Origin of the sequence: Gryllotalpicola ginsengisoli DSM 22003 (genome assembly GCF_000419445.1) — a bacterium.
GTDB lineage: Bacteria > Actinomycetota > Actinomycetes > Actinomycetales > Microbacteriaceae > Gryllotalpicola > Gryllotalpicola ginsengisoli.
Map to the genome: position 1 here is coordinate 110,179 of NZ_AULK01000005.1, position 57,194 is coordinate 167,372.

Below are 57,194 nucleotides of genomic sequence, written 5' to 3' on the forward strand. Positions count from 1 at the left end.
GCGGCACATCGTGACCGAGGATCAGCGGGTGCTGGACACCGTCGAGACGCTGCGCACCGACGGGCCCACGGCGATCGGCGACCTGATGTTCGCCTCGCACCGCTCGATGCGCGACGACTTCGAGATCTCCACGCCCGAGCTGGATCTCGCGGTCGAGATCGCCCTGAACTACGGGGCGCTCGGCGCGCGGATGACCGGCGGCGGCTTCGGCGGGTCGGCGATCGCGCTGACCCCCGTGTCCATGCTCACGCAGGTGCAGGTCGCGGTCGACAGCGCGTTCAGCGAGCACGGCTACACCATGCCCGAGATGTTCGTGGTGCGGCCGTCGCAGGGGGCCCGGCGCGACAAGTAGCCTCGAGAGCATGACGACGAAGCTGTCCCTGCCGATCGGAACACCGGATGAGACGGCCGCCGCCTATGTGGCGCCCGGGGTCGCGCTGATCGGCGCCGTGCGGCTCGGCGCCGGCTCGAGCGTGTGGTTCAACGCGGTGCTGCGCGCCGACAACGAGCCGATCACACTCGGGCCGGGCTCGAACCTGCAGGACCTCGTGGCGTGCCACGTCGACGCGGGCTTCCCGCTGACCATCGGCGCCGGGGTCTCGGTCGGGCACAGCGCCGTGCTGCACGGCTGCACGATCGAGGACGACGTGCTGGTCGGCATGCACGCGACGATCATGAACGGCGCCGTCATCGGCACCGGGTCGCTCGTCGCCGCCGGCGCGCTGGTGACCGAGGGCACCGTGGTGCCGCCGCGCTCGCTCGTCGCCGGCGTGCCCGGCAAGGTGCGCCGCGAGTTGACGGATGCCGAGGTCGAGGGCATCCGCGAGAACGCGCGGCACTATGCGCAGCGGGCGGAGCTCTACGCCTCGCTCTGAGGCGGCGCAACCTCGACCTCGGTGCCGTCGGTGATGCGCAGCAGCTCGGCGTAGCTCAGAGGGAAGACGGTGTGGGCGTGGCCCGCCGCCCCCCAGATGCGCGGGTAGGCCGACAGGGCGACGTCGACGAAGGTGGGGACGGGTGACGGATGCCCGACCGGCGCCACCCCGCCGATGGTCTGGCCCGTGGCATCCTTCACCTGGTCCTTGCTCGCTCGGGTGAGCCGGCCGCCGAGGCGTGCCCCGAGGAACTCGGTGTCGACGCGGTGCGCGCCGCTCGTCATGACCAGCACGGGCTCGCCGTCGAGGGCGAACACCAGCGAGTTGGCGATGGCGCCGACGTCGCATCCGATCGCCTCGGCCGCCGCCTGCGCGGTGGGCGTGGCGGTCTCGAACCAGGTGATCTCGGGCTCGAGGCCGTGCTCGGCGAGCGCGGCTCGCACCCGGTCGACGGCGGGATGCTCGGTGTTGACCATGACGCCACGCTAGCGGGTGCGAGCGGTGCGGATTCACCCTTCAACGGCGGTGCGAAGGGTGATTCTCGACCTCTCGACGGCGCCTGGGCGAGCCGCGCTACTCGGCCGTGGCGAGGTAGACGACGGCGTGCTCGGGAGGCAGGATCGGCGCCTGCAGCCCCGCGAGCCCGAGCAGCGCACCCGTCATCACCACACCGTCGCCGTCGTTCCACCACTCCGGCGGCCGCACGAGCGAGGACAGATCGGCCGGGAAGACCGGTCGGACGCGGTAGCGGCGCTGCGGGTGGAGGCCCGGCACGCGCACGCGGCCGGGGCTCACCACCGTGCTCATCGCGAGCGAGGCCAGCGAATAGATCCCGGCCGAGCCGTCGAGGGCCACCACGCCGTGGGCGGACAGCGTCGGATCCGGGACGTCGAGCCGGACCAGGTCGCCGCCGTGCAGCAGGTGCCGCCACTCTTTGTAGAACCCGATCCAGTCGCGCAGCTGCCGGCGCTCCTCCGGGGTCGCCTGCCGGAGGTCCCATTCGATGCCGAGGTGGCCGAACAGCGCCGTCGCGGCCCGGAACGAGAGCGCATGCCGGCGGCCGGTGGTGTGCGAGACGCCGGAGGCGATGTGCGACCCGAGCAGCTCGGGCGGCACCAGCTGGGCGGTCCAGGGCAGCAGCTGCTGTCGGTCGAGGGGGTCGATGTTGTCGGAGACCCAGATCCGATCGGTGCGCTGCAGCACCTCGAGATCCACCCGGGAGCCGCCCGAGGAGCAGGACTCGATCTCGAGACCGGGATAGCGCGCCTTGAGCTCGTCGACGAGCCGATAGAACGCGAGCGTCTGCTCGTGCACGCCGGGCCGCCCCTCCGGCTGGGTGCCCGCGTCGACGAGGTCGCGATTGTGGTCCCACTTCAGGTAGGCGATGTCGTACTCGTCGAGCAGGGCGACCAGGGCGTCGCGGATGTGCGCGTAGCACTCGGGGATCCCGAGGTTGAGCACCTGCTGGTGCCGGGATTCCACCGGCCGGCGGCCGCCGGTCGCCATGATCCACTCGGGGTGGGCGCGGGCGAGGTCGGAGTCGGGGTTGACCATCTCGGGCTCGACCCAGAGGCCGAACTGCATGCCGAGTTCGGTCACGCGTCGCACGAGCGGGTGCAGGCCGTCGGGCCACACCTCGGGCGACACGGTCCAGTCGCCGAGACCGGCACGGTCGTCGCGCCGCGCGCCGAACCATCCGTCGTCGAGCACGTAGCGCTCGACGCCCAGCTCCGCCGCGAGCTCGGCGAGTTCGAGCAGCGTGGGCAGGTCGTGGTCGAAGTACACCGCCTCCCACACGTTGAGCGTGACCGGGCGCGGCGAGACCGGATGCTGCGGCCGGGCGCGCAGCATCCGGTGGAAGCGGCGCGCGACGTCGTCGAGCCCGTGGCCGTGCACGCCGTACACCCACGGCGAGCGGTAGCTCTGCCCCGAGGTGAGGCGCACCTCGCCGGGCAGCAGCAGCTCGCCGCCGCCGAGCACCTGCGTGCCGTCCGGCACCCGCTCGAGATAGTGCAGGTGGTTACCCGACCAGGCGGTGTGCACGCCCCACACCTCGCCCTCGGCGAAGCCGAAGCCGGGCGTGCCGGCGTGCAGCACCGTGGCGGCGTCGGCGCCGGTGCGGCCGCGGCGGCCCTCCCGCCGGTGGGCGCCGACGGTGATGGGCCGGCGCTGCGGCACCCGCTCCTTGCCCCACCTGCCGGCGAAGTCGAGTAGCTCGGAGGCCAGCTGCGGAACGGGGAACGCGAGGACGAGGCCGTCGAGCTGGTAGACGCCGTCGCCGGTGTTGGTCAGCTGCGCGCGGGCACGGAACACGCCGCTGTCGTCGAGCACCACGGTGAGCTCGAGGGTCAGCGCGGCCGTGGCATCCGTCGCCTCGACGACGAGCTCGCGCGCCGTGACCGTCGCGACCCCGTCACCCGGCTCGCGCGCCCCGACCGCCCGGCCGTCGACGACGATGCGGGTGGTGCGGAAGCGCGGCGACCAGGCGGTGCCCGCCCGGGAGCCGGTCACGCCGGGGGTGCCGAGCCAGCCGGTCCATGCCTCGGGGAGAATCGAGAGGGAGGGGGCGACGTCGACCGCGTTGGGGGCGATCGGCGCGGTGCCCGAGCGGGCGAGGGCGTCGAGGTCGGCGCCGGTCGCGGAGCCCGGGTCGGCGCCCCAGTGCAGCACCGACGGCAACCGGCCGTACGTGACGTCGAGGATGAGGGCCGTGCCGGCCGCACGCATCACCACGCGGGCACCGGGCTGCGCCATGGGTCTCCTTCGACGAAAAGTGCTGTCACCTCCATTCAACCGGCCCGAAGCGGCGCAGCGGGCGGATCGGCCGGCGAAAGGTGCGAAATCACCCTCCAGCGCGAGCTTGAAGGGTGATTTCCGACCGATCGGCGGCGGGACGGGCGGCGGAAGCGGGCGGCTCAGTACTCCAGGCCGGGGTAGAGCGGGAAGGCCTCGGCGAGGGCGCGGACGCGCTCGCGCAGGGCCGCCGCGTCGTAGTCGGGGCGCAGGGCGGAGGCGATGATGTCGGCGACCTCGGCGAACTCGGCGTCGCCGAAGCCGCGGGTCGCGAGCGCCGGCGTGCCGATGCGGATGCCGGAGGTGACCATCGGCGGGCGGGGGTCGAACGGCACCGAATTCTTGTTGACCGTGATGCCGACCTCGTGCAGGCGGTCCTCGGCCTGCTGGCCCGACAGCTCGCTCTCGCGCAGATCTGCCAGCACGAGGTGCACGTCGGTGCCGCCGGTCAGCACGTTCACGCCGGCCGCGCGCGAGGCATCCGAGGTCAGGGCGGCGGCGAGTGCCTGCGCGCCGCGCACCGTGCGCTGCTGCCGCTCGGCGAACTCGGGCGTGGCGGCGAGCTTGAACGCGGTCGCCTTCGCCGCGATGACGTGCATCAGCGGCCCGCCCTGCTGGCCGGGGAACACGTTAGAGTTCAGCGCCTTCGCGAGCGCGGTGTCGCGGGAGACGATGAAGCCCGAGCGCGGGCCGCCGATCGTCTTGTGCACGGTGGAGGAGACGACGTCGGCGTGGGGCACGGGCGAGGGGTGCAGGCCGGCGGCGACGAGTCCGGCGAAATGGGCCATGTCGACCCACAGCTTCGCGCCGACCTCGTCGGCGATCTCGCGGAACGCGGCGAAGTCGAGCTGGCGCGGGTACGCCGACCAGCCGGCGATGATGACCTGCGGTTTGTGCTCGAGCGCCTTGTCGCGCACCACGTCCATGTCGACGAGGAAGGTCTCGGGGTCGACGCCGTAGCTGACGGCGTTGTAGAGCTTGCCCGAGAAGTTGAGCTTCATGCCGTGGGTGAGGTGGCCGCCGTGGGCGAGCTCGAGGCCGAGGATGGTGTCGCCCGGCTTGGCGATCGCCGCCAGCACGGCCGCGTTGGCGGTGGCGCCCGAGTGTGGCTGCACGTTGGCGTACTCGGCGCCGAACAGGCTCTTGGCGCGCTCGATGGCGAGCGACTCGGCGACGTCGACGAATTCGCAGCCGCCGTAGTAGCGCCGGCCCGGGTAGCCTTCCGCGTACTTGTTGGTGAGCACCGAGCCCTGCGACTCGAGCACGGAGCGCGGCACGAAGTTCTCGCTCGCGATCATCTCGAGGTAGTCGCGCTGACGGCCGAGCTCGAGGCGCAGCACCTCGGCGATCTCGGGGTCGACCTCGGCAAGCGGCGCGTTGAACACGTCGGTGGCGGTGGCGGTGGGCGTGTTGTCGGCCATGGCTGGCTCCTTTGCTGACACGTCGGATGAATCGGGGGAATCCGTATCGGCCCAGGCGTGCGGCCGAATCCCTGAGATCACCAGTCGCTCCCCGGTGGTGACCCACCCGAACGCCAGTCGCGACAGCGGCAGTCTACAAGACGGCCGCGCCCCGTCCGGGCTCGACGCGGAGCACGTGGACCTCAGCCCTCCTCGTGGGCCGCGGAGTCGTGGAGCACCCCGAGCGGCTCCGTCCAGTGCTCTCCCGAGCGAAGCACGTCCAGCACGAGACGCTGCAGCGAGGAAGCGGGCTCGGAGTGCGAGCCGAGCACCGCCTCGAGCGGACGGCGGAAGACGAACTTCGCGACCGATCGGTCTCCCTCGCCGGGCTCATGGGATTCGCCGGGAGGCGTGACGATGCGGAATCGGCGCTGGAAACGCACGATGTTGCTGCCGTCGCCGAGTCGGAGGAGCCGCGGATCGAGCATCCACGACGCACAGCAGAACCCGGCGCCGTCGGCGAAGAAGCGCCGCGCCCGGTCCAGCGCCGCGTCGACCGATCCGGGGTCGAGCGGGCCGAGCTCAGGGATGTGGATGTGGCGCCCGAATCGCGTCGTTCGACGCTCGAACTGCAGCCGACCCAGGGCGATCACCTCGCCGCGCAGGATGTCGATCAGCCAGCCGCGAATGCCGTCGTCGCCGTACAAGCGCACCTTGCGGCCCACGTCGGCCAGGCTGTCCTCCAGTACTCCCTCAGGCAGCTCCGAACGGCGCAACCGCCGAACCGCGTCCGCCGCGGCCGCCGCGACGGCGGCCAGGAAGTCGGGGAAGGCCAGGCCGTCAAGGTCGCCGCTCTCCTGCGGTTCGCCGTCGAGCGCGGCGCGCACGACGGCCACGGCGTCGGGCCGGGGCACGGAGCGCGGAGGGTCGAGCCCGAGCAATCGGGCCGCGTCGTCGTGAGTCATGGACACCAGCATCCGCCTTTCATCGTGGGCGCCCCGCAGGCCCGCGTGCCTCGTGTTTCGACCTCGTAAACCTTGGGGCCACCCTCTTGCAGCGCCATGCGAGCCGAGCATAGTTGGACGTGAGCGTTTTTCGCTCGAAACGATCAGAAACACTCACGCTGAGCGTTCTCCGGAAGGAATCGTGACCATGAAGCTCTTCGCCACCGCGGCCCGTCGGCGCAGGGGCGTGCTCGCCCTCGGACTGGCTGCCGGCCTCGTCGCCGTCGCCTCCGGCTGCTCGAACTCCGCCGCCGTTTCCGACAAGACGTCCGGGGTCACGATCAACGTCGTCGAGAGCGCCGAGGCGCCGCCGAAGGCCATGCTCGACCAGTTCACCAAGCAGACCGGCATCACAGTCAAGTGGACCAACGTCGACTGGGACAGCCTGCAGACCAAGATCACCGCTGCGGCCACCGCGAAGACGTACTTCGCCGACGTGACCGACGTGGACTGGTCGCGCGTCGGCCAGTTCGCGAAACTCGGCTGGTTCTATGACATGAGCGACTATGTCGACGTCGACAAGCTCAAGGCCGACCTGCCGCAGCTCAACTCCTTCACCGCCGACGGCAAGGTGGTCGGGCTGCCCGGCGACGCCATGTTCATGGTCACCACGGTCAACACCAAGATGTTCGCCGAAGCCGGCATCACGAAGATGCCGACGACGATCGACGAGTACACCCAGGACCTCAAGACGGTGAAGGCCAAGGGCGTCGTGCAGTACCCGCTGAACATCCCGTTCGCCGCGGCGGAGGGACTGTCGACGTACTGGTACGAGACGACGGGCGCGTTCGGCGGCAGTGTGCTCACCGACAAGGACGAACCCGCGTTCACCTCGCCCGACTCGGCCGGCTACAAGGCGGCGGAATGGATGATCCAAGCCGTCAAGGACGGCCTCGTCTCGCCCGGCGAGATCAACACCACAGACAGCCAGGGCCAGCAGAACCTGATGGCCACGGGCAAGGTCGCCAGCACGTTCTCGGACTACGCCGGGAACGTCGGCACCCTCTACAACGTCAAGGACACCTCCACGGTGACGGGGCAGGTGAAGTACATTCCGACCCCGACTTCGGGCGGCGAGCCGAAGAACCTCGACAACCCCGACGGCATGGGCATTCCGGTCACGGCGAAATACCCCAAGGCCGCGGCGAAGTTCATCGAGTGGTACACGTCCGCGGCGGTGCAGGAGAAGTTCGCGGGTCTCGGCTCCGCCGACCAGCTCTATTCCACCTTCTCCCTGCCCGCCCACCTGACCGCGGTCGAGGCGCTGGCCAACGGCGACAAGCTCGACCAGGGCGCGACGCTGAAGCAGATGTTCCAGAACAGCACCGCACCGATCTTCCCGGGTGGCGCGCCGACGTGGTATTCGTCGCTGTCGAAGGCGGTGTACACGAACCTGCACGCCGCGGCCGCCGGCAGCGAGACGGCGGATCAGGCGATCAAGAAGATCGCCAGCACGGCCAAGCAGCTCGCGAGCGGCTCGTGACCCGGGCCCTCGCCGAAGCCCACAGCGAGCGGGCCGGCGCGCCGCACGCCGCCGGCGCCCCGCTCGCGCGGCGCCGGCGCCGCATCGACCTGCTGCCGTACGCGCTCGTCGCGCCGTTCGCGCTCTTCGTCGTGCTGCTCGCGATCGTGCCGGCGGCGTGGACCATCGGGCTGTCGTTCTTCCACGACGCCGCGCTCGACCCGCCCGTGCGCTTCGCGGGGTTCCAGAACTTCATCACGGCGTTCTCGTCCTCGAGCATCCTGCAGTCCAGCGGGAACACCGTGGTGTACATGGTGGTCGGGGTCGTGCTCTCCACGATCATCGGCACGGCCGCGGCGCTGCTGCTGCAGACCTCGTTCCGGGGCCGCTCGGTCGTGATCGCGGTGCTGATCCTGCCCTGGGCGCTGCCCGGGATCGTCGCGGGCCTGATCTGGGTGAACGTCTTCGACGCAAACACCGGCCTGCTGAACAGCGTGCTGACCTCGCTGCACGTGATCACGGACTACCGGGTGTGGGTGGGTGACAACCGGCTCCTGACGGTCTTCCTCATCGAGCTCGTGCAGGTGTGGCAGATGGTGCCGCTGTCGGCGCTGCTGATCCTCGCCGCGCTGCAGAACGTGCCCGACGAGCTGTACGAGGCGGCGCGCCTCGACGGATGCTCGGGCTGGGCGCTCATCCGCCGCATCAGCGTCCCCCTCGCCCGCCCGGGCATCGCCATCGCGGCGGTGCAGTCGGTGGTCGCGACGCTGAACATCTTCGATCAGCCCTACGCGCTGAACGGCCAAGCCGACGCGGGTGCGTCCCTCACGATGCAGACCTACTTCGTCAGTTTCCAGAACCTCGATTTCGGGCAGGGCTACGCGCTCGCGCTCGTGATCGCCGTGGCGACCGTCATCGTGTCGTTCGGTGTGCTCAAGCTCGTGTATCGGCAGGTGGAGTACTGATGGCCCTCTCGATCCCCCCTACCCCACTGCGCGGGCGCCGCGCACGGCCCGGCGTCGTACGCTCGGTCGGCGTCGTGCTGCTGCTCGTCTGGACCCTGCTGCCGGTGCTGTGGGCGCTCGATCTCAGCCTTCAGACGGGTGCCCAAGCGGCGTCGAAGCCGGCGCACTACCTGCCCCCGACCCCTCAGCTCGCGAACTACGCACGGCTGCTGTTCGGCGACGGCGACATCGCCGAGTCCGTGCGGCAGTCGAGCGTCAACATCGTGATCGAATGCGTGGCGGCGACGGTCGTGACGGTCGTGCTCGCCACGCTCGCCGCGTACGCGTTCGCGCGGATGACCTTCCGCGGCAGGAATGCGCTGTTCTACCTCGCGCTCGCGACGATGGCGTTCCCCGCCTACACCACGCTGATCCCGCTCTACCGGATCATGACGGGCCTGGGCCTCGTCAACACCTACACGGGAATCGTGCTGGTGTACGTGTCCGGCTTCCTTCCGCTGGCGACCTGGATCCTGCACAGCTACCTCTCGAGCCTGCCGATCTCGCTCGAAGAGGCCGGCACGATGGACGGCGCGAACCGCATGCAGGTGCTCTGGCACGTGGTCCTGCCGCTGGCGCTGCCGGGGGTCGTCTCGACGGCGCTGATCACCTTCCTGTCGGCGTGGGGGCAGTTCCTCTTCCCGCTCGTACTCTCGACCGATATGTCCACTGAGCCCCTCACCGTGATGATCTCGTCGCTGCTGGGGAGGCATACCGTGCCCGTGAACCTGCTCAGCGCCGCGGGCATGCTCGCCATAGCGGTTCCGGCCGTACTTGCGCTGTTCCTCAACCGGTACATCGTCAACGGGCTGCTCGCCGGAAGCGTGAAGTGACGAATCGGGGAACGGCTGGGGCAGGCCCATGGCGCAGAACAAGGACGTGAAATGATCGAACAAGCACCAAACGATCAAAATCGAGCAGGACAGGACCGCGTATGACGATCTCCCACCCCACCCTCGGCGCCCGCATGGCCGCCGAGCTCGCCTCGCAGCCGGACTGCTGGGAGCAGGCCGCGGAGCTCACCGCGGAGCGCGCGCTGCTGCCCGCGACCGGCAGCAGGATCGCGGTGGTCGGCTGCGGCACCTCCTGGTTCATGGCGCAGGCGTACGCCGCGGCGCGCGAGGCCCGCGGCCAGGGTCAGAGCGACGCGTTCGCAGCCTCAGAGGCGTTCGTCGACCGCGGCTATGACGCGATCGTCGCGATCACCCGGTCGGGAACCACGACGGAGGTGCTCGAGCTCGTCGCATCCGTCAAGGGTTCGACGCCGGTGATCGGGCTCGTCGGCGACACCGAGACCCCGTTCGTCGACCTGGTCGACGAGCTGATCGCCCTGCCGTTCGCCGACGAGACGTCGGTGGTGCAGACCCGGTTCGCCACCACCGCGCTCGCGTTCCTGCGCTCCTCGCTCGGCGAGGACCTCTCCCCCGTGATCGCCCAGGGTCGGGCCGCGCTCGAGGCCGAGCTGCCGGAGGAGCTGGTCACCGCCGAGCAGTACACCTTCATCGGCACCGGCGCCGACGTCGGGATCGCGCACGAGGCCGCGCTCAAGATGCGCGAGGCGAGCCAGTCGTGGACCGAGTCGTACCCGGCCAAGGAGTACCGGCACGGGCCGATCGCGATCTCCGCACCCGGGCGTGTGACGTGGCTGTTCGGCCCGGCGCCCGAGGGCATCGGGGCCGACACCCGGGCGACGGGGGCGCGCTTCGAGCACGCCGACGGCGTCGACGGGATGGCAGACCTGATCCGCGCGCAGCGGGTCGCCCTGGAGCGGGCCCGGCGGGCCGGGCTCGATCCCGACCAGCCGCGCAACCTCACCCGGTCGGTCATCCTCGACGGGCCGCGGTGACCGTGCCCTCGCTGGGCGCGGGGGCGCCCGTGCTGGCCTTCGACGTCGGGGGAACCGACCTCAAGGCCGCGCTCGTCGGCGCCGACGGCGCGCTGCTCGAGCGGGTCGTGACACCCACGCCGCCGTTCGGACCGGACAGCGGCGCGCAGGTCGTGGAGGCGGCCGCCCAGCTCGCCGACCGGTTCGCGGCGGCGCACCCCGGCGTGGCTCCGCAGGCCGCGGCGCTGGTCGTGCCCGGCGTCGTCGACGATGCAGCAGGCGTCGGCGTGTACAGCGAGAACCTCGGCTGGCGGGACGTGCCTTTCCGCGCCCTCGCCGAGCAGCGACTCGGCCTGCCGGTCGGGTTCGGACACGACGTGCGCGCGGCCGGGCTCGCGGAGCAGCGGCTCGGGGCGGCGGCGGGCTTCCGCGACGTCGTCGTGCTCACCATCGGCACCGGCATCGCCGGCGCCGTGTTCGTCGACGGCCGCCTGCACGCGGGGCGCGGCTACGCTGGCGAGATCGGGCACGCGCCCGTGGCCGACGGCCCCGAGTGCGCCTGCGGGGGCCGCGGCCACCTCGAGGCGGTGTCGTCGGCCGCCGCGATCGCGCGCCGGTACAACGCGCGCACCGGTGCGGGGCTGCCGGGCGCCCGCGAGGTGCTGGAGCGGATGCGGGCGGGCGACGAGATCGCCCGCGAGGTGTGGGACTCGGCCCTGGACGGCCTGGCCTTCGGGCTGGCGCACGTCGTCGCCGTGCTGGCGCCCGAAGCGATCGTGATCGGCGGCGGCCTGGTCGGGGCAGGCCCGGCGCTGTTCGAGCCCGTCGCGCAGCGGCTCGACGCGCTGCTCAGCTTCAACCTGCGGCCGCTGCTGCTGCCGGCCTCCATCGGCCCCGACGCCGGCGTCGTCGGCGCCGCCCTGCTCGCACGAGACCGGCTGGGGCATCCGTGATCCTCACCGTCACGCCCAACCCGGCGCTCGACCAGACCTACACGCTCGACGCGCTCCGGGTCGGCGAGGTGATGCGCGTGGATGCACCCGCCGTGCGCGCCGGCGGCAAGGGCGTGAACGTCGCCCGCGTGCTCGCCGAGCAGGGCGAGCACGTGCGCGCAGTGGTGCCGCTCGGGGGCGCGACCGGGGAGCGCTTCGCCGCCGAGCTGACCGGGGCGGGCGTGCCGTTCCTGCCGGTTCCCGTCGCCGCGGCTACTAGGGGCAGCGTCGCCATCGTCGACACCGGCGCGGACCGCACGACCGTCATGAACGAGAAGGGCGCCGCGCTCACGGCCGCCGAGGCCGACGCGGTCGTCCACGCCGCGCGCGGCGCGCTGACCGGCACCTCGGTGCTGGTCGTCTCCGGCAGCCTGCCGCCGGGGTTCCCGCCGGAGCACGTCGCGGCGCTGGTGCGGCTCGCCCACGAGGCCGGCGCCCTCGCGGTCGCCGACGTGGTGGGAGAGGCGCTGCTGGCCGCGTGCGCCGCGGGCGCGGATGCGGTGAAGCCGAACCACCACGAGCTGCTCGCCACCACCGGGCACGACGATCCGGCAGCCGGGGCGCGGGCGCTGCTCGACGCGGGCGCCCGGCTGGTCGTGGTCACGCTCGGCGAGCGCGGCATGCTCGCGGTCGGCGCCGACGACCCGGCGCGGGTCGTGAGGGCGAGGCTCGCCGAGCCGCTGCGCGGCAACCCGACCGGGGCCGGCGACGCCGCCGTCGCGGCCCTGGCCCTGGGGCTCGCCCGCGACGAGCGCGAGCTGCCTGCCCTGCTGCGCCGCGCGGTCGCGTGGTCGGCCGCCGCGGTCGCGCATCCGCTGGCCGGCTCGCTCGCGGCCGGGGTGCCGGCCCGCGAGACACGGGTCGAGCTGGAGGAGGAGAGATGGCGCTGACCGCCACCGCCGAATTATTGACGGATGCCTCGCGGCGGGGCGCCGGCCTCGCGGCGTTCAACGTGCTGCACCTGGAGACCGCCGAGGGCATCGTCGCCGCCGCCGAGGCGGGCGGCTTCCCCGTCGTGCTGCAGCTGTCGGAGAACGCCGTGAAGTACCACGGGGCACTGGAGCCGATCGCTCTCGCCTGCATCGACATCGCGCACGCGGCGGCGGCGCCCGTGGCCGTGCACCTCGACCACGCCGAGAGCGAGGAGCTCGCCCTCCGGGCCGTCGAGCTGGGTTTCGGTTCGGTCATGTTCGACGGCGCCGCGCTCGACTACCGCGACAATGTGGCCGCGACGGCCCGGGTGATGCGGCGGGCCCATGCGGCGGGCGTCGCCGTGGAGGCCGAGCTCGGCCGCATCGGGGGCAAGGACGGCGCGCACGCGCCGGGCGTGCGCACCGATCCCGGGGAGGCCGCGCGCTTCGCCGCCGAGACGGGCATCGACGCGCTGGCGGTCGCCGTGGGCTCCTCGCACCAGATGGCCGAGCGCACCGCTGCGCTCGACCTCGACCTGATCGCCCGCCTGCACGCCGCGGTGCCCGTGCCACTCGTACTGCACGGCTCGTCAGGGGTGCCCGACGACCTCATCGCCGCGGCGATCCGGGCGGGGATGACGAAGATCAACGTGTCGACGCAGCTCAATCGACACTTCACGGCGGCGGTACGCGAGTACCTGCGGGCGCACCCCGACACGGTCGACTCGCGCCGGTACCTGGCCGCCGGACGCGACGCGCTGCGCGCCGAAGCGCAGCGACTCGGCGGGCTGATCGCGGGGGTCTGAGCCGGCCTACTCGAAGCCGGCGACCTCGTGCGGCCGGTACGGCTCCTCCAGGTACGCGGCCTGCTCGTCGGTGAGCGTCACCTCGAGCGACGCGATCGCGTCGGTGAGGTGCTGCGGCTTGGTGACGCCGACGATGGGCGAGGTGACCGCCGGGTTGCGGTGCAGCCAGGCCAGGGCGACCTGGGCGCGCGGCACGCCGAGCTGCTGCGCGACCTCGGCGACGCGCTCGACGACCACCCGGTCGTCGGGCTGGTACAGCGTCTTGCCGAACTCGTCGGTCTCGGTGCGGGCCGTCTTCTCGTCCCAGTCGCGGGTCAGCCGGCCGCGCGCGAGCGGCGACCAGGGGATCACGCCGATGCCCTCCTCGAGGCACAGCGGCAGCATCTCCCGCTCCTCTTCCCGGTAGATCAGGTTGTAGTGGTTCTGCATGGACACGAAGCGGGTCCAGCCGTTCAGGTCGGCCACCGCCTGGGCCTTCATGAACTGCCAGGCATACATCGACGAGGCGCCGATGTAGCGCGCCTTGCCGGCCTTCACGACGTCGTGGAGCGCCTCCATGGTCTCCTCGATCGGCGTCGAGTAGTCGAAGCGGTGGATCTGGTACAGGTCGACGTAGTCGGTGCCGAGGCGGCGCAGCGAGTTGTCGATCTCCATCATGATCGCGGCCCGCGAGAGCCCCGCGCCGTTCGGGCCGGGGCGCATGCGGTTGAACACCTTGGTGGCGAGCACGACCTGGTCGCGGGTCGTGAACTCGCGGATGGCGCGGCCCACGATCTCCTCGCTGGTGCCCGCCGAGTACACGTTCGCCGTGTCGAGGAAGTTGATGCCCGCCTCGAGCGCCTGCCTGATGAGCGGTCGGGAGGCCTCCTCGCCGAGCGCCCACTGGTGGCCGCCGGCGGAGGGCTCCCCGAAGCTCATGCAGCCCAGGGTGATCGCGCTGACCTCGAGTCCGGTGGTTCCGAGCTTCACATACTCCACGTGGTCCACACTATGCGCGTTTCGCGGTGCCCGGCCCGGGCATCCGCCGTCACGGCGCCTGGCGGGTCAGGACCGGCTGAAGTGGCGCACGACGGCGTCGGAGGGAGGCGGAACGTCGATCGGAACCGAGCCGTCGCGCAGCGACCGGGTGGCGAGGGCGCCGGTGGCGACGGCCTCTCGCGCGGCGATCGGCGACAACTCGGTCGGAGCGCCGGTGGCCAGGTGGGCCAGGAACTCGGTCATGGTAAGCAGGTCGGCGTCGGCGTGGCCGTCCTCGACGCCGCTGATCGGATACTCGCGGTCGCCCGCGAGATCCCAGCCGCGGCGGTGGGTCCAGACCTTGACCACGCCGCCGCCGGTGTCGCCGAAGTTCTCGAGCCGGCCCTCCGTTCCGATGACGGTGTAGTTGCGCCAGTAGTCGGGGGTGTAGTGGCACTGTTCGTAGCTGGCCTGCACGCCGTTGTCGAGCGTCATCATCACCATGGAGAGGTCTTCGACGTCGACCACCGGGTTGAGGCCGCTCTGGCTGAGCGGGGGCCAGTTGTCGTAGCTGAACCAGTCCTCCATCAGCTCGCCGCTGCGGTCGCGGCGGTCGGCGATGTCGCCGTACAGGGTGAGCCCTCCCATGCCGACGACCCGGCGGGTGTACCCCCCGGCGAGCATGTGGATGATGTCGAGGTCGTGGCTGGCCTTCTGCAGCAGCAGCGAGTTCACCCTGCTGCGGTCGGCGTGCCAGTCCTTGAAGTAGTAGTCGCCGCCGTTTCCGACGAAGTGCCGGCACCACACCGCCTTCACCTCGCCGATCTCGCCGCGCTCGACGACCGCGCGCATCGCGCGGGCGACGCCCGAGTGCCGGAAGTTGTGGCCGACGTAGAGCGCCGTGCCCGTCTGCGCGGCGGCCTCGAGCACGGCATCCGCGTCTTCGAGGGTGATGGCGAGCGGCTTCTCCAGGTAGACGGCGATGCCCGCCCGCAGCAGGTCGACCGCGATCTGCGCATGAGTCCAGTCGGGGCTCGTCACGATCGCCGCGTCGATGGCGCCGCTCTCGATGAGCTGCGTGTGCGTCTGCGCGACGCGGATGTCGTCGCCGAACACCGCGCGGGCTCGCTCCCGGCCTCGCTCGGTGGGGTCGGCGGCGGCCACGAGCCGCGCCGGCTGCCCCGACTCGGCGATGTGCCGCGCGATGACGGCACGCTGGCCGACTCCGACCACCCCGACGCGGATGCTGCGCGCTTCTGATCCATCAGTCGCAAAATCGCTCACGACTGAACAATAGGCACCTTGCGAGCGGCACCGCCACGACGCATCCCAGGATTAACGCGATCGAAATGGCGCCGCGGTCAGCCGGCGACGACGAGTTCGACCTTGGCCGACCTGAGTTCGGCCGCGAACGCCCGGGGCACGGCCTTGTCCGTCACGAGGACGTCCACCCGGTCGAGCGGGCAGATGCGGGCGAAGGTCGAGCGCATGATCTTCGTCGAGTCGGCGACCACGATGACGCGCCGGCCCACCTCGGCGAACCACCGGCTCACATCGGCCTCGCCCTCGTGCATCGTGGTCAGCCCGAACTGGCCGCCGATGCCGTCGACCCCGAGCACGACCACGTCGAGCGCGAACTCGGCGAGCGCCTGTTGCACGAGCGCGCCCACGAGCTCGTACGACTGACGGCGGGCGACACCGCCGGTCACGACGATCTTCACGTTGGAGCGCACCGAGAGCTCGTAGCCGATGTTCAGCGCGTTGGTCACGATGGTGATGCCGTAGTCGCCCTCTGCGCCGAGGAAGCGCTCGCTGCGCCCCAGCTCGCGCGCCACCTCCGTGGTCGTCGTGCCGCCGTTGAGGCCGACCGTCTCGCCGGGCGTGATGAGCTCCACGGCCGCGCGCGCGATCGCGAGCTTGGCCTCCGCCTGGCGCGCGATCTTGTACTGCAGCGGCAGTTCGTACCCGGTGCCGAGCGCGGCGGCCCCGCCGTGCGTGCGGGTGATCAGCCGCTGCTGCGCGAGCGTCGTCAGGTCGCGCCGCGCGGTCGCGAGCGAGACGCCGAGCTCTTCGCTGATCTCGGCGATGCTCACGTTGCCGCGTGAACTCACGAGCTCGAGCAGCGCGTTGAGTCGCTGCTGAGGGGTCATCCGCCGCTCCCCTTCCTGCGCGCGTGAAGCCTGTGAGCGACATCCTAGGGCGCGTGCCGCGGCGGCCCGCGCGCACCGATAATCTGAGCGGATGACCCGGCCCGAGGCATCCGATCGCAATCACTGGGTGCTCACCTTCGTCTGCCCCGACCGCCCCGGCATCGTGCACGCGGTGAGCGGCGCGATCGTCGAAGCGCGCGGCAACATCACCGAGAGCCAGCAGTTCGCCTCCGCCGACACCGACCGGTTCTTCATGCGCCTGCAGGTCGAGTCGGATGCGACCCGCGAGGAGTTCGAGGCCGCGCTCGCGCCCGTCGCCCGCCGCTTCGACCTCGAGGCCCGCGTCGACGTCGTCGGCCGGCCGATGAAGACGCTCGTGCTCGCCTCGAAGGCGCCGCACTGCGTGAACGACCTGCTGTTCCGGCAGCGGTCGGGGCAGCTGGCGATCGAGGTGCCGCTGATCCTCGCGAACCACCCCGAGCTGGGCGAGCTCGCCGGCTTCTACGGCGTGCCCTTCGAGCACCGCGCGGTGACGGATGCGGCGAGCAAGGCCGCCTTCGAAGAACACGTGCTCGACGTGGTGCGGTCGGAGGGCATCGAGCTCGTGGTGCTCGCCCGGTACATGCAGATCCTCTCCCCCCGGCTGTGCGAGGCGCTCGCCGGCCGCGCCATCAACATCCACCACTCCTTCCTGCCCGGCTTCAAGGGCGCGAATCCGTACCGTCAGGCGCACGCGCGCGGCGTGAAGCTCATCGGCGCCACCGCGCACTTCGTCACGAGCGAGCTCGACGAGGGCCCGATCATCGAGCAGAACGTGGTGCGCGTCGACCACACCCGCACCCCGGCGCAGCTGATGGCGATCGGCCAGGACGAGGAGTCGCGCACCCTGCGCCAGGCCGTGCAGTGGTTCAGCGAGCACCGCGTGCTGCTCGACGGCGCCCGGACCATCATCTTCAGGTGACGCCCGTAGGATCGACCCACGTGACCGACGTGCAGCAGACGAGCCCAGACACCCCGCGCATCGGCGTCGTCGACGTCGTCCGCTTCCTGTGCGAGGTGTTCGCGATCGTGTCGCTCGGCATCTGGGGCTTCGTGCAGTTCCCCTTCGGCTGGAACATCGCCGTCGGCCTCGGCGCCCCCGTCGTCGCCATCCTGCTCTGGGCGCTGTTCCGCGCCCCCAAGGCCGTGCTCGCCGTCGACCCGTTCGTGAAAGCGATCGTCGAGATCGTCGTGATGGGCTCGGCCGCCTTCGCCTGGGCGGACATGGGGCAGTGGATCGTCGCGGCGGTCTTCGCCGCCGTCGCCCTCGTCACGGGCGTCATCGCCGGACGCAAGGAGTTCTGATGCCCGCCGACGTCGTCGTGCACTCCGCCCGCAAGGTCGACGCGGCCGGCGAGGCCGACGACTTCTGGGTCGCCTTCGAGGGCGCGCGCATCGTGACGACCGGCACGGGTGGCGGATGGCGCGCGCAGGCCGCGTCCGCGGCATCCGTCGTCGACGCGCACGGCGCCCGCCTCACCCCCGGCTTCATCGACCTGCACGGTCACGGCGCGGGCGGCTTCGCCTTCGACGACGGCGCGTACGCGATCTCGAAGGCGCTCGAGGTGCACCGCGCGCACGGCACCACCCGCTCGGTGATCAGCCTCGTCGCGAACCCGGTCGAGGAGCTGTGCCGCTCGCTCGATGCGATCGCCGACCTCGCCGTCGAGGACCCGCTGGTGCTCGGCGCGCACCTGGAGGGGCCGTTCCTCGCCGTGGAGCGCAAGGGGGCGCACAACCCCGACTTCCTGATCGACCCGTCGCCGGCGGTCGTCGAGCAGCTCATCGCCGCCTCCCGCGGCGCGCTGCGACAGATCACGCTCGCGGTCGAGCGGCCGAACGCGCTCGAGGCGGTCGACGTGCTCGTCGAAGCGGGTGTGCACGTCGCCGTCGGGCACACGGAGGCCGACCAGGCGCAGGCGCAGGCCGCCTTCGACCGGGGAGCCCGGCTGCTGACCCACGTGTTCAACGCGATGCCCGGCATCGGGCACCGGGAGCCGGGCCCCGTGGTCGCCGCGCTCGAGGACGAGCGGGTGACGCTCGAGCTGATCCTCGACGGGGTGCACGTGCACCCGGACGTCGCGAAGATCGTCTTCGGCCAGGCCCCGGGGCGCGTCGCGCTGATCACCGACGCGATGGCGGCGACCGGCGCGGCCGACGGCGACTACAAGCTCGGATCGCTCGACGTGGTGGTCGCGGACGGCGTGGCGCGCGTGCGCGCCACGGACGGCTCGCCCGGGTCGATCGCCGGATCGACGCTCACCCTCGACACGGCGTTGAAGAACGCCGTCGAACTGGTCGGCCTGCCGCCGGCGGCGGCCGTCGCGGCGCTCACCGCCGTGCCCGCGCGCGTCCTCGGGCGCCAGCACGAACTCGGGATGCTGGCACCCGGGTACGCCGCCGACGCGGTGCTGCTCGACGAGCGCTGGGCCGTGCGCGCCGTCTGGGGCGCCGGCGAGCGGCTCGGCTGAGGCCGGCGTGACAATGAGCCCCGCGACCGACCCGCCGACCGTCGGGCTGGTGGGCGCGGGCACCATGGCGCGCGAGCATCTGCCTCACCTCCGCGCGCTCGGCGCGCCGGTGCTCGCCTGGAGCCGCAGCGGCGTCGCGGGCCTCGGCGACGTCGAGGCGGCGGGAAGCTTCGACGAGCTGCTCGCGCGCTGCCAGGTGATCGACGTGACGACGCCGACGCCGACGCACCTCGACCTCGGCCTGGCCGCGCTGGCCTCAGGCCGCCACGTGATCTGCGAGAAGCCGCTGGCGCGCACGGATGCCGACGCGGCGGCCCTCGTCGCGGCCGCCGAGGCGGCCGGGCGGATGCTCCTTCCCGCCCACGTGGTGCGGTACTTCCCCGCCTACGCCCGGGCGAAGGCTGCGGTGGACTCCGGGGCCCTGGGCCGCCTGCGGCGGCTGCGCTTCCTGCGTTCGGGCGCCCACCCGGTCCAGCCCTGGTTCGCCGACGAGGCGCAGTCGGGCGGGGTGATCTTCGACCTGATGATCCACGACCTCGATCAGGCCAGATGGCTCGCCGGGGAGGTGGTGCGGGTCGAGGCCGTGGCCCGGCACGGTGCCGCGGGCGGGCGGCCGACGCAGGCGGCATCCGTCACCCTGACGCACGCGAACGGGGCCGTCACTCACGCGGAGGGGGTCTGGGGCGAGCAGGGCGTGCCGTTCACGACGGGATTCGAGCTGGAGGGCGAGCGCGGCGCACTCGCGCATTCCTCGGCCGACGACCCACCGCCGGAGACCCCGCCTGCGAAAAATGCGTATTTTGCGCAACTGCGCGACTTCGTCTCGGCGATCACGGATGCGACGACGCCGCGCGTCACGGCCCGGGATGGGCTCGCGGCCGTGCGCCTCGCGAGTGCCGCGCTCGAGGCGGCGCGCACCGGCCGGCCGGTCGAGCTCGAGTGAGTCGGCGAGGCGACCCGCGATGGGGGTCTCCGCGATCAGAACCCCGCTTCGAGTCGTCTCGGCGGGCGCGGTCCCCATTCGGCCGCCGCACGGGCGAGTGGACCGGCGGAGGCGCCGCCCGCTAGTACCGCTGCCAGTCGGGCTTGTTGGCGTAGGTGTACTTGTAGTAGTCCCGGTTGCGCAGGCGCGAGGCGGCGGCCTCGTCGACGACGATCGTGGCGTGCTCGTGGTGCTGCAGGATCGACGCCGGGCACGACGCCGACACCGGCCCCTCGACCGCGGCGGCGACCGCCTCGGCCTTGCCCTCCCCCTGCGCGACGAGCACGATGCGCCGCGCGCACATGATCGTGCCGAGCCCCTGCGTGAGGCAGTGCGTCGGCACCTGCTCGGGCGAGGCGAAGAAGCGGGCGTTGTCGGCGCGGGTCTTGGGGGTGAGCGTCTTGATGCGGGTGCGCGAGGCGAAGGACGAGGTCGGCTCGTTGAACCCGATGTGCCCGTTGGCGCCGATGCCGAGGATCTGCACGTCGATGCCGCCCGCGTCCACGATCGCCTGCTCGTAGGCCTCGCACGCGGCCGCGATGTCCGACGCCATGCCGTCGGGCACGTGCACCAGCCGCGGGTCGAAGCCGAGCGGGCGCGTCACGGTGCGGTCGATGACGGCGTGGTAGCTCTCGGGGTGCTCGAAGGGCAGACCGACGTACTCGTCGAGCGCGAAGCCGCGCATCCGGGAGAAATCGAGCGCGCCCGCCGCGACCCGCGCGGCGAGCTCGCTGTAGATCTTCAGCGGCGACGAGCCGGTGGCGAGCCCCAGGGCGCCGTCGGGCTTGCGGGCGACGACGTCGGCGATGACGGATGCCGCGACGCGGCCCACCTCGTCGGCGTCGGCCTGGATCACGATCTCCATGCGTCCGATCCTTCCAGGCCTCAGGCGGGCTCGGCGAGGGCCGCGCCGATGGCCGCGACGGGCCTCTCCTGCGGGGCGAGCCGCACCCGCGCCGGCAGCTCGAGCGAGGCGAGGAAGCCGGAGACCGCGGCCTGCTCGGCGAGCGCCGCGGCGACGAGGCGCAGCAGCCGGTCGCCGAGGCTGCTCACGCCGCCGCCGATCACGACGGTCTCGACGTCGGCGGTGAGTACGAGGATGCGCACCGCGGCCGCCGCCCCGGCGGCGAGCCGGTCCCGCACGGCGAGCGCCGCCGGGTCGCCGGCGTCGGCGCGGTCGAAGACGTCGAGCACCGGGAACGGGGCATCCGTCGCCCACTGCCTGGCCACGCCGCCGCCCGAGGCGACGGTCTCGACGCAGCCGCGCTGGCCGCAGTTGCACCGGGCTCCGTCGGGGTCGATCGGGATGTGCCCGATCTCGCCGGCGGTGCCGCGGGCGCCGCGCCAGAGCCGGCCTCCCGAGACGAAGCCTGCGGCCACGCCGGTGCCGAGGTTGAGGAACGCCATCGGCCCGTCGAGGCCGAGCAGGTGGTAGGCGCCGAGCGAGGCGGCGTTCACGTCGTTCTCAACGCGCACGGGCACGCCGAGGCGTTCGGCGAGCAGCGCGCCGAGCCCGAGGTCGACGACGCCGAGGTTGACGGCGTGCCGCACCCTGCCGGTCGCGGGGTCGACGACGCCGGGGATGCCCGCGCCGAGCGAGGTCGGCACGCCGCCCGCGAGCTCGGCGGCCTGCCTGGCCGCGGCGACCGCGGCCGCCACCACCGCGTCGGGGCCGTGGCCGGTCGGCACGCGCACCAGGCCCGCGACGTCGCCGTCGTCGGAGAGCGCGACGGCGTCGATCTTCGTGCCGCCGATGTCGAGCCCGAGCCTCACCGTGCCCCGCCCAGCAGCTCGAGCAGGGCGCGGCCGACGAGCCGGGAGGCGCCGAAGGTGGCGATGTCGGCGAAGCGCCGGTCGTCGGAGGGCCAGCCCATGTCGACGACGAGCACGGATGCGCCGCCCCGCCGCCGCGCCGCCGCGATGAAGTCGCGCGCGTGCCCGTGCCGGTGCAGGTCCCGGCCGACGACGACGAGCCGCCCCTCCCCGGGGTCGACGAGTGCCGAGCCGGGCGTCACCAGCAGCTCCTCCCGCGCCCCGGCGGCGAATGGACCCCACGGGGCGATGCCGACGGCGAGGTTGCTCTCGCTCTCGACGCGGGCGAGCCGGTACGGCCCGCCGACGGAGAGCCACGCCCGGGCGGCATCGGAGACGTCGAAGCCGCCGGCGAGCTGCGCCAAGTCGTAGACCGGCTCGTGCGAGCCCGCGGCGGGAAGCGGCGTCGTCTCGCGGGCCGTGGCGAGCTCGACGGCGAGGCGGGAGACGCGGGCCGAGGCATCCGTCAGCCGCCCGGCGTCGAGCTCGCCCGATGCGACGGCCGCTTCCACCGCGGCCACGATCTGCTCCAGCTGCTCGGCCGCGTTGTCGGTGCCGACGCAGAGCAGGTCGACGCCCGCCGCGAGCGCCCGCACCGCCGCGGCGGGGATGCCGAGCTCGGCGGAGGCGCCCGCCATGTCGAGCGCGTCGCTGACGACGACGCCGTGGAAGCCGAGCTCGCCGCGCAACAGGCCCTCGAGCACCGGCTCGCTCATGGTGGCCGGGCTCTCGGCGTCGAGCTGCGGCAGCAGGAGGTGCGAGGTCATCACGAGCTTCGCGCCGGCCTCGATCGCGGCGCGGAACGGCACCAGCTCGCGCGCGGAGAGCTCGGCGGCCGAACGGTCTACGACGGGCAGGGCGAGGTGCGAGTCCTGCGCGGTGTCGCCGTGGCCGGGGAAGTGCTTGGCCGTGGCCGCGACGCCGGCCGCCTGCAGCCCGCTCACCCACGCGGCGACATGGTCGGCGACGGGGCCGGGGTCGGCGCCGAAGGAGCGCACCCCGATCACCGGGTTGTCGGGGTTCGAGTTCACATCGGCGTCGGGGGCGAAGTCGACGTTCACGCCCGCCTCGCGCAGCTGCCAGCCGACGGCGCGGGCGGTGCGCTCGGTGAGGGCGAGGTCGCCGAGGCGGCCGAGCAGGGCGTTGCCGGGGTAGGGCGCGCCGGTGCGGTAGCTGAGACGCGTGACGTCGCCGCCCTCCTCGTCGACGGCGATGAGCGCGTGCGGGTTCGCCGCAAGGATCTCGGCGGTGAGCCGCCGGGTCTGCTCGGGGCTCTCGAGGTTCGGCCCGAACAGGCACACCCCGCCGAGCCCGTCGTCGAGCAGCTCCCCCAGCCAGTCGGGCAGGCTCGCGCCGGCGAAACCGGGCAGCAGGGTGCGCAGGGCGGCGTGCCGCACGGTCTGGCTCATGGCTGCAAGTAAACCGCACGGATGCGCCGCCCCGCCGCGCCTACCCGCGCCCTACCCCGACGGCCGATGCGGGGTGGGCCGGGTGCCGGGCCCCGGCGTGCTGCTGCCCGGCCCCGAGTCGATCGTCACGACGGTCTGCTGCCCGTGGCTGCCGTACTGCACGAGCCCGAGGTAGGAGGTGTTCGGGGCGAGGCCGCTCCACCTGAGCTCGAGGGTGTCTGCGGCGCCGGCCTGCTTCGGGCCGCGCAGGGCGGCCGTGAACGCGCCCTTCCCGCCCGAGGGCGAGAGCACGGTGGAGTACAGGTCGAAGTCGCCGGAGCCGCTCGCGGCCCACACCACGACGTCGTACCAGCCGGCCTGCGGGTCGGTGAGGTCGATCTCCTCGTCCGCCCCCGGCGACCACGAGTCCCACTCCTCGGTCGCGTTCACGTCGGCGAGCGAGGTGGGCGTGGTGACCCCGGGCAGCAGGTCGACCTTGAACACGATCAGGTCGAAGTCGACGCCCGAGGTCGGCACGGCGTGCTCCTCGAACTTCGCGAGCGCCGCCGCGTCCGGCACCTCGACGAAGTGGTCCTGCCAGTACCGGTCGAAGTCCCCGGCGTCGAGGCCGCCGGAGTGGGCCGGGTCGGCGGCCGAGCCGTTGTCGGGCAGCAGCGTGTGCGCCGCGAGCCCCAGCGTCGTCACCGCCGGCGCGCCGCCCGCCCCATTGACGACCGCCACGTCGAGGCCGCTCTTCGGGCTCGACGTCCCGGTCGCCGACACGGTGGCCGGCGCGATCACGTCGACGGGGCGCACGGCGATCGGGCTGTGCACGCGGATGCCCGCCGCCCGCCCCGACCCGACCAGGTCGAGCGCTCCGGTCGTCCACGAGGAGATCGCGGCGGTGGTGCGGGCGATGCGCACCGACATCGTGGCTCTCTGCCCCGCCTTCGTGAAGGTGATGCGGCCCTGCTTCGCGCTCACCCCCTTCGAGACGTGCCCGAACGACACCGTCACCGCGAAGCCGGGCAGGCTGACGCGGGGCGTGTACGTGCCGGCCTGGGTGGAGCGCACCGTGCGGGTCACGGTCTGGGTCGAGGTGAACTGCCCGATCTGGATCGAGGGCAGGTTGAGATCGGATGCCTCGCGCCAGTCCACCCCGGCGCTCCCGGAGCCCCCCAGCCCGACGTCGCCGAGGTAGCGCTGCCAGTCGGCGACGCCGCTGTCGTAGACGAGCCCCGGCTCGAGCATCCGTGCCGGGTCGACCTGGCCGGCGCCCTGGGCGAACGGGTCGTCCACCACGTGCCCGGCGGCGTCGACGGTGTCGTAGGCGGAGGTCATCATCGCCGACTTGACCTCGGCCGCCGAGGCGGTCGGGTGCCTGCCCAGGTACAGGGCGGCGAGGCCGGCGATGTGCGGGGTGGCCATCGAGGTGCCGTCCATGAACTCGAAGCTCGGCGTGAAGCCGTCGCCGGCGGGCTTCGACGCGCTCGCGGCGAGGATCGCGACGCCGGGGGCGGCGAGGTCGGGCTTCAGCACGTCGCCGCCGTCGGCCGTCACCGGGCCGCGGCCGGAGAACGCGGCGAGCTGCGGCACGGCGTCGGCGGCGGCGCCGGTCAGGTCGCGGTCGACGAAGGCGACCGTCGCCCCTGCGGTGCCGGCGTAGGCGTGCAGCCGGTCGCGGTACTGCGCCGCGACGGCGACCACGGGGATCGGGTACTGCTCGTCGTCGAGGGAGTCGGAGGTGGCCGGCGTGTTGACCAGCAGCATGCCGACGCCGCCGGCGCGCTGGACCTCGGCGGCCTTGTCGGCGAGGGTGTTGTCACCCCGGTCGCAGAGCACGATCCTGCCCGTGACGGCCGCCGGGTCGAGCGTGTACGCCTGGCAGGTGGCGGAGTAGCCCTGCATGCCGTCGGCCGCCGCGGCGTCCGCGTCGACGAGGCCGGCCGAGACGCCGGCCGCGGGAACCGTGACGGACGCGCCGGGCACCCGGGTGCCGTCGCCGAGCACCGCCGTGGCGCGGTACGACGGAATGGTGCTCGCGGCCACCGTCGTGTACCAGGGTGCCGCGTTGTCGACGGTCGAGGCGTCCGATCCGAGGTTGCCGGCCGCGGCCGCCACGACCACGCCCGCCGCGGCGGCGCCGAGGAACGCCTGGTCGATCACCGAGTAGGTCGTGGTGGCGCCCGTCCCGGCGATGGAGTAGTTGAGGACGTCGACGCCGTCGGCGACGGCCTGGTTTATCGCGGCGAGGATGTCTGCGGTGACGCATCCGTCGTCGCTGTCGAGGTCGGTGTAGGGGCCCTGCCAGCACGCCTTGTACACGGCGAGCTTCGCCGCCGGGGCCATGCCGGAGATGCCGCCGAAGTCGCGGGTCGTGTCGCCGACGGTGATCGACGCGTCGACGCCGTAGTCGCCGGCGGCGGTCGAGGCGGTGTGCGAGCCGTGACCGTCGGCGTCGCGCGGCGACTCGTACTCGGTCGGCCGGTCGCCGTGCAGGCTGCGCGGCTCGCCCGCGTCGAAGTAGCGGGCGGAGATGATCTTGCTCGAGCAGTCGGCGGCGGTCCAGGAGCCGTCGGACGGCTCGGTGCCGCTCGTCGTCTCGCCGGTCTGCGGGTCGTAGCCGGCGGAGTCGACGGCCGGGTCGGCGTTCACCTGGCACACGCCCGTGAAGGTGCCGCCGTCGGCCTTGCGGTACACGGTCTGCGGGTTGCCGTTCGCGTCGGCGCCGCCGGTCAGGGCCGGCACCGTGCCGTTGCCGGTCTTCAGCGCCGTGCCGGCGAAGGACGGGCTCTCGGGCGAGATGCCGGTGTCGATGTCGCCGATGACGACGCCCGCCCCCGCCTTGCCCGGCCCGCCGAGGGCGGCCCACAGCCCGCTGTCGTCGCCGGAGCCGATCACGCCGTTCTGCAGGCCGAGGAACTCGTAGTCGGGCTCGGCGTCCTGCAGCTTCAGCAGCTCGTCGGGCACGACCGCGGCGACGTCATCGCGGGCGGCGAGCTCCGCCGCCTGCGCCGCGGTGAGGTCGGCGCTGAAGCCGTTGAAGGCGAGTGTGTAGCGGTACTCGACCGTCGCGCCGACGGCCCGCGCGACGGACTGCTGCGCGTTCGCCAGGTGCGCGGCGTACTTCTCGACGTCCGGGTCGCTCGCCTTCAGCTGCCCGCCGTCCGACGGATGCGTCGCCGGCAGCCCGGCGATCCCGCCGGTGTAGGCGGCGGCGGCCGGGTCTCTCAGCTGCACGACGTACCCGCCGGGTGTGAACCGTGCCGCGGTCCGGGTCTGCTCGGGCAGCGAGACGGCCGAGTGCGGCGTGTCGGGCGACGGATGCTGCGCCGCATCGGCCGGAGCGACGAAGGCCAGCGCCACGGCGGTCGCGGCGGCGGCGGCGCAGGCGGCGGTGACGCGCCGCAGGGAACGGGAGGTGCGGCTCACGGCGGTTCCGTTCGGGTCTGTGCCTGCTCGGGAGACAGGCGATGACAGGACGGTAGCGCCCGAGGCATCCGCTGCATAGATGGAATGTGGGCGCCGGCGCAGGAAAAAGGGGGCTCCGGCGGATTCCTCCGCCGAAGCCCCCGTCTCGGGTTCGCGCTGGCGCGGGATCACCCCGCGCCGCCTACCCCTTGGATTTGGCCTTCGCGCTCTTGCCCGGGGTCGAGTCCACCGTGACCACCGTCTCGGGGCCCGTGTCGCCGTAGCTCACGATGCCGAGGTAGGACACGTTCGGCTTGAGGCCCGTCCACTTCAGCGTCACGGTGTTCGCCGCGCCCGCCGCGGTGGCCGAGCCGGCCGTCGCGCTGAAGTGACCGGACCCGCCGGTCTCGGTCAGGTAGGTCGTCTTCAGGTCGAAGTCGCCGGAGCCCGCGTAGAGCACGACCTCGAGCGCGTAGTAGCCGGCGGCCGGATCGGTCAGGTCGACCTCCTCGTCCGCCGAGCCCGTCGCCGACTGGCCGACCAGGGTGGCGCCGACGATGTTCCCCGCATCGTCGAGGTCGACCTGGTAGACGTACAGGTCGTAGTCGTTCGCGTCGTCGACCGCGTCCTCGGCGAACCGGGCGATCTTCGTTCCCGACGGCACCTCGCTGAAGAACACCTGGTCGTTCGTGTCCGGGTCGGCCGAGCTGCCGCCGCCCGAGTGGCTCGAGTCGGCCGCGGTGCCCGCGTCGGGCAGGGTCACCTGCGCGGCGAGGCCCATGGTGTGCAGCTCGGGAACGCCGGCGGCGCCGTTGGTGATGTCCACCGTCGTCGAGCCCGCGTTTCCGGTGCCGGTCGCGGTCGCCGGGGCGATCGCGGAGACGGGCTGGATCGCGACCGGGCTGTGCACCGTGATGCCGTCCGCCGCGCCCGCGCCGACCCAGTCGATCGACCCGGTCGTGTACTCGTCGAGCGGTGCGGTGGTGCGCGTGAAGGTCACCGTGTACTGCGCCGATACGCCGGCCGCGGTGAAGGTGAGCGTCGAGCCGCCGGTCGGCGTGCCGTCCGGCTTGTACGTCTTCACCGTGGTCGTGAACCCGGGCAGCGTGACGTGCGGCGTGTAGGTGCCCGCCTGGGTGCTGGTCACGGTGCGGGTCACGGTCTGGGTGGCCGTGAACTGCCCGATCGAGATCGACGCCAGGTTGAGATCGGATGCCGCGTTCCAGTCCGGAGCCGCGTCGCCGAGCTCGCCGACGTTCTTCAGGTAGGCGATCCAGTCGCTGTACGAGTTCTTGTACAGCAGGCCGGGGCTCGCGAACTTGCTCGGATCCACCTCGCCGGCGCCCTGAGCGAACGGGTCGGTGACCGGGTCGCCGTCGGCGTCGACCGTGTTGTAGGCCGTCGTCATCATGACCGACTTGATCTCATCCGGGGTCGCGGTCGGGTGCAGCGAGAGGTACAGCGCCGCGAGGCCCGCGATGTGCGGGGTGGCCATCGACGTGCCCGACATGAACTCGTAGCTCGGCTCGTAGCTGCCGTCCGAGCTCTGGGTCGAGGGGCCGTCGGCGATGATCGAGACGCCGGGAGCCGAGATCTCCGGCTTCAGCACGTCGCCGCCGGCCGCGTCGACCGGGCCGCGGCTCGAGAAGCCCGCGATCTGCGGGGTCGGGGTCTCGATGCCGGTGGTGTTCTCGTCCGTGAGCTCCGCCGTTGCGCCATCCGTCGCCGCGTAGTCCCAGATCGCCTGGTAGTACGGGGCGTCGACGGCGAGCGTCGGCACCGAGTGCTCGTCGAGGTCGAGGGAGTTCGAGGTCGGGTTCACCAGCACCATGCCGATGCCGCCCGCCCGCTTCACCTCCGCCGACTTGTCGACGCGGTCGCTGACGCCGCGCTTGCAGACGACGATCTTGCCGGCGACCTTCGACGAGTCGAGCGACCCGGCGAAGCAGAGCGCGGCCTGCGCATCCGGGTCGACCGTCGACCCCTTGGCGTAGCCCTGGGCGGGATCGTCGACTTCGAAGGTGGCTGCCGCCACCTTGTCGGCCCGCACGAGGTCGCCCGAGACGCCCTCGGAGGGAACCGTGATGGTCGCGCCGGGGTAGGCGGAGCCGTCGCCGAGCGTGACGGTGCCCTCGTAGGACGGGATGGTCGAGGCCGCGACCGTGGTGTACCACGGCGAGGCGTTGTCGAGGGTGGTCTCACCGGGGCCGGCGTTGCCCGCCGCGGTGGCGACGAAGATGCCGGCCGCGGCCGCGCCGAGGAACGCCTGGTCGGTGGCGGAGTACGTGGTCTGCGCCGCGCCGCCGCCGATGGAGAAGTTCAGCACGTCGACGCCGTCGGCCACCGCCTGGTTGATGGCGGCCACCATGTCGGCCGTCGCGCAGCCGTCGTCGCTCTCCGTCGTCGTGTCGGGGCCCGACCAGCACACCTTGTAGTCGGCGACCTTCGCCGCCGGGGCCATGCCGGAGATCTGGCCGAAGTCCTTGCCGGAGATGGTCGCGTCGACGCCGTAGTTGCCCGCCGCGGTCGAGGCGGTGTGCGAGCCGTGGCCCGCGCCGTCGCGCGGCGACTCGTACTCGACCGGCTGCGAGGCGTGCAGCACGTTCACGAACGAAGCGTCGAAGTAGCGCGCGGCGATCAGCTTGGTGTTGCAGTCGGAGGTGGTCCACGAGTCGTCCTCGGGCACGGTGCCGCCGAGGTAGGCGCCGGTGTCGGCGTCGTACTTGCCCGAGTCGACCGCGGGGTCGGCATTCACCTGGCACACGCCGGTGAAGGTGGTGCCGTCGGCCTTCTGGTAGGTGATCACGGGGTTCCCGTTGGCGTCGGTCGCACCCGTCCAACTCGGCGTCGCGCCGGCCGTCGCCGAGGTGCTCAGCGCGTCGCCGGAGAACGACGGGTTCTCCGGCGAGATGCCGGTGTCGAGGTCTCCGAACACGATGCCCTCGCCCGCCTTGTCGGGGCCTCCGATGGCCTCCCAGAGGCCGCTCGTGTCATCGCTGCCGATCGCGCCGTTCTGCAGGCCGAGGAACTGGTAGTCCGCCTCGGCCTGCGGGTGCAGGATCTCGTCGGGCACGACCGCGACCACGTCGCTGCGCTTGCTCAGCTGTGTCGCCTGCTTGGCGGTCAGCTTGGCCGCGAAGCCGTTGAACGCGAGCGAGTAGGTGTAGGTGGGGTCGGCGCCGACGGCGTCCGCCACGTCCTTCTGCTTGCCCTCGAGATAGCGGGTGTACTTCTTGACGTTCGCGTCGCTCGCCTTCAGCTGCTTGCCGTCGGCCGGATGCGTGGCCGGGTAGCCGCTCAGCCCGCCCGTGTAGGTCGCGGCCGCCGGGTCCTTCAGCTGGACGATGTAGGTGCCGGTCTTGAAATGCTGCTCCTTCGTGAACGTCTTCGCGTTCGGCGTCGGAAGCGACGACGTCGCCGCCTCCGAGGGTGCTGCCGCGAAGACCAGCGCCGAGCCCATCACGGCGGCCGTGGCGGCCACCGCGAGGGCGCGGCGAAGGAAGGGGAACTGTCGAGTGCCCACGTGGTTCCAATCGCTGTGCGTGTGTGCGTGTGTGCGTGATCAGCGCGCGGCGTTGCGCGCTTGGCCGTCACCCTATCCCCACTCGGAGGCACAGGAACAGTTGTGCGAAGCATCCGTAACACAGCGGTAAAGCGCGACGCATCCGCGACCGCGCGCTGCGGAAAAAGAGAGCGGGCGGGCCGACGGATGCCTCCGCCGAGCCCGCCCGCAGGCGTCAGCGCCGCCTCAGAACGCGTCGATCGCGGCGTTGAAGGTCGCCGAGGGGCGCATCACGGCCGCCGCCTTGGCGTCGTCGGGGCGGTAGTAGCCGCCCAGGTCGACCGGCGAGCCCTGCACCGCGATCAGCTCGGCGACGATGGTCTGCTCGTCGGCGGCGAGCTTCTCGGCCAGCGGCGCGAACGCGGCCGCGAGCTCCGCGTCGTCCTGCTGCGCGGCGAGCTCCTGCGCCCAGTACAGGGCGAGGTAGAAGTGCGAGCCGCGGTTGTCGATCGTGCCGAGCTTGCGGCCGGGCGAGCGGTCGTTCTCGAGGAAGGTGGCGGTGGCGCGGTCGAGCGCGTCGGCGAGCACCTGCGCGCGCGCGTTGCCCTCGTGCTGGGCGAGGTGCTCGAAGGAGGCGGCGAGCGCGAAGAACTCGCCGAGCGAGTCCCAGCGCAGGTAGTTCTCGGCCACGAGCTGCTGCACGTGCTTCGGCGCCGAGCCGCCCGCGCCGGTCTCGAACAGGCCACCGCCGGCCATCAACGGCACGATCGAGAGCATCTTGGCCGAGGTGCCGACCTCGAGGATCGGGAACAGGTCGGTCAGGTAGTCGCGCAGCACGTTGCCGGTGACCGAGATGGTGTCCTGCCCGGCGCGGAGTCGGTCGAGCGACTTCTGCGCGGCGGCCGCCGGGGGCAGGATGCTCAAGTCGAGGCCCTCGGTGTCGAGCGTCGGCAGGTAGGCGTCGATCTTCGCGATCAGCTGCGCGTCGTGCGCCCGCTTCTCGTCGAGCCAGAAGATCGCCGGCATGCCCGACAGGCGGGCGCGGCTGACGGCCAGCTCGATCCAGTTCTTGATCGCGGCGTCCTTGGTCTGGCAGGCGCGCCAGATGTCGCCGGGCTGCACCTCGTGCTCGATCAGGGCCTCGCCGGCCTGGTTCACGACGCGCACGGTGCCCGCCTGCGCGATCTTGAAGGTCTTGTCGTGCGAGCCGTACTCCTCGGCCTTCTGCGCCATCAGGCCCACGTTGGGCACGGTGCCCATGGTGGCCGGGTCGAGCGCGCCGTTGGCCTTGCAGTCGTCGATGACGGTCTTGTAGACGGATGCGTACGACGAGTCGGGGATCACGGCGAGGGTGTCGCCCTCCTTGCCGTCGGGGCCCCACATGTGGCCGCCGATGCGGATCATGGCGGGCATGGAGGCGTCGACGATCACGTCGCTCGGCACGTGCAGGTTGGTGATGCCCTTGTCGGAGTTCACCATCGCCATGGCCGGGCCCTCGGCGAGCGCCTGGTCGAATGCGGCGCGGATCTCGGCGCCGTTCGGCAGCTCCTCGAGGCCGGCGAAGATCGCGCCGAGCCCGTCGTCGGGCTTGAGGCCGGCGGCGGCCAGGTCGTCGCCGTAGCGGTCGAACACCTGCTTGAAGTACGCCTTCACCGCGTGGCCGAAGATGATCGGGTCGCTGACCTTCATCATGGTGGCCTTCAGGTGCACCGAGAACAGCACGCCGGAGGCGCGGGCCGCCTCGACCTGCTCGGCGAGGAACGCGTCGAGGGCGGCGGCCGACATGAACGTGGCGTCGACGACCTCGCCTTCGAGCACCGGCAGCTTCTCCTTCAGCACCGTCACCGTGCCATCCGTGGCCACGTGCTCGATGCGCAGCGTGTCGGCGGCGGGCATGGTGACCGACTTCTCGTTGGAGAAGAAGTCGTCGTGGCCCATCGTCGCCACGTCGGTCTTGGAGTCGGGGCTCCAGGCGCCCATCGAGTGCGGGTGCGAGCGGGCGTACGCCTTCACGGCGCCGGGGGCGCGGCGGTCGGAGTTGCCCTGGCGCAGCACGGGGTTCACGGCCGAGCCCTTGACCCGGTCGTAGCGGGCGGCGATGTCCTTCTCCTCGTCGGTCGCCGGGGCCTCGGGGTAGTCGGGCAGGTCGTAGCCCTGGGCCTGCAGCTCGGCGATCGCGGCCTTCAGCTGCGGCACGGATGCGGAGATGTTGGGAAGCTTGATGATGTTCGCCTCGGGCTGCTCGGCGAGGGCGCCGAGCTCGGCGAGGGCGTCCGGCCCGCGCTGCTCGTCGGTGAGCCGCTCGGGGAACTGCGCGATGATGCGGCCCGCGAGCGAGATGTCGCTCGTCTCGAGCTCCACACCCGCCTTCGCCGCGTACGCCGAGATGATCGGCAGCAGCGAGTAGGTCGCCATCAGCGGCGCTTCGTCGGTGTGGGTGTAGATGATCTTGGACATGCCGGTTTCGACTCCAGACGTTGCGAAGATGTCGATGGTTTCGCCGCCCACGATACCGGTATCTCGACGTCGAGATATCTGGGCGCGGGGCCGCGAGGGTGCCCGCCGTCGGCACCTATCGCGGCGCCGGGGGCAATGGCTAGGGTGATGCCATGGGTGAGCTGAGGCTGGAAGAACTGTCCGCGGCGAACATCGCGGCGGCGAACGCCCTCTCGTTGAAACCGGGTCAGGAGCAGTACGTCACCCCCGTGTCGTACTCGGCCGCCGCGGCGGTGCTCAACCCGGCTACCGCCTGGCAGCGGGTCGTGGTCGACGGCGACGACGTGGTCGCCTTCGTGCAGGCCGACTTCGACCCCGATGCGGAGAGCGAGGAGTTCCGTTCGATCCTGTGGCGCATCAACGTGGATGCCGACGATCAGGGCCGCGGCATCGGGCGCTTCGCCCTCAACGCCCTCGCCGACGAGGCGCGCCGCCGCGGCATGGACGCGCTCTACGTGATCTGGGAGCCGGGCGAGCTCGGCCCCGAGGCCTTCTTCCTGCGCACCGGCTTCCAGCCCGTCGGCGAGACCGAGTACGGCGAGACGATCGGCAAGCTCGACCTGTGAGCCCCGCCGGTCGACTCGGGCAAGGCGACCCCGCCGGTCGACTCGCGCAAGGCGACCCGGCCGGTCGACTCGCGCGCAGCGACTCTGCCGGTCGACTCGCGCGCAGCGCGAATGGAGACCGCCGCCGCGCCCGAGCCGCCGACGACGACCGCGCACCGTTGCGCGCCTACGAGCTCGCCGCCGGCACGGATGCCTTCGCCGAGGCCGTCCTCGACCTAGTGGAGCAGATCCCGCCGGGCCGCGTGATGAGCTACGGCCAGATCGCCGCAGAGCTCGGCTCGCGCGCCTCCCGCCAGGTGGGCAAGGTCATGGCGCACGGCGGGGCGGATGCGCCGTGGTGGCGCGTCGTGCACGCCGACGGCCGCCCCGCCGACGGCCACGAGGCCGAGGCGCTGCGCCGCTACCGCGCAGAGGGCACTCGCCTGCGCCACGGTGCGTCGGGCTACCGCATCGACATGCGCTCCGCGACGTGGCATCCGTCGCCCCCGCCCCCGCTGGTCGAGTAGCGCCGCAGGCGCGTGTCGAGACCTTCGTGCGGGTCTCGATACGCCGCTTCGCGGCTACTCGACCAACGGGGTCTCGATACGCCGCTTCGCGGCTACTCGACCAACGGGGTGCTACACGAGGGAATCGCGCCAGGCGGCGTGCAGCTGCGCGAAGCGGCCCGTGCCCCCGATCAGCTCGGCGGGGGTGCCGTCCTCGACGATGCGGCCGTGCTCCATCACGAGCACCCGGTCGGCGATCGCCACGGTCGACAGCCGGTGCGCGATGATCACCGCGGTGCGGTCGGCCAGCAGCGTCTGCAGCGCCTGCTGCACGAGCCGCTCGCTCGGGATGTCGAGCGACGACGTCGCCTCGTCGAGGATCAGCACGGCCGGGTTCGCGAGGAACGCCCGCGCGAACGAGATCAGCTGCCGCTGGCCGGCAGAGACGCGCCCGCCGCGCTTGTTCACATCGGTGTCGTAGCCGTCGGGCAGCGCCTCGATGAACTCATGCGCGCCCACCGCTTGCGCCGCCCGCCGGATCTCCTCGATCGTCGCATCCGGCTTGCCCAGCGCGATGTTGTCGGCCACCGAGCCCGAGAACAGGTACGCCTCCTGCGTCACCATGACGATCGCGCGGCGCAGGTCCTCCTGCGTCAGGTCGCGCAGGTCCACGCCGTCGAGCGTCACGGCGCCCGACGACGGGTCGTAGAACCGCGAGATCAGCTTGGCGAGCGTCGACTTGCCCGCGCCCGTCGAGCCGACCAGCGCGACGGTCTGCCCCGCCGGGATGTCGAGGTCGAACTTGGGCAGCACGTCGCGGCCCGGCTTGTAGTGGAAGTTGACGTCGTCGAACACCACGTGCCCGCGGGCGCCGTCGAGCTTGATCGGATGCGCCGGCTCCGGCACCCCCGGCTGCTCCTCCAGCACGCCCGAGATCTTCTCGAGCGCCGCCGCGGCCGACTGGTAGGAGTTGTAGAACATCGCCATCTCCTCCATCGGGTCGAAGAAGCGGCGCGCGTACAGCAGCACCGACAGCAGGGCGCCGATCTCGAGCGAGCCCGAGGCCACGCGCAGGCCGCCGATCAGCAGCGCCACGGCGACCGTGATGTTGCCGATCATCACCAGGCCCGGGTCGAAGAGACCGAACAGCTGGATCGTCTTGGCGTTCACGTCGCGGTAGTCCTCGACCAGCTCGCCGAACTCGCGCTCGTTGCGCTTCTCCTTGCGGAACGCCTTGACGGCGCGGATGCCCGTCATGGTCTCCACGAAGTGCACGATGAGCTTCGCCGAGGCGACCCGCGAGATGCGGAACAGCACCTGCGAGCGCTTCTGGAACCAGCGCACCAGGAAGTACAGCGGCACGAGCGAGCACAGCAGCACCACGCCCGAGACCCAGTCCACCGCGAAGATCGCGATCGCAATGAACCCCGAGTAGAGCATCCCCTGCACCAGCTGGTTGATGCCCGAGTCGAGCAGCTCGCGGATGGAGTCGAGGTCGCTGGTCTGCCGCGAGATGATGCGGCCCGAGGTGTACGACTCGTGGAACTCGAGGCTGAGCCGCTGCGTGTGCAGGAACACCCGAGTACGCAGGTCGAACAGGATCGCCTGGCTGATCTGCGCCGACGCGATCGTGTACCAGGCGATCGTGAGCGCGCCCAGCACGCCTGCCGCGAGGTAGGCGGCGACCGTCCACGAGATCGGCATCCAGTCCTGCTTCAGCAGCGCGGGCAGGCCGCGGTCGATGCCGATGCCGATCAGCGCGGGCCCCGACACCTGCAGGATCGTCGAGACGACGACCAGCACGAGCGTCCAGGTCACCTTGACCTTCATGGGCGCGACGAGCGAGCCCAGCAGGCGCAGCGAGCGCTGACGGATGACCCGGGACTCGCCCTTCGACAGGTCGCTGCGGTCCTCCCCTGCCACGCCGGTCACGGTTGCCGTGCTCATGCGTCCACCTCCTCGGTGTCGACGGTCTGTGGCCCGGATGCGCCCGGCGGGCGCGTCCCGAAGCCGGAGTCCTCGTCCTCCAGGGAGGAGATGACGTAGCGGTAGTGCTCGTTGCGCGCCAGCAGCTCGCTGTGCGGGCCGACGTCGACGACCCGGCCGCCCTGCAGCAGCGCCACCCGGTCGGCGAGCATCACCGTCGACGGCCGGTGCGCGACGATCAGCGCGGTGGTGCCCTTCAGCACCCGGCGCAGCCGCTCGGTGACCCGCGCCTCGGTGTCCACGTCGAGCGCCGACAGCGGGTCGTCGAGCACGAGCACGCTCGGCTTCGCGGCCACGGCGCGGGCCAGCGCGAGGCGCTGCCGCTGGCCGCCGGAGAGGCTGAGCCCCTCCTCGCCGACCTTCGTGTCGACGCCCTCGGGCAGGTCGTAGGCGAACGCCGCCTGCGCCACCTCGAGCGCCTCCGCCAGCTGCGCCTCGGCGGCCGCCTTCGTGTCGGGGTCGTCGCCGACGAGGTCGGGCCGGCCGAGCAGCACGTTGTCGCGCACGGATGCGGAGAACAGCGTGGCGTCCTCGAACGCCATCGCCACCCGGGTGCGCAGCTCCTCCAGGGTGAGGTCGCGCACGTCGACGCCGTCGATGCGGATGGCGCCGCCCGTGACGTCGTACAGGCGCGGCACGAGCGAGGTGAGCGTCGACTTGCCCGAGCCGGTGAGCCCGACGAGCGCCATCGTCTCTCCCGGGCGCACCTCGAGGTCGACGCCGTCGACCAGGTCGGGGAACCGCGCGGGCGAGTCCTCGTAGCGGAAGTGGACCTGGTCGAACTCGAGGCGGCCGCGCGGCTCGTCGATGTGCTTCGGCGCCGCCGGGTCGTCGATCGTGTTCGGAGTGCTCATCACCTCGAAGAACCGGTCGACGGCGGTGCGGGTGTCGTAGGTCATCGAGAGCAGGAATCCGATCGACTCAATCGGGAAGCGCAGCACCGTGGCCGTCGAGAAGAAGGCGAGCAGCTGGCCGATGGTGAGCTGGTCGTGGGCCGCGAGCCACACGCCGAGCAGCAGGCAGATGCCGAACGCGACGTCGGGCACCATCAGCAGCCACAGCCAGAGCCCGGCGATGGCGCGCGCCTTCTCGAGTTCGGTGCCGCGCAGCCGCTCGGCCTGGGCGCGGAAATTCGACAGCGCGTGGCGGCCGCGGCCGAACGCCTTGAGCACGCGGATGCCGTGCACGGACTCCTCGACCGCGGTGGCGAGGTCGCCCTGCTGGTCCTGCGACCGGCGCGCCACGATGTGGTACTTGCGCTCGAAGAAGTAGCCGGCGACCCAGAGCGGGATCGAGAGCACCACCATGACGGCGGCGAGCAGCCAGTGCCAGTAGAACAGCACGCCGAAGCCGACCACGATCGTGACGATGTTCACGATGAACAGCACGAGGCCGAACGACAGCCAGCGCCGGATCAAGTTGAGGTCGCTGACCGCGCGGGAGAGCAGCTGGCCGCTGGGCCAGCGGTCGTGGAAGGCGACCGGCAGGCGCTGCAGCTTGGCGTACAGCGCGTTGCGCAGCGTCGCCTCGACCTTCGTGCCCGGGGCGAGCACGAACCAGCGACGCAGCGAGATGAGCACGGCCTCGCCCGCGCCGAGCGCGAGGATGAGCAGCGCGGAGAGCACCACCTGCGAGGTGCTGCCGCCGCGGTGCAGCAGCGTTCCGTCGACGAGCTTCTGCAGCACCATGGGGATGGCGAGCGCGACGACGGAGGCGCCGAGGGCGGCGACCATGCCGGCCGTGATGCGCGGCAGCGCCGGCTTCAGGTAGGGGTAGAGCCGCACGAGCGACTGCGCGGTGGTCTGCTCGGGGCCGTCGGCGCGGTGCGTGCCGTCGCTGAGCTCCGGGCCGGCGGTCTCGTCTCGTGGGGGGTGGGGGTCCTGCGGGGCAGCGGTAGACATGGATCAGGCAATTCTTCGTGGGAGTCGGCGAGATTCGTGACGCGGTCCGCCGGCGGAGGTGGCCGGCGGAGTCGTCTCAAGAGGCGTACGGACGCGGCATCGGGATCCGACGCGTCCGACAGAGTTGGGGTGCTGGTGCCGCGGGGCGGCGGGGAGGCTAGCGGGAGCGCATCGTGGCGCCGAGCCGGCGCATGCGGCCCCGCCCGGCGATGACGTCATTCTCCGGGGCGGCGCCGGCGGCCACACCAGCGACGACCTTCGTCGTGAAGAGCGTGGTGTCGGACATGTCGGCCTCCAGAGTCATGAGTGTGCGTTCGGTGACGCTCACCTCTGCGCGCGCCGAAGCGTCGGCACAGATACGGAGCGAATTCTCAGACTAGTACCGCGCCGAAAGCGCAGACAAGCGCCCGACCCCAATTGGGCACAACACTCGCGACAGACGCGCTGATCTTCCACCGGTCGACTCAGCCCTCCGCCGGTCGGCTCGGCCCTCCGCCGGTCGACTCAGCCCTCCGCCGGTCGACTCAGCCCTCGGCCGGTCGACTCAGCCGCGCAGCGGCTGAATGGAGACCCGCACGCCTACAGCCGTACCGACAGGCAGGTGACCGACCCCTCGACCTTCTCGAACTCGCTCACGTCGACGACGACGACGCGGTAGCCGAGGTCTTCGACGAGCGCCACGGTCTGCGGGGCCGACGCCGGCATCAGCACCGTGCTCGGGTCGAGCACGACCAGGTTCGCGCCGCTCGGCTCGGGCACGCGCAGCGCGCGAGCGAACACGGATGCGTCGACCTGGTCGCCTGCGACCAGCACGGTCCCGTCCGGCAGCGCCGTGGCCACGGTCTTGAGGTGCAGTGCGCCCGTGACGGGCACGGCCACGACGGTGAGGTCCAGGCCGGCGAGGGTGACGACCTCTCGCAGCTGGCGGATGCCGTCGGCATCCGTGCGCGCGCTGCGCCCGACGTAGACGGTGTCGCCGACGACCAGCACGTCGCCGCCGTCGAGGGTGCCGGGCGCCTCGATCTCGTAGAGGGTGAGGCCCTGCTCGCGCAGCTTGTCCGCGACGGATGCGGTCTCGGCCCTGCGCCCCTCGGCTCCGGGCCGGGTGATGACGCCCACGCTGGAGCTCAGGATCACGGCGGCGTCTTCGACGAACACGGCGTCGGCGAGGTCGTCGGCCGGGGCGACCTCGACGGTCTGCCAGCCGGCGGAGGAGAGCGCGGCGACGTAGTCGTCCCACTGCTTGTCGGCGAGCGCCGGGTCGAGGAGCGTGCGCGCCCGGTGGGTGACGATGCCCTCGGCGAGGTTGGCCGAGGGCACGCGCACGAAGGCGACGCGGCCGCGGGCGACGGGCCGGGCGACCCAGTGTTGGTACACGCTGCGGCCGAGCAGGGCGGCGGCGACGGTGCCCGCCACGATGAAGAACAGGTAGAAGCCGACGACGCTCGCCAGGATCGACACGATCTCGCTCTTGACCAGGATGAAGCCGGTGACGCCCGAGGCGACGATGCCGGCGATCAGCCCCGCGAGCAGCGACCCCCACCAGCTCGAGAACGCGCCCAGCAGGCCGCCGATGAACAGCACGACGAGCAGCAGCAGGGCGGGCAGCGCGAAGTCGCCGGTGTAGGTCGGGATCGACGCGAGCGACAGCGAGTTGACCAGGTAGAGCGCCAGGACGGTCGCGGCGAAGGCGACCAGCGTGGTCGAGAGGGCGGCGAAGAAGGATGCGGCGAGCCGTCGGCTCCACGGGGTCGTCATGATGCCCCCAGCCTACCGGCGGCCACCTTAGGCGCCGGCTGGGGGCGGCGCCCCGGGCGGCCCGAGGGCGTGGCCCGTGCACCGTGCGCTACTCGGATCCGCAGTCCGCTACTCGGGTCCGAGGCGCGCACTGCGGATCGGAGTAGCGCAATGAACGGCGTCAGTGGAAGAAGTGGCGCTCGCCCGTGAGGTACATGGTGACTCCGGCGGCTTTCGCCGCCTCGACGACCTCGGCGTCGCGGATCGAGCCGCCCGGCTGCACGATCGCCTTCACGCCGGCGTCGAGGAGGATCTGTGCTCCGTCGGCGAAGGGGAAGAACGCATCCGATGCAGCCACCGCGCCGCGGGCGCGCTCGACTCCGTCGCCGAGCGTGTTCGCCCGCTCGACCGCGAGCTTGCACGAGTCGACCCGGTTGACCTGCCCCATTCCGACGCCGACGGATGCGCCGCCCGACGCCAGCAGGATCGCATTGGACTTCACCGCACGGCACGCCCGCCAGGCGAACTCGAGGTCGGCGAGCGTGGCGGCGTCGGCCGGCTCGCCCGCCGCCAGCTGCCAGGAGCCCGAGATCGGGCCGGCCGGGAACACGTCGGCCTGCTGCACGAGCACTCCCCCGGAGATCTGCTTGTACTCGTACGGCGCGCGGCCGTAGCCGGCGGGCAGGCGCAGGATGCGCAGGTTCTTCTTCGCCTGCAGCAGCTCGAGGGCGGCCGGCTCGTAGTCGGGGGCGATGATCACCTCGGTGAAGATGCCCTTGACCGTCTCGGCCATGGCGAGCGTGACGGTGCGGTTCGCGGCGATCACGCCGCCGTAGGCGCTGACCGGGTCGCAGGCGTGCGCCTTGCGGTGTGCTTCGGCGATGCCCTCGCCCTCGCCGGCGACGGCGATGCCGCAGGGGTTCGCGTGCTTGATGATGGCGACGGCCGGTTCGCTGAAGTCGTAGGCGGCGCGCAGCGCGGCGTCGGCGTCGGTGTAGTTGTTGTACGACATCTCTTTGCCGCCGAGCTGCTCGGCCTGCGCGATGCCGGCGCCGGACTGCAGCGGGCCTGTCTGCGCGTCAGCGTAGAGGGCGGCGGCCTGGTGGCTGTTCTCGCCGTAGCGCAGCGTCGCCAGCAGCTCCCCCTCGACGGCGACCGATGCGGAAAATTCGTATTTTTCGCTCGGGGTTTCGGAGGAGGCATCCGTGCTCGCCACGTTCGCGGCGAACCACGCGCTCACGGCCGCGTCGTAGTCGGCTGTGTGCTGGAACGCCTTCGCCGCAAGGTCGCCGCGCAGGGCGAGGGTGGTGCCGCCCGACTTCACGGCGGCGAGCACCTCGGGGTACGAGTCGGGCGAGACGACGACCGCCACGTTCGCGTAGTTCTTGGCGCTCGCGCGCACCATGGCCGGCCCGCCGATGTCGATCTGCTCGACGACGTCGTCACCCTGCGCTCCGCTCGCGACGGTCTCGCGGAACGGGTAGAGGTTCACGACCACCAGCTCGAACGGCGCGATGCCGAGCTCGGCGAGCTGCCGCTCGTGGTCCTCCAGGCGCAGGTCCGCCAGCAGACCCGCGTGCACGGCCGGGTGCAGGGTCTTGACGCGGCCGCCGAGGGATTCGGGGAAGCCGGTCAGGCTCGACACGTCGGTGACCTCGACCCCGGCCTCGCGGATGGCCTGGGCGGTGGAGCCGGTGGAGACGATTTCGACGCCGGCCGCCGAAAGCTCGGTCGCGAGCTCGGCGAGGCCCGTCTTGTCGCTCAGCGAGATGAGCGCGCGGCGCACCGGGATCACGTCCCGCTCGCGGTACAGGCTCGGGTCGGCGGCGTGGGCGCTCATGCTCTGGCCAACTCCTTCTAGGTCGGGCGCCGCCGCTGCGGCGGTGCGGGACCCGTCGGCACGGAGGGCCGCGAGGTCCAGGGTTCCGTTGGCGATGTCGAGCACCGCCTGGATCAGCAGGCGCCGCTCGAAGGGCTTGATGCGCTCGTGCAGCGAGGTCTCCGTGTCGCCCGGCTCGATCGGGATCCGCTCCTGCGCGATGATCGGCCCGGTGTCGACGCCGTTGTCGACGACGATGAGGCTCGCCCCGGTCTGCGCGGCGCCCGACGCGAGCGCGTCGCGCACGGCGTGCGCGCCCGGGAACTCGGGCAGGTACGACGGATGCGTGTTGATCAGGTTCGGCGCGAGCGCATCGACCACGTGCGGCGGCAGCAGGCGCATGAACCCCGACAGCACCACCAGGTCGGGCTGCCACTGCCGGATCTGCTCGAGCAGCGCGTCGCCCCATGCGGCGCGGTCGTCGAAGTTGCTGAGGGCGACCTCGAAGGTCGGGATGCCGAACTCCTCGGCGTGCTGCAGGCCGGCGGCATCCGGCCGGTCGGTGCCGACCGCGACGATGCGGGCGGGGTACTCGGCGTCCTGCGCCGCTTCGAGCAGGGCGCGAAGATTGGACCCACCCCCGGAGATGAGCACGACGACCGAGAGCACGCCCTCAGCCTACCGGGCGCCGCGGGCGCGGCAGGCGCCGCAGGGGCGGCAGGCGCGGCACGGTGCGCTGCTGCCGCGCACTGGCGCCACTCGCACGGCAGGCGCGCGCGTCCGGGAGAGGAGCGCGTCAGACGCGGTCGGGTTCCGGCTCCGGCTCCCGTGCCCGCTCCGGCTCCGGGTCGGGCTCGCGGTGCGAGGCGAACGCGAGCGGCGTCCAGTCCATCGCCTGCTCACGGAAGTGCCGGGCGAACAGCCCGATCGCAGCGCCGCCCGCGAGCTCGGCGGCCCCGATGGCCCCGACCAGCCACGGGGACGGGCCGAGGTGCGCGAACGACCCCGGCGCCAGCGACCCGCCCGACCAGGCGGCGAGGAGGGCGAGCAGCGCGCCGCCGAGCACGCCGGTGGAGGCGGCGACGGCGGCCAGCAGCAGGGGGTCGTCATGCAACGGCGCGTGCGCCGTGAAGATGCGATGGGTGAGCCATCCGATCACGACGGCCGCGATCACGGGGATCGCCACGACCGCGAGCGCGCCGGCCGGCGAGTGCGCGGGAACGATGCCGATCAGCGGCACGCCGGGAAGCTGCCCGGGCCCGCCCGAGCCGGGCGCGATCGTGCCGGAGCCGAGCGCGAAGCCGGGCCCGATGATCCAGGAGGCGGCCCAGATCACCGCGTTCGGGAGGAACGCGAGCTGCGCGAGCGTGAGGGTGGCGCCGCCGAGGTACCCGGCCTGCAGGCCTTCGTAGAGGGCGACGATCTTGCCGAAGTGCACGAACAGCGCGAGCGCGACGAACACCGCGGATGCCGCGAGGACGAGCGCCACGGCCCCGGTCGCCGCGCGCAGGGCGGCCCCGGCGACGGCCCGCACGTCGGGGGTGGTGAACCGCGCGAACCACTCGGGCACGTCGTCGCGGCTGCGGGCCCGGTCGAGCCCCACGCCCAGTGCGGCGCCGAGCCCGAAGGTGAGCGCGCCCACGAAGAACGCCTGCCCCGCGTGCGGTGCGAACACCCCGCTGCGCGCGGTAAGGGCGACCACCCAGGCGGCGATGCCGAACGCGAGGGTGCCGCCGAGGGCGCCGGTCAGCACGAACCGGGTCTCGGCCGCGCGGCGACCCACCCGCGCGCCCATGCAGAAGGTGAAGAACGCCACGCCGAGGGCCGCGATCGTCACGGTGAACGGCGCGACGGCCCCGGGCAGTCCGAGGCCCGTGGCGGTGACCCGGTCGAGGTGCACGTCGGCGTCGACGCCGAGGCCGAGCAGCCACGAGTCCACCGCCGCCTTCCAGAACAGGAACCAGTTGCTGGTCATCTTGTTCTGCACCGCCCACACGATGGTGAGCGGGGCCAGCGCGACCCCGATGCCGATCGCCGCGGTGATCAGTGCCTCGAAGGCGGCCAGGACGGCCACGGTCGCGCGGGTCATGCAGTCACGCTAACCGGGCGGGCGGCACGGGCACGGATGCCTCGCCGCCCGCCCGGCCGGTTCGGCCTTCTCTCAGCCGACCGGTGCCATCGCGCCGAGCCGCGCGGCGACGAAGCGCATCGCGCTCTCGAGCGCCGCCTCGGCCTCGTCGAGCCGCTCGTAGAGGCCCTGGAACACGTGCGGAACGCCGGCGGTGACCTCGAGGGTCACGTCCACATCCGCCTCGGCGAGCCGCCCCGCGAGCCCCACGGCGTCGCTGAGCAGCACCTCGTACGAGCCGACCTGGATGAGGAACGGCGGCAGGCCGCGCAGCTCGCCGAGGCGGCCTGGGCTGGCGAGCGGGAGATCCCGCGACCCGTCGCCGAGCTGCTGCTCGCTGAACCACTCGATGTCCGCCCTGCTGAAGAGCGGGTCGAGCTCGGCCTTGGAATCGAAGCTCGACCCGGTGGTGCGCTGGTCGCTCAGGGGCGAGAACGCGACGGCCGCGGCGGGCATCGGCAGTCCGGCGTCCCGCGCGAGCATCAGCGCCGTGACCGCGAGGTGCCCGCCGGCCGAGTCGCCCGCGAGCACGATCCGGGCCGGGTCGACGCCCCGCTCGAGCAGCTCGCGGTACGCCGCGAGGCCGTCGAGCGCCGCAGCGGGAAAGCGATGTTCGGGCGCCAGCCGGTAGTCGAGCGAATAGGCGCGCATGCCCGCCCGGCGCACGAACTGCGCGGCGAGCGCGGCGCCGGTGCGGTGCGAGCCGACGACGTAGCCGCCGCCGTGGAAGTAGAGGACCGTGCCGACGGGCGCCCCTTCCCCGGTGATCTCAAGCGCCGGGCGGGCGCCCAGGGTGGTCTCGACGGCCGCGAGCCCCGCCGTGTCCTCCGGCAGCGCGCGGGCCTCGAACCGCGCCCGCCGCTCCTCGATGGTGTCCGCGGCGAGCGTCACCGCCGCCGTGCGCATCAGGGCGTTGACCGCCTCGCGCTGTTCCTTGCTCATGGATGCTCCCCTTCATGGGTTATGGTTCAGGAATAGATTCCGCGGAATCTACTTCACCAAACTACATTCCAGCGATTCATATTCCCAGGAATATTTTTCCCGGGGAATCTTTAGGGGGGACGACATGGACGCGCCGATCGACTTCTTCCGGGTTCTCGTGCGAGCCGAGATCCTGCTCTACAACGAGGTCGACGAGCGGATCAGGTCGGCGCACGAGGTGACGGTCGGCACCCTCGAGATCCTCGACCTGCTGACGCGCCTCGAGCACCCCCGCGTCGACGACATCGTGCGCGAACTCGACCTGCGCGTGGGCACGGCCAGCAAGGTCGTCGACCGCTTCGCGGCATCCGGGTGGGTGGAGCGCGTGCCGAACCCGCACGACCGGCGCTCGTCCTGGCTCGTGGTGACGGATGCCGGGAGGAAACTCCTCGCGGCGGCGAAGCCGACCTTCGAGGCATCCGTCGACGAGCTCGCCGGTTCGGCGCTGACCGCGAGCGAACTGCGCACGCTGCGCCGGCTGCTCGGCAAGCTCGCCGCAGGCCTCGAGCGTCGGCCCTCGTAGGCCCTGCTCCCCGCGGAGCGCGGCGTTAAGAGCGAGGGGCGCACGTTCTCGAAGAAAACGTGCGCCCCTCGCGCGATCGGCCGATGCGGCCTACGCGCTGACCGAGGCGAAGACCTCGCGCAGCAGCGCCGCGGTCTCGCTCGGGGTCTTGCCGACCTTGACGCCGGCGGCCTCGAGGGCCTCCTTCTTCGCCTGCGCGGTGCCCGCCGAGCCGGAGACGATGGCGCCGGCGTGGCCCATGGTCTTGCCCTCGGGCGCGGTGAAGCCGGCGACGTAGCCGACGACCGGCTTGGTGACGTTCTCCTTGATGAAGGCCGCCGCGCGTTCCTCGGCGTCGCCGCCGATCTCGCCGATCATGACGATGGCCTTGGTCTCGGGGTCGGCCTCGAACGCGGCGAGCGCGTCGATGTGCGTGGTGCCGATGATCGGGTCGCCGCCGATGCCGATCGCGGTGGAGAAGCCGAGGTCGCGCAGCTCGTACATCATCTGGTAGGTCAGCGTGCCCGACTTCGACACGAGGCCGATCGGGCCCTTGCCCGTGATCGTCGCCGGGGTGATGCCCACGAGCGACTCGCCGGGGGTGATGATGCCGGGGCAGTTCGGGCCGATGATGCGAGTGGTGTTGCCCTTCGACTTCGCGTACGCCCACGCCTCGGCGGTGTCGCCCACGGGGATGCCCTCGGTGATGACGACGAGCAGCGGGATGCCGGCGTCGATGGCCTCGATCATCGCGTCCTTGGCGAAGGCCGGCGGCACGAAGATGATCGACACGTCGGCGCCGGTCTTCTCGATGGCCTCGACGACCGTTCCGAAGACGGGGAGCTCGACCGGCGAGCCATCCGCTGCCGTGTGCGAGACGGTGGTGCCCGCCTTGCGCGCGTTGACGCCGCCGACGACCTGGGTGCCGGCCTTCAGCATCAGCGCGGTGTGCTTGGTGCCCTCGCCGCCGGTGATGCCCTGGACGATGACCTTGGAGTCCTTGTTGAGGAAGATCGACATTTCTCTTATTCCTTGATCTCGATACGCTGCGCTACTCGATCAGCGGGACGCCAGTTCGGCGGCCTTGTCGGCGCCGTCGTCCATGGTGGTGGCGAGGGTGACCAGCGGGTGGTTCGCGCTCGAGAGGATCGCGCGGCCCTCCTCGACCTGGTTCCCGTCGAGGCGCACGACGAGCGGCTTGTTGGCCTCGGCGCCGAGGATTTCGAGCGCCTTGACGATGCCGTTCGCGACCGCGACGCACGAGGTGATGCCGCCGAAGACGTTCACGAACACGCTCTTGACCTGCGGGTCGCCGAGGATCACGTCGAGGCCCGCGGCCATGATCTCAGCGGATGCGCCGCCGCCGATGTCGAGGAAGTTCGCCGGCTTCACCCCGCCGTGCTTCTCGCCGGCGTAGGCGACCACGTCGAGGGTCGACATGACGAGGCCCGCGCCGTTGCCGATGATGCCGACCTCGCCGTCGAGCTTGACGTAGTTGAGGTCGTGCTGCTTGGCCTTCGCCTCGAGCGGGTCGGCGGCGGCCTTGTCCTCCAGCGCCTCGTGCTCGGGGTGACGGAAGGCGGCGTTGTCGTCGAGGGTGACCTTGCCGTCGAGCGCGATGATCTCGCCCTCGGCGGTGAGCACGAGCGGGTTGACCTCGACCAGGGTCGCGTCCTCGCCCTTGTAGACCTCGTAGAGCTTGGTGATGACGGGCGTCACCTTGGGCAGCAGCTCGTCCTCGAAGCCGGCGGCTTTGGCGATCTCCGCCGCCTTCGCCTCGTCGATGCCGGTCAGCGGGTCGACCTCGATGCGGGCCAGCGCCTCCGGCTTCTCCACCGCGAGCTGCTCGATCTCCATGCCGCCCTCGACGCTGGCCAGCGACAGGTAGGAGCGGTTGGCGCGGTCGAGCAGCACCGAGAAGTAGAACTCGCGCGCGATGTTGGCGCCGCCGGCGACCATCACGCGCTTCACGATGTGGCCCTTGATGTCGAGGCCGAGGATGGCCTGCGCCGCCTGATACGCGTCGTCGGGGGTCTTCGCCACCTTCACGCCGCCGGCCTTGCCGCGGCCGCCGGTCTTGACCTGCGCCTTCACGACGGTCACCCCGCCGAGCTTCTCGCTGGCCGCCTTCACCTCGTCGGGCGTGTCGGCCACGATGCCGGGGAGCACGGGCACCCCGTACTTCTCGAAGAGGTCTCGGGCCTGGTACTCGTACAGATCCACTGTGTTCCGTTTCTCTCGACGTCGAGACAGTTTCCGCAATGCACTCTACCCCCGCAGGGGGGCGCCGCCGTGTCCGGAGGGTGGCGCCGGGCGGGCGGGGCGGCGGTCAGTCCTCGGCGGGGATGGGCTGTTTCGGCAGTTTCTTCACCCGGGGGCGGCGCTTGGGCCGCTCGGGGATCATGGACCGCATCTCCTCGAGCTTGCCCCAGCACAGCAGCCGGTCCTCGGCCTCGAGCACGTGCCGGAAGGACGGGTTCGGGATGACGCCGGCGCCGCGGTGCAGGGTGAGCACGGTGATGTCGCGCTCGCGCAGCCCCGAGTCGCCGATGGACTTGCCGACGAGGTCGGCGTCGCCGTGCACCACGAGCTCGGCGACGCCGTAGCCGGTCGACACCGACAGCCGCTCGCGCACGTCGATCTGCGGGAAGGCGACCTGCGCGGCGATGTAGTCGATGATCGCCCCGGCCACGTCGAGCTTCGTCGCGGTCTCGATGCCCTCGAGCCCGGGCGACGAGTTCACCTCCATGACCAGCGGCCCGTCCTCGCCCTCGAGCATGTCGACGCCGGCGACCTTCAGCCCCATGATCTGGGCGGCGCGCACCGCGGTGCGCTCGGACTCCTCGTCGAGCTCGATCCTCTGCACCGACCCGCCGCGGTGCACGTTGGAGCGGAATTCGTCACCGCTGGCGGTGCGGCGCATGGCGGCCACGACCCGGTCGCCGACGACGAGGGCGCGGATGTCCCGCCCCTTCGACTCCTTGACGAAGTGCTGGATGAGCACGTTCTGCCGCGCGGACTGCAGGGTCTCGATGATCGCCTCGGCCACCTTGACCTCGGGGGCGAGGATCACGCCGATGCCCTGCGTTCCCTCGATCAGCTTGACGACCACGGGCGCGCCGCCGACCCGTTCGATCGCCGGCACCACGTCGGCGCGGTTGCGCACGAACGCCGTGGGCGGCATGGCGATGCCGTGCCGGGACAGGATCTGGTTGGCGCGCAGCTTGTCGCGGGCGTTGGCGATGCCGTTGGCGGTGTTGGGGGTGTACACGTCCATCTGCTCGAACTGCCGCACCACGGCGGTGCCGTAGTAGGTGATCGAGTTGCCGATGCGCGGGATCACCGCGTCGTACTCCGACAGCGGCCGGCCCCGGAACTGCAGGTCGGGCTTCTCCCCCGACAGGTCGATGGCGAAGCGCAGGGTGTTGAGCACTTTGACGGTGTGCCCGCGGTCGAGGGCTGCGGCCCGCAGCCGCTGGGTGCTGTAGCTTCGGGGGGCGCGCGACAGGATGGCGATCTTCACGGGAGGGTTCCTGGTTTCATGAGAGACGTGCCCACCCATCTTGCACCCCGCGCCGTGGTCGGCTGGCGCGAGTGGGTCGGGCTGCCCGGCATCGGCGTGGACTGGATCAAGGCGAAGATCGACACCGGCGCCGCCACCTCCTCGCTGCACGCCTTCGGGCTCGAGGAGTTCACCCGCGACGACGGGCTCTGGGTGCGCTTCGAGGTGCATCCGCGCCAGCGCACCGACCGGGGCGGCGTGCGGGTCGAGCTGCCGGTGCACGACCGCCGCACGGTGCGCAGCTCCTCCGGCCACTCGGAGCACCGGGTGGTCGTGCTGACCCAGCTGCGCCTGCTCGACCGGGTGATCCGCGCCGAGGTGACGCTCACCCGGCGCGACTCGATGGGCTTCCGCATGCTGATCGGCCGTGAGGCGCTGAGCCAGGGGTTCCTGGTCGACCCGGCGGCCTCGTTCCTCGGCGGCGTCGCGCCGCGTGCGCGGCGGGCCGGTCGCGCATCCGGCTGAGCGACGACGCCGAGGGGCGGCCGACGCCCTGCCGCATCCGCTCAGTCGGCCGGCGACCACGCGGGCTCGCCCGGCATCTCGGCCAGCAGCCGGGTGCCGCCGAGGCGCCGCGAGCGCCCGACCTCGAGCGACCCGCCCATCGCCTCGAAGCGGCTGCGCAGGCGCGCGAGGCCGCGCAGTTCCGCGCCCTCGGGGATGCCGCGGCCGTCGTCCTCGAACTCGACGCGCACCACGGTGCCGCGCACGAGCGACATGGTCAGGGCGAGGCGGGAGGCGTGCCCGTGGCGCAGCGCGTTCGACAGCGCCTCCTCGATGAAGCGCATCACGATCAACCGTTTGCCGGTGTCGGGCTCGACGGCGTCGGCGATCTCGGCCAGCTCGGGCGCGATCGACAGCTCGACGGCGATCGTGGCGGGCACGCGGCGCATCATGATCCGCGTCGCGTGCACGAGGCCGAGGTCGAGGCCCTCGGGGCGCAGCATGCGGCTCAGCTCGCGCACCCCCACCTCGCGCAACTGGTCGAGTTCGGCGCGCACCTCGCCGATCTGCGGGATCACCGCCTTGCCCGGCACGTCCGAGGCGAGCTGCTGCTCGAGCGACTGCAGGCGCGCCCCGAGCAGCACGAGCGCCTGCTGCACACTGCCGTGCAGCCCGTCGGCGACCTCCCGGCGCACGCGCAGCTCTTCGGCCTGCAGCGCGTCGAGGGCGCCCGCGGCGCGCTCGGCCTGCTGCGCCGAGCGCTGCGCCTCACCCTCGAGCCGTGCGACCACGTCGGCGAAGATCCATCCGGCGAACAGGGTGACGGCGAGCAGCACGCCGGCCCCGGCCCACTCGATGCCCGCATCGAGCAGCGAGTTCTCGATCTCGATGTCGACCAGCCATTGCAGGCCGACCCTGATCGCGGAGGAGACGATCGCGATGCCCACGATGGCCGCCGCCAGCCGCTCCCAGGTGAGCCGGGTCACCCGCACGAGCACCGCGAGCACGATCGAGACGCCGCCGGCCAGCAGGTTGACCCCGAGCCGCATCAGGAAGTCCGGCCAGCTCCCGGTTCCGTACATCGCCTGCAGGGTCGCGGTCTGGGTGGCGATGCTCAGCGCGAAGCAGCCGGAGAGGACACCGGCGACGAGCACGAACACCGCATCGCGCCGCGGCGCGCGCGGCGCCGGGCCGGGCTTCGGCCGGGGGCTGTCAGCCATCGAGGCGCGCCGTCTCTTCGATGAACCGCAGCACGGCCGACACCCGCTGGTTGCGGTCGCGCGGCAGGTCGAGCGCGGCGTAGACCGCGTTGATGTGGTTCTCGACCGAGCGCTCGGAGAGCCCGAGCTCGCGGGCGATGCCCGCATTCGAGAGACCGGATGCCACCAGCTGCAGCACCTCGTACTGCCGGTCGCTCAGCTGCGCGAGCGAGGAGCCCTCGCGGCGGTACGCCCCCGCCGCGAGGGCCGGGTCGACCACGGTGCGGCCGGCGGCGGTCGACTCGAGCGCGCGCATCAGCACCTCCGCCGAGGTCGTGGAGTTCTTCGACAGGTAGCTCCAGCCGTCGCGCACGTCGGCGGGCAGGTCGAGCAGCAGCTCCATCACGTCGTGGCTGGAGAGCAGCAGGATGCCGAGGTCCGGGTCGCGGCGGCGCAGCGACACCCCGAGCGCGAGCCCGTTGCCGTCGGCGAGGTGCACGTCGAGCACGGCGACGTCGAGGGCGCCGGGCTCGAAGGCCGCGCGCGCCTCGGCCGCCCCGCCGGCCGTCATCGCCACCGCGACGCCGGGCTGCGCCGTGAGCAGCGCGACGATCATGTCCCGGTAGAGCGGCTGGTCCTCGACGACGCCGACTCTGAGATTCCCCATGGCCGTCAAGACTAGACGGCGGGTGGGAACGGGCCGCCAGGTCAGATCTTCTCGATCGGCGCGATCTTGATCAGCAGCTTCTTGAATCCGGCCGTGTCGAACTGCACGTGGGCGATCCGCTTCGGCCCCTCGCCGGTGACGTCCTGCACGCGCCCCTCGCCGAAGTCGACGTGCCGCACCCGGTCGCCCGGCGCGAGCTCGAGACCGCTGTTGTCGCGCACCTGACCGGTGACCTTGTTGGCCCACTCGGTCTTCGGCCGCGACAGCGCCGCCGCGGTGGCGACCGCCCGGTCGGAGCCGAAGCCGGGGCGCCTGGCGTTCAGCGCCCGCGACTGCAGGCCGCCGCGGCCGTTGGCCGTGCCCGGCGACTGCCGCCACTCGATCAGCTCGGCCGGGATCTCCTGCAGGTACCGGCTCGGCATCGCCACGGAGTTCTCGCCGAACTGCGACCTGGTCATCGCGAGCGACAGGTAGAGGCGTTTGCGAGCGCGAGTGATGCCGACGTAGAACAGCCGCCGCTCCTCCGCGAGCCCGCCCGGCTCGTTCGCCGACATGCGGTGCGGGATGAGGTCCTCCTCGACGCCGGTCAAGAACACCGCGTCGTACTCCAGCCCCTTGGCCGTGTGCAGCGTCATCAGCGACACCGTTCCGCTCGCGTCGTCGAGCTCGTCGGCCGCCGCCACGAGCGCGGTCTCCGTGAGGAAGTCGGTGAGCGTGCCGCCCGGGTTGTTGCGCGCGAACTCCTTCGTGACCGCCACGAGCTCCTCGACGTTCTCGGCGCGCGCCTCGTCCTGCGGGTCGCGCGAGGTGCGCAGCGCGTCGAGCAGGCCGGAGCCGGCCAGCAGGTGCGTGAGCACGTCGGAGACCGGCTTCACCCCGGCCGGGTTGTCGGGGTCGAGCATCGCGGCCGTCTCGTCGAGCAGCTCGGACAGCTGCGTGATCGCGCGGGTCACCTTGGGCCCGAGACCGAGATCGGATGCCGCCCGCATCGCCTCGCGGAACGTGATGCCGTTGTCGTCGGCGAACGCCCGCAGCTGCGTCTCGGTCGCCGGGCCGATGCCGCGCTTGGGGGTGTTCAAGATGCGCCGCAGCGCGAGCTCGTCGGCGGGGTTCGCCACGGCCGTCAGGTACGCCATGGCGTCCTTGATCTCGGCCCGCTCGTAGAACTTCGTGCCGCCCATGATCCGGTACGGCACGGCCGAGCGGATGAAGATCTCCTCCAGCGCCCGGGTCTGCGAGTTGGTGCGGTAGAACACCGCCATCTGGCTGTACGGCACGCCCTGGCGGTGCAGCGCGTCGATCTCGTCGGCGACGAACTGCGCCTCGTCGTGCCCCGAGTAGCCGGTGTAGCCGACGATCTTCTCCCCGTCGCCGACGTCGGTCCACAGGTTCTTCGCCTTGCGGTCGAAGTTGTTGCTGATCACCGCGTTCGCCGCCGACAGGATGTTCTGCGTCGACCGGTAGTTCTGCTCCAGCAGCACCACCTTCGCGCCGGGGAAGTCGTGCTCGAACTCGGTGATGTTGCGGATGTCGGCGCCGCGGAACGCGTAGATCGACTGGTCCGAGTCGCCCACGACGGTCAGCGCCGCGCCGGGGATCGCGCCCGAGGCGTCCGTCAAGCCGTCGACGTACAGGCCGTCGGCGCGCAACTCGGCCACGATGTGCGGCTCGACCGGCTTGGTCAGCTCGCGGATGAGCGCGTACTGGGCGTGGTTCGTGTCCTGGTACTCGTCGACGAGGATGTGCCGGAAACGGCGCTGGTAGGTGGCGGCGATGCGCGGGAAGGCGCGGAACAGGTAGACGGTCTGGCCGATCAGGTCGTCGAAGTCGAACGCGTTCGCCTGCCGCAGCGCCCGCGTGTACTCGCGGAAGATCTGCAGGAAGGTCTGTTCCTGCGGGTCGTCGAGGTTCGCGCTGCGGGCGTAGGACTCGTAGTCCTCCAACTCGTTCTTGAGCTTGGAGATCTTGGCGGCGGCGCCGGCCGGCGTGAAGCCGAAGGTGTCGGCCTCGCGCTCCTTGATGATGCGCTTGAGCAGCGCCCGGGTGTCGCCCGAGTCGTAGATCGTGAAGTTCTCGGTGAAGCCGAACGCCTTCGCCTCCCGGCGCAGGATGCGCACGCAGGCGGAGTGGAAGGTGGAGATCCACATGCCCTCGGATGCCTGGCCGAGCAGCCCCTCGACGCGCTCGCGCATCTCGGCCGCGGCCTTGTTGGTGAAGGTGATGGCGAGGATCTGGCTGGGCCAGGCCTCGCGCGACCCGATCAGGCTCGCGATGCGGTGGGTGAGCACGCGGGTCTTGCCCGACCCGGCGCCGGCGACGATGAGCAGCGCGTCGCCGCGGTAGGTGACCGCTTCGCGCTGCTGCGGGTTGAGGCCCGCGAGCAGGCGGTCGTCGTCGCCGCGCGGCCCCTGGAACCCCTCGACGATCAGAGGGGTGAAACCGTCGGATGCGCGCGCGTCTGTCATCAGATAAGAGAGTCTAGGTCGACCCGCCGACAGCGGACCCGAGAGCGCGGCCCGCCCTCAGCCGAGGCTGTCGCGCGCGACGAGGGCGAGATCGGGGTGGTCGGCGAAGACGCCGTCGACCCCGGTGGCCATGATGGTGCGGAACTCGTCCTGCCACCGCCCGAACCCGTTCTTCTTCCCGGCGCGGAACGGCTCGGAGAGGAACCGGTTCTCCGGCCGCAGCGTCCAGGTGAACACCGCGAGGCCGACGGCGTGCGCGCGATCGACGAGGTCGGTCGTGCCGCCCTCCGCCGCCGGGTCGAGCAGCAGCGCCTTGTCGACGCTGATGCCCTCGATCGCGTCCAGGCCCCGCCTCGTGGCGAGCGCGTAGAGGCCCGTCTCGCCGATCTCCTCGGCGTAGGGCGTGGCGGCGGAGCCGTCTTTCGCGACGAGGTCGTAGGCCGCGCCATCCGCTTCGACCAGGTAGACGCGGGTGCCGCGGATGCCGCGCTCGCGCACCTTGCGCAGCACGGTCTTCTCGAACGACTCGACGACGAGCCGGCCCGTCTCGCCCTGCCAGCCGACCTTCTGCACCACGTCGGCGAACAGCTCGTCGAGGGGCAGCCCGATCGACTCGAAGTAGGTGGCGTGCTTGAGCTCGGCGACGACGCCGAGTTCGCGATCGGATGCCTCGGCCGCCCGGTCGACCAGATCGAAGAGGTGCTCGAGCTTCAGGATCGGGTACTGCCCGTCGAAGCTGGCGCTCGCCTGCCGCAGCTTGCCGAGCCGCTCGCGGGCACGCAGCGTGGCCAGCTGGGGCCAGGTGAAGTCCTCCGTGAACCAGCCGGTCAGCTCGTGCCCGTCGACCTCCTTCGTCGTGCGCAGGTGGGCGAACTCGGGGCGGTCGGCCACGTCGGTGGTGGTGGAGATCTCGTTCTCGTGCCGCAGCACCAGCACCCCGTCCTTGGTGGCCACGATGTCGGGCTCGACGAGGTCCGCGCCGAGCTGCAGGGCGAACTCGAAGGCGCTGCGGGTGTGCTCGGGGCGGTAGCCGCACGCGCCGCGGTGGCCGATGACCAGGGGCGACGAGTGGGGGCGCATGCCGCGATTGTAGGGGCGCGGGTTCCGCTCATGGCTGATTGCCAGGCCCCGAGAAGCGCCTGACAGTTAGCTTTGTCACATGGCATCGAACAACCCGGCTCTTTCCCGAGTTCCCGCCTTCCGGGCCGGGGGTGTGCCCAAGCCCGTCGACGCGGCCGCGCTGGGCAGCAGCCCCACCCTCGAAGAGCTCTTCAACGCCCGCAGCGCCGGTGCTGCGGAGACCGGCCGCATGACCTACGAGGACACGGTGCTGAAGACCGTCGCCCTGTTCGCGGTGCTGCTCGCCGCCGGCGCCGTCTCCTGGTTCTTCCCCGTCCTCGCGCTGCCGGGCGCCATCGTCGGCCTCGTGCTCGGCCTCGTCAACTCGTTCAAGCGCACCCCGTCGGCGCCGCTGATCATCGCCTACGCCGCGGCCGAGGGCCTCTTCCTCGGCGGCGTCTCGAGCATCTTCGAGCAGTTCTGGGGCGGCGTGGTCGTCCAGGCCGTCGTCGCCACGCTCGCCGTCTTCGGCGTGATGCTCGCCCTGTTCGCGAGCGGGAAGGTGCGCGCCTCGGGCCGGGTGACGAAGATCTTCCTGGTCGCCATGATCGGCTACCTGGTCTACAGCCTCGTCAACGTGGGCCTGATGATGTTCGGCGGGGTCTCCAGCGATCTGGCCTTCGGGCTCAACTCGATGACCTTCATGGGCGTGCCGATCGGCCTGATCGTCGGCATCCTCGCGGTGCTGATGGGCGCGTACTCGCTGGTGCTCGACTTCGAGTTCATCAAGAACGGCGTCCAGCGCCGCGTCGACCGCAGGTACGGCTGGCAGGGCGCCTTCGGCCTCATGGTCACGATCGTGTGGCTGTACGTCGAGTTCCTGCGCCTGTTCGCGATCCTGCAGCGCAACTGAGCTTGTCGTCGCGCCCGTCCTCGCCGGCATCCGATTCGTCACTTTTCGCTCCTGCGCGCACTCGCGGGCGCCACTTGCGACGAATCGCCCGGGGCGCATCTCGCGATTCGTCGATTTGTGCTGACGGATGCCCCGTGCCGAGCCCATATCGACGAGTCGGTGGGCCCGGCGCGGCGCCTACTCGACCAGGTCGGCGGCGTAGGCGCGCGCGGAGCGGGTGTAGCGGGGCAGGTGCTCGGCGAGGGCGGTGAGCGCGACCGACAGCGCCTCGGCGGGGCGGCCGGCGCTGTGCAGCACGAGCGCGCGGAAGAACGCCGGCGCGTCGCCGAGCTCGGGGGCGTCGAGCTCCCCGAGCAGGGCGAGCGCTTCGTCGTACCGGCCGAGGTTGCGCAGCGTGCTCGCCAGCTGGATCGTCACCTGATGCGCCTTCTCGGGCGGCAGTCCGGCGGCGAGAGCCCGGCGGTACGGCTCGACCGCCTCGGCCTCCAGCCCGAGCGAGTCGTGCACGCCGCCCCACTCGGCGAGCGCGAACGGATCGCCCGGCGGCCGCTCCTCGACGAGGGCGCGCATGCGGGCGAGGCATCCGTCGGGGTCGCTGTCGTCGAAGTCGGCCCAGAACGCGTCCACGCGCGCCTGCCAGTCGTCGAGGTCGGTCACGCCGACCAGTCTGCCGCGCACACCGGCGCGACTACAGCGGCCAGATCGGGATGAGCGTCTTCTTGAAGGTGAAGTTGGTCACCGACGCGAAGGAGCCGTACCAGGCGAGCACCGCGGTGATCAGGCCCAGGTATCCGCCGACCTTGCCGAGGCCCGCCGAGCCGGCGAGGTCCGCGAAGGCGAGCGCGAAGAACGTCAGCGTCAGGAAGCTGAACACGAGCGCCGTGACGAGGTTCGTCTTCCACGAGGCGACGGTCATGTACAGCGTGAAGATCCCCCAGGCGAGCAGGAACAGGCCGGTGCCCTTCGCGGCGTCGTCGCCGAGCTTGACGAAGGTCACCAGGTACCAGAACGAGAGCCAGAACGCGCCGTACGACGAGAAGGCGGCGGCGCCGAAGGTGTTCCGGTTGGCGAACTCCCACAGGCCGGCGGCGAGCTGCGCCACCCCGCCGTAGAACAGCGCGAGGCCGAGCACCGTCGGGGTGAGATCGGCGTTGAACCAGCCCGCGTTGATTGCGCTCAGCACGAAGGTGGTGAGGGCGAAGCCCGCGAGTCCGAGCGCCGCGGGGTCTGCGGCGACGGGAACCGGGGCGGTGGGTTGCGTGGTGTGCGTTGTGTCGGTCACGGATACTCCCCTTTGAGTCACTCTCCATTGAGCTGCGAACGGCAGCGCCGCCGCTCGCGCCGTGACGATACCACTCGGGCCCCGCGCCGTTCGGTCACGCCGCGGTCACCCGCCGCATTCACCCGAGCGCGCGCAGCTTCCGCTCGAGCGCGGCGCGCTCGCGGTCGTTCCCGGTCAGCCGCGCCGCCTCGGCGAACGCCTCACGCGCCTCGCCGGCACGGCCGAGCCGCGCGAGCAGTTCGCCGCGCACCCCCGGCAGAGGCGCGTAGCCCGCGAGACGGCCGCCCGCCGCCAGTCCGTCGACGATGCGCAACGCGGTCGCCGGCCCCTCGACCATCGACACCGCCACGGCCCGGTTCAGTTCGACGACGGGAGACGGCGCGATCCGGCCGAGCGCCTCGTAGAGCAGCACGATCTGCGCCCAGTCCGTGTCGGCGACGGATGCGGCCACGTCATGGCACTCCGCGATGGCGGCCTGCAGGCCGTATGCCCCGCGTCCGCGGCCGAGAGCGTCGGCGCGGGCGAGCGCGGCGCGGCCGAGCCGGATCAGTCCGCGATCCCACCTGCTGCGATCCTGGTCCGCGAGCAGCACCGGGTCGCCGGCGGCGTCGACGCGCGACGGGAACCTCGCGGCGAGCAGCGCCATCAGCGCGACGAGCGCGTGCGCCTCCGGCTCGCGGGGCACGAGCCCGGCCAGCACCCGGGCGAGCCGGAGCGCCTCGCGGCTGAGGTCCGTGCGCATCCAGTCCGGCCCCGAGGTCGCGGCGTATCCCTCGTTGAAGATCAGATAGAGCACGCTCAGCACCGCGGAGAGACGCGCCGGGAACTCCTCGCGCGGCGGCACCTCGAACGGCACGCGCGCCGCGGCGAGCGTCTTCTTCGCCCGCACGATGCGCTGCTGCACGGTCGCGGTCGGCACGAGGAACGCCCGGGCGATCTGGTCCGTGCCGAGGCCGCCCACCACGCGCAGCGTGAGGGCGATGCTCGCCTCGCGGCTCAGCACCGGGTGGCAGGCGATGAAGATCAGCCGCAGCACGTCGTCGTCGATCTCATCCGGGTCCCAGGCGGGGCCGTCGGCGGAGCCCGGCAGCTCGTGCGCCAGTTCGGCGTATCGCGCCTCCTGGCGCCCGGCGCGCCGCCACCCGTCGATCGCGCGACGTTTGCCGACGGCGACCAGCCACGCCCCCGGGTTCCCCGGCACTCCCGAGTCCGACCACG

At 71.9% G+C, this 57,194-nt stretch carries 48 protein-coding genes, 1 pseudogene and 1 riboswitch (2 of these 50 only partly in view); of the genes and pseudogenes, 18 read left to right on the plus strand and 31 right to left on the minus strand.

Annotation, left to right across the window (positions count from 1 at the left end; translation table 11 throughout):
- Positions 1 to 352, plus strand: partial view of a galactokinase gene (gene galK / locus H563_RS0110530; RefSeq protein ID WP_022882569.1) — the final stretch only. It extends 809 nt beyond the left edge of the window; 352 of the gene's 1,161 nt are visible here — the last part of the coding sequence; its start codon lies beyond the left edge, outside the window; the stop codon is at positions 350 to 352.
- A gap of 10 nt (positions 353 to 362) precedes the next feature.
- Positions 363 to 875: a gamma carbonic anhydrase family protein gene (locus tag H563_RS0110535; protein WP_033210507.1), complete on the plus strand. Its 513-nt coding sequence runs from the start codon at positions 363 to 365 to the stop codon at positions 873 to 875.
- Here H563_RS0110535 and H563_RS0110540 read toward each other — a convergent pair.
- From H563_RS0110540 to H563_RS0110555, 4 genes are all read right to left on the minus strand, one after another.
- A complete protein-coding gene (locus H563_RS0110540) occupies positions 860 to 1,351 on the minus strand; it encodes a YbaK/EbsC family protein (RefSeq protein WP_027479334.1) in 492 nt (163 codons plus the stop codon). The two genes, H563_RS0110535 and H563_RS0110540, sit on opposite strands and share 16 nt — an antisense overlap.
- 97 nt (positions 1,352 to 1,448) lie before the next feature.
- Entirely contained in the window at positions 1,449 to 3,629 is a 2,181-nt protein-coding gene (locus tag H563_RS0110545) for an alpha-galactosidase (protein WP_022882571.1), read from the minus strand.
- Between the two features lie 161 nt (positions 3,630 to 3,790).
- Positions 3,791 to 5,089 carry a serine hydroxymethyltransferase gene (gene glyA / locus H563_RS0110550; RefSeq protein WP_022882572.1) on the minus strand — a complete coding sequence of 433 codons (1,299 nt, stop codon included), beginning with the start codon at positions 5,087 to 5,089 and terminating at the stop codon, positions 3,791 to 3,793.
- Positions 5,090 to 5,131: 42 nt separating this feature from the next.
- Positions 5,132 to 5,220, minus strand: a riboswitch (ZMP/ZTP riboswitch).
- Between the two features lie 51 nt (positions 5,221 to 5,271).
- A complete protein-coding gene (locus H563_RS0110555) occupies positions 5,272 to 6,033 on the minus strand; it encodes a hypothetical protein (RefSeq protein WP_155865181.1) in 762 nt (253 codons plus the stop codon).
- A gap of 187 nt (positions 6,034 to 6,220) precedes the next feature.
- Here H563_RS0110555 and H563_RS0110560 point away from each other — a divergent pair, with 187 nt between their 5' ends.
- The 7 genes from H563_RS0110560 to H563_RS0110590 all read left to right on the plus strand — a co-directional run bounded on the left by H563_RS0110560 (position 6,221) and on the right by H563_RS0110590 (position 13,072).
- Positions 6,221 to 7,555, plus strand: coding sequence for an ABC transporter substrate-binding protein (locus H563_RS0110560; RefSeq protein WP_022882574.1), 1,335 nt, complete (start codon positions 6,221 to 6,223; stop codon positions 7,553 to 7,555).
- Complete coding sequence (locus H563_RS16215; RefSeq protein WP_022882575.1) at positions 7,552 to 8,499, plus strand: carbohydrate ABC transporter permease; 948 nt, start codon at positions 7,552 to 7,554, stop codon at positions 8,497 to 8,499. The genes H563_RS0110560 and H563_RS16215 overlap by 4 nt, the downstream gene beginning before the upstream one ends.
- On the plus strand, positions 8,499 to 9,371 hold the full coding sequence (locus H563_RS0110570) for a carbohydrate ABC transporter permease (protein ID WP_022882576.1): 873 nt from the start codon (positions 8,499 to 8,501) through the stop codon (positions 9,369 to 9,371). The genes H563_RS16215 and H563_RS0110570 overlap by 1 nt, the downstream gene beginning before the upstream one ends.
- A gap of 107 nt (positions 9,372 to 9,478) precedes the next feature.
- On the plus strand, positions 9,479 to 10,384 hold the full coding sequence (locus tag H563_RS0110575; RefSeq protein WP_027479339.1) for an SIS domain-containing protein: 906 nt from the start codon (positions 9,479 to 9,481) through the stop codon (positions 10,382 to 10,384).
- Complete coding sequence (locus H563_RS0110580; RefSeq protein ID WP_022882578.1) at positions 10,381 to 11,316, plus strand: ROK family protein; 936 nt, start codon at positions 10,381 to 10,383, stop codon at positions 11,314 to 11,316. Before H563_RS0110575 ends, H563_RS0110580 begins: the two co-directional genes overlap by 4 nt.
- The gene (locus H563_RS0110585) at positions 11,313 to 12,245 is read left to right on the plus strand and encodes a 1-phosphofructokinase family hexose kinase (protein WP_027479340.1); all 933 of its coding nucleotides are present in this window, start codon (positions 11,313 to 11,315) and stop codon (positions 12,243 to 12,245) included. The genes H563_RS0110580 and H563_RS0110585 overlap by 4 nt, the downstream gene beginning before the upstream one ends.
- Positions 12,236 to 13,072 (plus strand): class II fructose-bisphosphate aldolase, encoded by an 837-nt coding sequence (locus tag H563_RS0110590; protein WP_022882580.1) that lies wholly within the window; start codon positions 12,236 to 12,238, stop codon positions 13,070 to 13,072. Before H563_RS0110585 ends, H563_RS0110590 begins: the two co-directional genes overlap by 10 nt.
- 6 nt (positions 13,073 to 13,078) lie before the next feature.
- Here H563_RS0110590 and H563_RS0110595 read toward each other — a convergent pair whose 3' ends face one another.
- The 3 genes from H563_RS0110595 to H563_RS0110605 all read right to left on the minus strand — a co-directional run bounded on the left by H563_RS0110595 (position 13,079) and on the right by H563_RS0110605 (position 16,179).
- A complete protein-coding gene (locus tag H563_RS0110595) occupies positions 13,079 to 14,050 on the minus strand; it encodes an aldo/keto reductase (RefSeq protein WP_027479341.1) in 972 nt (323 codons plus the stop codon).
- A 66-nt stretch (positions 14,051 to 14,116) separates the two neighbouring features.
- On the minus strand, positions 14,117 to 15,313 hold the full coding sequence (locus H563_RS0110600; RefSeq protein ID WP_022882582.1) for a Gfo/Idh/MocA family protein: 1,197 nt from the start codon (positions 15,311 to 15,313) through the stop codon (positions 14,117 to 14,119).
- A 77-nt stretch (positions 15,314 to 15,390) separates the two neighbouring features.
- The gene (locus H563_RS0110605; RefSeq protein ID WP_022882583.1) at positions 15,391 to 16,179 is read right to left on the minus strand and encodes a DeoR/GlpR family DNA-binding transcription regulator; all 789 of its coding nucleotides are present in this window, start codon (positions 16,177 to 16,179) and stop codon (positions 15,391 to 15,393) included.
- Between the two features lie 91 nt (positions 16,180 to 16,270).
- Here H563_RS0110605 and purU point away from each other — a divergent pair, with 91 nt between their 5' ends.
- Genes purU through H563_RS0110625 form a run of 4 tightly spaced genes read left to right on the plus strand, consistent with a single transcriptional unit; the run spans position 16,271 to position 19,632 of the window.
- Positions 16,271 to 17,140, plus strand: coding sequence for a formyltetrahydrofolate deformylase (gene purU, locus H563_RS0110610; RefSeq protein WP_022882584.1), 870 nt, complete (start codon positions 16,271 to 16,273; stop codon positions 17,138 to 17,140).
- 20 nt (positions 17,141 to 17,160) lie between these two features.
- Positions 17,161 to 17,523, plus strand: a complete 363-nt coding sequence (locus H563_RS0110615) for a YrdB family protein (RefSeq protein ID WP_022882585.1) — start codon at positions 17,161 to 17,163, stop codon at positions 17,521 to 17,523.
- The gene (nagA, locus tag H563_RS0110620) at positions 17,523 to 18,689 is read left to right on the plus strand and encodes an N-acetylglucosamine-6-phosphate deacetylase (protein ID WP_022882586.1); all 1,167 of its coding nucleotides are present in this window, start codon (positions 17,523 to 17,525) and stop codon (positions 18,687 to 18,689) included. The genes H563_RS0110615 and nagA overlap by 1 nt, the downstream gene beginning before the upstream one ends.
- A 13-nt stretch (positions 18,690 to 18,702) precedes the next feature.
- Entirely contained in the window at positions 18,703 to 19,632 is a 930-nt protein-coding gene (locus H563_RS0110625) for a Gfo/Idh/MocA family protein (RefSeq protein ID WP_022882587.1), read from the plus strand.
- 121 nt (positions 19,633 to 19,753) lie between these two features.
- On the opposite strand, the gene nagB is transcribed toward H563_RS0110625, so the two are convergent.
- The 6 genes from nagB to H563_RS0110655 all read right to left on the minus strand — a co-directional run bounded on the left by nagB (position 19,754) and on the right by H563_RS0110655 (position 32,241).
- The gene (gene nagB / locus H563_RS0110630; RefSeq protein WP_022882588.1) at positions 19,754 to 20,536 is read right to left on the minus strand and encodes a glucosamine-6-phosphate deaminase; all 783 of its coding nucleotides are present in this window, start codon (positions 20,534 to 20,536) and stop codon (positions 19,754 to 19,756) included.
- Positions 20,537 to 20,556: 20 nt separating this feature from the next.
- Positions 20,557 to 21,444, minus strand: a complete 888-nt coding sequence (locus tag H563_RS0110635) for an ROK family protein (protein ID WP_022882589.1) — start codon at positions 21,442 to 21,444, stop codon at positions 20,557 to 20,559.
- The gene (locus H563_RS0110640; protein WP_022882590.1) at positions 21,441 to 22,892 is read right to left on the minus strand and encodes a glycoside hydrolase family 3 protein; all 1,452 of its coding nucleotides are present in this window, start codon (positions 22,890 to 22,892) and stop codon (positions 21,441 to 21,443) included. The genes H563_RS0110635 and H563_RS0110640 overlap by 4 nt, the downstream gene beginning before the upstream one ends.
- A 51-nt stretch (positions 22,893 to 22,943) precedes the next feature.
- Entirely contained in the window at positions 22,944 to 26,303 is a 3,360-nt protein-coding gene (locus H563_RS16220) for a S8 family serine peptidase (RefSeq protein ID WP_022882591.1), read from the minus strand.
- A gap of 181 nt (positions 26,304 to 26,484) precedes the next feature.
- A complete protein-coding gene (locus H563_RS16225) occupies positions 26,485 to 29,805 on the minus strand; it encodes a S8 family serine peptidase (RefSeq protein WP_022882592.1) in 3,321 nt (1,106 codons plus the stop codon).
- Between the two features lie 225 nt (positions 29,806 to 30,030).
- Positions 30,031 to 32,241 (minus strand): NADP-dependent isocitrate dehydrogenase, encoded by a 2,211-nt coding sequence (locus H563_RS0110655; RefSeq protein WP_022882593.1) that lies wholly within the window; start codon positions 32,239 to 32,241, stop codon positions 30,031 to 30,033.
- A 152-nt stretch (positions 32,242 to 32,393) separates the two neighbouring features.
- On the opposite strand from H563_RS0110655, the gene H563_RS0110660 reads away from it, so the two are divergent.
- Positions 32,394 to 32,846 carry a GNAT family N-acetyltransferase gene (locus tag H563_RS0110660; protein ID WP_022882594.1) on the plus strand — a complete coding sequence of 151 codons (453 nt, stop codon included), beginning with the start codon at positions 32,394 to 32,396 and terminating at the stop codon, positions 32,844 to 32,846.
- The gene (locus H563_RS16230; protein WP_245556841.1) at positions 32,843 to 33,352 is read left to right on the plus strand and encodes an MGMT family protein; all 510 of its coding nucleotides are present in this window, start codon (positions 32,843 to 32,845) and stop codon (positions 33,350 to 33,352) included. The genes H563_RS0110660 and H563_RS16230 overlap by 4 nt, the downstream gene beginning before the upstream one ends.
- A gap of 111 nt (positions 33,353 to 33,463) precedes the next feature.
- On the opposite strand, the gene H563_RS0110670 is transcribed toward H563_RS16230, so the two are convergent.
- The 8 genes and pseudogenes from H563_RS0110670 to H563_RS0110700 all read right to left on the minus strand — a co-directional run bounded on the left by H563_RS0110670 (position 33,464) and on the right by H563_RS0110700 (position 43,844).
- Positions 33,464 to 35,278 (minus strand): ABC transporter ATP-binding protein, encoded by a 1,815-nt coding sequence (locus tag H563_RS0110670; RefSeq protein WP_022882596.1) that lies wholly within the window; start codon positions 35,276 to 35,278, stop codon positions 33,464 to 33,466.
- Positions 35,275 to 37,218: an ABC transporter ATP-binding protein gene (locus tag H563_RS16235; RefSeq protein ID WP_022882597.1), complete on the minus strand. Its 1,944-nt coding sequence runs from the start codon at positions 37,216 to 37,218 to the stop codon at positions 35,275 to 35,277. Before H563_RS16235 ends, H563_RS0110670 begins: the two co-directional genes overlap by 4 nt.
- Positions 37,219 to 37,375: 157 nt before the next feature.
- Positions 37,376 to 37,504: a hypothetical protein gene (locus tag H563_RS18405; protein WP_022882598.1), complete on the minus strand. Its 129-nt coding sequence runs from the start codon at positions 37,502 to 37,504 to the stop codon at positions 37,376 to 37,378.
- Positions 37,505 to 37,797: 293 nt separating this feature from the next.
- A complete protein-coding gene (locus tag H563_RS16240) occupies positions 37,798 to 38,976 on the minus strand; it encodes a dimethylarginine dimethylaminohydrolase family protein (protein ID WP_022882599.1) in 1,179 nt (392 codons plus the stop codon).
- A 160-nt stretch (positions 38,977 to 39,136) separates the two neighbouring features.
- Entirely contained in the window at positions 39,137 to 40,795 is a 1,659-nt protein-coding gene (gene purH / locus H563_RS0110690; RefSeq protein ID WP_027479345.1) for a bifunctional phosphoribosylaminoimidazolecarboxamide formyltransferase/IMP cyclohydrolase, read from the minus strand.
- Between the two features lie 90 nt (positions 40,796 to 40,885).
- A pseudogene (gene purN / locus H563_RS18325) lies at positions 40,886 to 41,443 on the minus strand (phosphoribosylglycinamide formyltransferase); the annotation flags it as partial.
- A 127-nt stretch (positions 41,444 to 41,570) separates the two neighbouring features.
- Positions 41,571 to 42,863 carry a cell division protein PerM gene (locus H563_RS16245; protein WP_022882601.1) on the minus strand — a complete coding sequence of 431 codons (1,293 nt, stop codon included), beginning with the start codon at positions 42,861 to 42,863 and terminating at the stop codon, positions 41,571 to 41,573.
- A gap of 72 nt (positions 42,864 to 42,935) precedes the next feature.
- Complete coding sequence (locus tag H563_RS0110700) at positions 42,936 to 43,844, minus strand: alpha/beta hydrolase (RefSeq protein WP_022882602.1); 909 nt, start codon at positions 43,842 to 43,844, stop codon at positions 42,936 to 42,938.
- Between the two features lie 124 nt (positions 43,845 to 43,968).
- Between H563_RS0110700 and H563_RS16250 the strand changes: the two genes are divergently transcribed.
- A complete protein-coding gene (locus tag H563_RS16250) occupies positions 43,969 to 44,406 on the plus strand; it encodes a MarR family winged helix-turn-helix transcriptional regulator (protein ID WP_022882603.1) in 438 nt (145 codons plus the stop codon).
- A 90-nt stretch (positions 44,407 to 44,496) separates the two neighbouring features.
- Here the strand turns inward: H563_RS16250 and sucD are convergent, their stop codons facing one another.
- The 3 genes from sucD to rimK form a co-directional block, all read right to left on the minus strand.
- Positions 44,497 to 45,405 carry a succinate--CoA ligase subunit alpha gene (gene sucD, locus H563_RS0110710; RefSeq protein ID WP_022882604.1) on the minus strand — a complete coding sequence of 303 codons (909 nt, stop codon included), beginning with the start codon at positions 45,403 to 45,405 and terminating at the stop codon, positions 44,497 to 44,499.
- A gap of 39 nt (positions 45,406 to 45,444) precedes the next feature.
- A complete protein-coding gene (sucC, locus tag H563_RS0110715) occupies positions 45,445 to 46,608 on the minus strand; it encodes an ADP-forming succinate--CoA ligase subunit beta (protein ID WP_022882605.1) in 1,164 nt (387 codons plus the stop codon).
- Positions 46,609 to 46,714: 106 nt separating this feature from the next.
- Positions 46,715 to 47,908, minus strand: coding sequence for a 30S ribosomal protein S6--L-glutamate ligase (gene rimK / locus H563_RS0110720; protein ID WP_022882606.1), 1,194 nt, complete (start codon positions 47,906 to 47,908; stop codon positions 46,715 to 46,717).
- Positions 47,909 to 47,935: 27 nt separating this feature from the next.
- On the opposite strand from rimK, the gene H563_RS0110725 reads away from it, so the two are divergent.
- A complete protein-coding gene (locus H563_RS0110725) occupies positions 47,936 to 48,412 on the plus strand; it encodes an ATP-dependent zinc protease family protein (RefSeq protein WP_407635318.1) in 477 nt (158 codons plus the stop codon).
- 41 nt (positions 48,413 to 48,453) lie between these two features.
- On the opposite strand, the gene H563_RS0110730 is transcribed toward H563_RS0110725, so the two are convergent.
- The 4 genes from H563_RS0110730 to H563_RS0110745 are packed head-to-tail and all read right to left on the minus strand — an operon-like array spanning position 48,454 to position 53,802.
- Positions 48,454 to 49,611, minus strand: coding sequence for a sensor histidine kinase (locus H563_RS0110730; protein ID WP_022882608.1), 1,158 nt, complete (start codon positions 49,609 to 49,611; stop codon positions 48,454 to 48,456).
- Positions 49,604 to 50,257 carry a response regulator transcription factor gene (locus H563_RS0110735; RefSeq protein WP_022882609.1) on the minus strand — a complete coding sequence of 218 codons (654 nt, stop codon included), beginning with the start codon at positions 50,255 to 50,257 and terminating at the stop codon, positions 49,604 to 49,606. The genes H563_RS0110730 and H563_RS0110735 overlap by 8 nt, the downstream gene beginning before the upstream one ends.
- A 41-nt stretch (positions 50,258 to 50,298) precedes the next feature.
- Positions 50,299 to 52,722 (minus strand): ATP-dependent helicase, encoded by a 2,424-nt coding sequence (locus H563_RS0110740; protein WP_022882610.1) that lies wholly within the window; start codon positions 52,720 to 52,722, stop codon positions 50,299 to 50,301.
- A gap of 57 nt (positions 52,723 to 52,779) precedes the next feature.
- Positions 52,780 to 53,802, minus strand: a complete 1,023-nt coding sequence (locus tag H563_RS0110745; protein ID WP_022882611.1) for a glycerophosphodiester phosphodiesterase family protein — start codon at positions 53,800 to 53,802, stop codon at positions 52,780 to 52,782.
- Positions 53,803 to 53,881: 79 nt separating this feature from the next.
- On the opposite strand from H563_RS0110745, the gene H563_RS0110750 reads away from it, so the two are divergent.
- Positions 53,882 to 54,694 carry a Bax inhibitor-1/YccA family protein gene (locus H563_RS0110750; RefSeq protein WP_022882612.1) on the plus strand — a complete coding sequence of 271 codons (813 nt, stop codon included), beginning with the start codon at positions 53,882 to 53,884 and terminating at the stop codon, positions 54,692 to 54,694.
- 177 nt (positions 54,695 to 54,871) lie between these two features.
- On the opposite strand, the gene H563_RS0110755 is transcribed toward H563_RS0110750, so the two are convergent.
- From H563_RS0110755 to H563_RS16255, 3 genes are all read right to left on the minus strand, one after another.
- On the minus strand, positions 54,872 to 55,351 hold the full coding sequence (locus H563_RS0110755; protein WP_022882613.1) for a tetratricopeptide repeat protein: 480 nt from the start codon (positions 55,349 to 55,351) through the stop codon (positions 54,872 to 54,874).
- A 31-nt stretch (positions 55,352 to 55,382) separates the two neighbouring features.
- On the minus strand, positions 55,383 to 55,976 hold the full coding sequence (locus tag H563_RS0110760; RefSeq protein WP_022882614.1) for an acetate uptake transporter: 594 nt from the start codon (positions 55,974 to 55,976) through the stop codon (positions 55,383 to 55,385).
- A gap of 118 nt (positions 55,977 to 56,094) precedes the next feature.
- Positions 56,095 to 57,194 carry the 3' portion of an RNA polymerase sigma factor gene (locus H563_RS16255; protein ID WP_051142734.1) on the minus strand. 175 nt of this gene lie beyond the right edge of the window, so the window shows 1,100 of its 1,275 coding nt (coding positions 176-1,275); the start codon falls outside the window, past its right edge — the gene reads right to left on this strand; its stop codon occupies positions 56,095 to 56,097.

Bases quoted from the DNA above. Each gene is read 5' to 3' on its own strand.
- H563_RS0110605 (WP_022882583.1), bottom strand. From the start codon at position 16,179: ATGACCCCTCAGCAGCGACTCAACGCGCTGCTCGAGCTCGTGAGTTCA.
- H563_RS0110660 (WP_022882594.1), top strand. From the start codon at position 32,394: ATGGGTGAGCTGAGGCTGGAAGAACTGTCCGCGGCGAACATCGCGGCG.
- H563_RS0110570 (WP_022882576.1), top strand. From the start codon at position 8,499: ATGGCCCTCTCGATCCCCCCTACCCCACTGCGCGGGCGCCGCGCACGG.
- H563_RS0110730 (WP_022882608.1), bottom strand. From the start codon at position 49,611: ATGGCTGACAGCCCCCGGCCGAAGCCCGGCCCGGCGCCGCGCGCGCCG.
- H563_RS0110625 (WP_022882587.1), top strand. From the start codon at position 18,703: ATGAGCCCCGCGACCGACCCGCCGACCGTCGGGCTGGTGGGCGCGGGC.
- H563_RS0110745 (WP_022882611.1), bottom strand. From the start codon at position 53,802: ATGCGCCCCCACTCGTCGCCCCTGGTCATCGGCCACCGCGGCGCGTGC.
- H563_RS0110670 (WP_022882596.1), bottom strand. From the start codon at position 35,278: ATGAGCACGGCAACCGTGACCGGCGTGGCAGGGGAGGACCGCAGCGAC.
- H563_RS0110735 (WP_022882609.1), bottom strand. From the start codon at position 50,257: ATGGGGAATCTCAGAGTCGGCGTCGTCGAGGACCAGCCGCTCTACCGG.
- H563_RS0110535 (WP_033210507.1), top strand. From the start codon at position 363: ATGACGACGAAGCTGTCCCTGCCGATCGGAACACCGGATGAGACGGCC.
- H563_RS16240 (WP_022882599.1), bottom strand. From the start codon at position 38,976: ATGACGACCCCGTGGAGCCGACGGCTCGCCGCATCCTTCTTCGCCGCC.
- H563_RS0110655 (WP_022882593.1), bottom strand. From the start codon at position 32,241: ATGTCCAAGATCATCTACACCCACACCGACGAAGCGCCGCTGATGGCG.
- H563_RS0110590 (WP_022882580.1), top strand. From the start codon at position 12,236: ATGGCGCTGACCGCCACCGCCGAATTATTGACGGATGCCTCGCGGCGG.
- H563_RS18405 (WP_022882598.1), bottom strand. From the start codon at position 37,504: ATGTCCGACACCACGCTCTTCACGACGAAGGTCGTCGCTGGTGTGGCC.
- H563_RS16250 (WP_022882603.1), top strand. From the start codon at position 43,969: ATGGACGCGCCGATCGACTTCTTCCGGGTTCTCGTGCGAGCCGAGATC.
- nagB (WP_022882588.1), bottom strand. From the start codon at position 20,536: ATGGAGATCGTGATCCAGGCCGACGCCGACGAGGTGGGCCGCGTCGCG.
- glyA (WP_022882572.1), bottom strand. From the start codon at position 5,089: ATGGCCGACAACACGCCCACCGCCACCGCCACCGACGTGTTCAACGCG.
- H563_RS0110545 (WP_022882571.1), bottom strand. From the start codon at position 3,629: ATGGCGCAGCCCGGTGCCCGCGTGGTGATGCGTGCGGCCGGCACGGCC.
- H563_RS0110700 (WP_022882602.1), bottom strand. From the start codon at position 43,844: ATGAGCAAGGAACAGCGCGAGGCGGTCAACGCCCTGATGCGCACGGCG.
- H563_RS0110640 (WP_022882590.1), bottom strand. From the start codon at position 22,892: ATGAGCCAGACCGTGCGGCACGCCGCCCTGCGCACCCTGCTGCCCGGT.
- H563_RS0110555 (WP_155865181.1), bottom strand. From the start codon at position 6,033: ATGACTCACGACGACGCGGCCCGATTGCTCGGGCTCGACCCTCCGCGC.
- H563_RS0110540 (WP_027479334.1), bottom strand. From the start codon at position 1,351: ATGGTCAACACCGAGCATCCCGCCGTCGACCGGGTGCGAGCCGCGCTC.
- H563_RS0110740 (WP_022882610.1), bottom strand. From the start codon at position 52,722: ATGACAGACGCGCGCGCATCCGACGGTTTCACCCCTCTGATCGTCGAG.
- purH (WP_027479345.1), bottom strand. From the start codon at position 40,795: ATGAGCGCCCACGCCGCCGACCCGAGCCTGTACCGCGAGCGGGACGTG.
- H563_RS0110560 (WP_022882574.1), top strand. From the start codon at position 6,221: ATGAAGCTCTTCGCCACCGCGGCCCGTCGGCGCAGGGGCGTGCTCGCC.
- purU (WP_022882584.1), top strand. From the start codon at position 16,271: ATGACCCGGCCCGAGGCATCCGATCGCAATCACTGGGTGCTCACCTTC.
- sucD (WP_022882604.1), bottom strand. From the start codon at position 45,405: ATGTCGATCTTCCTCAACAAGGACTCCAAGGTCATCGTCCAGGGCATC.
- nagA (WP_022882586.1), top strand. From the start codon at position 17,523: ATGCCCGCCGACGTCGTCGTGCACTCCGCCCGCAAGGTCGACGCGGCC.
- H563_RS16235 (WP_022882597.1), bottom strand. From the start codon at position 37,218: ATGTCTACCGCTGCCCCGCAGGACCCCCACCCCCCACGAGACGAGACC.
- H563_RS0110750 (WP_022882612.1), top strand. From the start codon at position 53,882: ATGGCATCGAACAACCCGGCTCTTTCCCGAGTTCCCGCCTTCCGGGCC.
- H563_RS16245 (WP_022882601.1), bottom strand. From the start codon at position 42,863: ATGACCCGCGCGACCGTGGCCGTCCTGGCCGCCTTCGAGGCACTGATC.